This is a genomic window from Halorubrum sp. Atlit-28R, from assembly GCF_003665955.1.
Lineage (GTDB): Archaea > Halobacteriota > Halobacteria > Halobacteriales > Haloferacaceae > Halorubrum > Halorubrum tropicale.
Genome location: NZ_QPLS01000008.1, coordinates 1 through 57671 on the forward strand (window position 1 = coordinate 1; position 57671 = coordinate 57671).

Annotated in this window: 46 protein-coding genes (1 of these 46 running past the window's edge); 17 read left to right on the forward strand and 29 right to left on the reverse strand. The window is 55.8% G+C overall.

All coding sequences use genetic code 11. The annotated features are described in order from the left end of the window. From DVK06_RS12525 to DVK06_RS12565, 8 genes are all read right to left on the reverse strand, one after another. On the reverse strand, nucleotides 1-454 hold a 454-nt coding region (locus DVK06_RS12525), incomplete at its 3' end, for a helix-turn-helix domain-containing protein (RefSeq protein ID WP_158600083.1). A gap of 443 nt (nucleotides 455-897) precedes the next feature. Then, complete coding sequence (locus DVK06_RS12530) at nucleotides 898-1305, reverse strand: hypothetical protein (protein WP_121600501.1); 408 nt, start codon at nucleotides 1303-1305, stop codon at nucleotides 898-900. Nucleotides 1306-1989: 684 nt separating this feature from the next. Beyond that, a complete protein-coding gene (locus DVK06_RS12540; protein ID WP_077152292.1) occupies nucleotides 1990-2337 on the reverse strand; it encodes a winged helix-turn-helix domain-containing protein in 348 nt (115 codons plus the stop codon). 122 nt (nucleotides 2338-2459) lie between these two features. Further along, a complete protein-coding gene (locus tag DVK06_RS12545) occupies nucleotides 2460-2855 on the reverse strand; it encodes a hypothetical protein (protein ID WP_077152291.1) in 396 nt (131 codons plus the stop codon). A gap of 119 nt (nucleotides 2856-2974) precedes the next feature. Next, nucleotides 2975-3571: a rod-determining factor RdfA gene (gene rdfA, locus DVK06_RS18295; RefSeq protein WP_147438074.1), complete on the reverse strand. Its 597-nt coding sequence runs from the start codon at nucleotides 3569-3571 to the stop codon at nucleotides 2975-2977. 162 nt (nucleotides 3572-3733) lie between these two features. Continuing rightward, the gene (locus DVK06_RS19310) at nucleotides 3734-6673 is read right to left on the reverse strand and encodes a plasmid replication protein RepH (RefSeq protein WP_233561704.1); all 2940 of its coding nucleotides are present in this window, start codon (nucleotides 6671-6673) and stop codon (nucleotides 3734-3736) included. A 343-nt stretch (nucleotides 6674-7016) separates the two neighbouring features. Then, nucleotides 7017-7517 (reverse strand): hypothetical protein, encoded by a 501-nt coding sequence (locus DVK06_RS12560; RefSeq protein ID WP_121600588.1) that lies wholly within the window; start codon nucleotides 7515-7517, stop codon nucleotides 7017-7019. A 222-nt stretch (nucleotides 7518-7739) separates the two neighbouring features. Then, nucleotides 7740-8048 carry a helix-turn-helix transcriptional regulator gene (locus DVK06_RS12565; RefSeq protein WP_121600504.1) on the reverse strand — a complete coding sequence of 103 codons (309 nt, stop codon included), beginning with the start codon at nucleotides 8046-8048 and terminating at the stop codon, nucleotides 7740-7742. Between the two features lie 395 nt (nucleotides 8049-8443). Here DVK06_RS12565 and DVK06_RS12570 point away from each other — a divergent pair, with 395 nt between their 5' ends. The 4 genes from DVK06_RS12570 to DVK06_RS12580 all read left to right on the forward strand — a co-directional run bounded on the left by DVK06_RS12570 (nucleotide 8444) and on the right by DVK06_RS12580 (nucleotide 11512). Further along, nucleotides 8444-8713, forward strand: coding sequence for a helix-turn-helix domain-containing protein (locus DVK06_RS12570; protein ID WP_233561705.1), 270 nt, complete (start codon nucleotides 8444-8446; stop codon nucleotides 8711-8713). A 13-nt stretch (nucleotides 8714-8726) separates the two neighbouring features. Further along, nucleotides 8727-9032 (forward strand): winged helix-turn-helix domain-containing protein, encoded by a 306-nt coding sequence (locus DVK06_RS12575; RefSeq protein WP_233561707.1) that lies wholly within the window; start codon nucleotides 8727-8729, stop codon nucleotides 9030-9032. Nucleotide 9033: 1 nt separating this feature from the next. Next, the gene (locus tag DVK06_RS18305) at nucleotides 9034-9951 is read left to right on the forward strand and encodes a hypothetical protein (RefSeq protein ID WP_147438076.1); all 918 of its coding nucleotides are present in this window, start codon (nucleotides 9034-9036) and stop codon (nucleotides 9949-9951) included. A gap of 730 nt (nucleotides 9952-10681) precedes the next feature. Continuing rightward, on the forward strand, nucleotides 10682-11512 hold the full coding sequence (locus DVK06_RS12580) for an IS5 family transposase (RefSeq protein ID WP_121600506.1): 831 nt from the start codon (nucleotides 10682-10684) through the stop codon (nucleotides 11510-11512). A 151-nt stretch (nucleotides 11513-11663) separates the two neighbouring features. Here DVK06_RS12580 and DVK06_RS12585 read toward each other — a convergent pair whose 3' ends face one another. Next, nucleotides 11664-11945 (reverse strand): helix-turn-helix transcriptional regulator, encoded by a 282-nt coding sequence (locus tag DVK06_RS12585; RefSeq protein WP_007344317.1) that lies wholly within the window; start codon nucleotides 11943-11945, stop codon nucleotides 11664-11666. Nucleotides 11946-12112: 167 nt separating this feature from the next. Next, a complete protein-coding gene (locus DVK06_RS12590; protein WP_121600507.1) occupies nucleotides 12113-12892 on the reverse strand; it encodes a DUF5821 family protein in 780 nt (259 codons plus the stop codon). 878 nt (nucleotides 12893-13770) lie between these two features. On the opposite strand from DVK06_RS12590, the gene DVK06_RS12595 reads away from it, so the two are divergent. Next, nucleotides 13771-14994, forward strand: coding sequence for a PQQ-binding-like beta-propeller repeat protein (locus tag DVK06_RS12595; RefSeq protein ID WP_121600508.1), 1224 nt, complete (start codon nucleotides 13771-13773; stop codon nucleotides 14992-14994). Nucleotides 14995-15063: 69 nt separating this feature from the next. Here the strand turns inward: DVK06_RS12595 and DVK06_RS18310 are convergent, their stop codons facing one another. Further along, nucleotides 15064-15879: a hypothetical protein gene (locus DVK06_RS18310; protein ID WP_147438077.1), complete on the reverse strand. Its 816-nt coding sequence runs from the start codon at nucleotides 15877-15879 to the stop codon at nucleotides 15064-15066. Between the two features lie 271 nt (nucleotides 15880-16150). Here DVK06_RS18310 and DVK06_RS18315 point away from each other — a divergent pair, with 271 nt between their 5' ends. Then, on the forward strand, nucleotides 16151-16933 hold the full coding sequence (locus DVK06_RS18315) for a hypothetical protein (RefSeq protein ID WP_147438078.1): 783 nt from the start codon (nucleotides 16151-16153) through the stop codon (nucleotides 16931-16933). 126 nt (nucleotides 16934-17059) lie between these two features. On the opposite strand, the gene DVK06_RS12605 is transcribed toward DVK06_RS18315, so the two are convergent. The 3 genes from DVK06_RS12605 to DVK06_RS12615 all read right to left on the reverse strand — a co-directional run bounded on the left by DVK06_RS12605 (nucleotide 17060) and on the right by DVK06_RS12615 (nucleotide 21267). After that, nucleotides 17060-17545, reverse strand: a complete 486-nt coding sequence (locus tag DVK06_RS12605; RefSeq protein WP_094519924.1) for a DoxX family membrane protein — start codon at nucleotides 17543-17545, stop codon at nucleotides 17060-17062. A 405-nt stretch (nucleotides 17546-17950) separates the two neighbouring features. Then, entirely contained in the window at nucleotides 17951-19435 is a 1485-nt protein-coding gene (locus DVK06_RS12610) for an AMP-binding protein (protein ID WP_121600510.1), read from the reverse strand. Between the two features lie 2 nt (nucleotides 19436-19437). After that, entirely contained in the window at nucleotides 19438-21267 is a 1830-nt protein-coding gene (locus tag DVK06_RS12615) for an acyl-CoA dehydrogenase family protein (RefSeq protein ID WP_121600511.1), read from the reverse strand. Nucleotides 21268-21699: 432 nt separating this feature from the next. On the opposite strand from DVK06_RS12615, the gene DVK06_RS12620 reads away from it, so the two are divergent. Continuing rightward, nucleotides 21700-21897, forward strand: coding sequence for a hypothetical protein (locus DVK06_RS12620; RefSeq protein WP_121600512.1), 198 nt, complete (start codon nucleotides 21700-21702; stop codon nucleotides 21895-21897). Between the two features lie 93 nt (nucleotides 21898-21990). After that, complete coding sequence (locus DVK06_RS19315; RefSeq protein ID WP_233561708.1) at nucleotides 21991-22620, forward strand: hypothetical protein; 630 nt, start codon at nucleotides 21991-21993, stop codon at nucleotides 22618-22620. A 126-nt stretch (nucleotides 22621-22746) separates the two neighbouring features. On the opposite strand, the gene DVK06_RS12630 is transcribed toward DVK06_RS19315, so the two are convergent. Continuing rightward, complete coding sequence (locus DVK06_RS12630) at nucleotides 22747-23175, reverse strand: DUF6069 family protein (protein WP_121600513.1); 429 nt, start codon at nucleotides 23173-23175, stop codon at nucleotides 22747-22749. A gap of 95 nt (nucleotides 23176-23270) precedes the next feature. Continuing rightward, nucleotides 23271-23420, reverse strand: coding sequence for a rubrerythrin-like domain-containing protein (locus DVK06_RS12635; RefSeq protein ID WP_121600514.1), 150 nt, complete (start codon nucleotides 23418-23420; stop codon nucleotides 23271-23273). 280 nt (nucleotides 23421-23700) lie between these two features. Between DVK06_RS12635 and DVK06_RS18700 the strand changes: the two genes are divergently transcribed. Further along, nucleotides 23701-23847: a hypothetical protein gene (locus DVK06_RS18700; RefSeq protein ID WP_158600084.1), complete on the forward strand. Its 147-nt coding sequence runs from the start codon at nucleotides 23701-23703 to the stop codon at nucleotides 23845-23847. 140 nt (nucleotides 23848-23987) lie between these two features. On the opposite strand, the gene dcm is transcribed toward DVK06_RS18700, so the two are convergent. After that, complete coding sequence (dcm, locus tag DVK06_RS12640) at nucleotides 23988-26231, reverse strand: DNA cytosine methyltransferase (protein WP_121600590.1); 2244 nt, start codon at nucleotides 26229-26231, stop codon at nucleotides 23988-23990. Nucleotides 26232-26498: 267 nt separating this feature from the next. Here dcm and DVK06_RS12645 point away from each other — a divergent pair, with 267 nt between their 5' ends. The 4 genes from DVK06_RS12645 (at nucleotide 26499) to DVK06_RS12660 (ending at nucleotide 38285) form a co-directional block, all read left to right on the forward strand. Further along, nucleotides 26499-30314 carry a helicase-related protein gene (locus DVK06_RS12645; RefSeq protein WP_121600515.1) on the forward strand — a complete coding sequence of 1272 codons (3816 nt, stop codon included), beginning with the start codon at nucleotides 26499-26501 and terminating at the stop codon, nucleotides 30312-30314. Nucleotides 30315-30326: 12 nt separating this feature from the next. Continuing rightward, nucleotides 30327-32279: a hypothetical protein gene (locus tag DVK06_RS12650; protein WP_233561709.1), complete on the forward strand. Its 1953-nt coding sequence runs from the start codon at nucleotides 30327-30329 to the stop codon at nucleotides 32277-32279. A 24-nt stretch (nucleotides 32280-32303) separates the two neighbouring features. Continuing rightward, on the forward strand, nucleotides 32304-33233 hold the full coding sequence (locus DVK06_RS19020) for a phospholipase D-like domain-containing protein (RefSeq protein ID WP_199718681.1): 930 nt from the start codon (nucleotides 32304-32306) through the stop codon (nucleotides 33231-33233). 843 nt (nucleotides 33234-34076) lie between these two features. Continuing rightward, a complete protein-coding gene (locus tag DVK06_RS12660) occupies nucleotides 34077-38285 on the forward strand; it encodes an Eco57I restriction-modification methylase domain-containing protein (protein WP_121600517.1) in 4209 nt (1402 codons plus the stop codon). A 60-nt stretch (nucleotides 38286-38345) separates the two neighbouring features. On the opposite strand, the gene DVK06_RS12665 is transcribed toward DVK06_RS12660, so the two are convergent. Together DVK06_RS12665 and DVK06_RS18705 are read right to left on the reverse strand one after the other, a co-directional pair. Next, entirely contained in the window at nucleotides 38346-39389 is a 1044-nt protein-coding gene (locus tag DVK06_RS12665; RefSeq protein ID WP_121600518.1) for an HNH endonuclease, read from the reverse strand. 88 nt (nucleotides 39390-39477) lie between these two features. Continuing rightward, entirely contained in the window at nucleotides 39478-40245 is a 768-nt protein-coding gene (locus DVK06_RS18705; protein ID WP_158600085.1) for a hypothetical protein, read from the reverse strand. 143 nt (nucleotides 40246-40388) lie between these two features. Here DVK06_RS18705 and DVK06_RS12675 point away from each other — a divergent pair, with 143 nt between their 5' ends. Together DVK06_RS12675 and DVK06_RS12680 are read left to right on the forward strand one after the other, a co-directional pair. Beyond that, nucleotides 40389-43331 carry a DEAD/DEAH box helicase gene (locus DVK06_RS12675; protein WP_121600519.1) on the forward strand — a complete coding sequence of 981 codons (2943 nt, stop codon included), beginning with the start codon at nucleotides 40389-40391 and terminating at the stop codon, nucleotides 43329-43331. Nucleotides 43332-43378: 47 nt separating this feature from the next. Beyond that, on the forward strand, nucleotides 43379-44752 hold the full coding sequence (locus DVK06_RS12680; RefSeq protein ID WP_121600520.1) for a DNA cytosine methyltransferase: 1374 nt from the start codon (nucleotides 43379-43381) through the stop codon (nucleotides 44750-44752). Between the two features lie 590 nt (nucleotides 44753-45342). Here the strand turns inward: DVK06_RS12680 and DVK06_RS12685 are convergent. After that, entirely contained in the window at nucleotides 45343-45942 is a 600-nt protein-coding gene (locus DVK06_RS12685; protein ID WP_121600521.1) for a TetR/AcrR family transcriptional regulator, read from the reverse strand. A gap of 216 nt (nucleotides 45943-46158) precedes the next feature. Here DVK06_RS12685 and DVK06_RS12690 point away from each other — a divergent pair, with 216 nt between their 5' ends. Next, nucleotides 46159-47520 carry an alpha/beta hydrolase gene (locus DVK06_RS12690; RefSeq protein WP_147438081.1) on the forward strand — a complete coding sequence of 454 codons (1362 nt, stop codon included), beginning with the start codon at nucleotides 46159-46161 and terminating at the stop codon, nucleotides 47518-47520. Between the two features lie 731 nt (nucleotides 47521-48251). Here DVK06_RS12690 and DVK06_RS12700 read toward each other — a convergent pair. The 9 genes from DVK06_RS12700 to DVK06_RS12740 form a co-directional block, all read right to left on the reverse strand. Further along, entirely contained in the window at nucleotides 48252-48689 is a 438-nt protein-coding gene (locus tag DVK06_RS12700) for a hypothetical protein (protein WP_121600523.1), read from the reverse strand. After that, nucleotides 48682-49257, reverse strand: a complete 576-nt coding sequence (locus tag DVK06_RS12705; protein ID WP_121600524.1) for a hypothetical protein — start codon at nucleotides 49255-49257, stop codon at nucleotides 48682-48684. Before DVK06_RS12705 ends, DVK06_RS12700 begins: the two co-directional genes overlap by 8 nt. A gap of 602 nt (nucleotides 49258-49859) precedes the next feature. Next, nucleotides 49860-51098 (reverse strand): hypothetical protein, encoded by a 1239-nt coding sequence (locus DVK06_RS12710; RefSeq protein WP_121600525.1) that lies wholly within the window; start codon nucleotides 51096-51098, stop codon nucleotides 49860-49862. Between the two features lie 201 nt (nucleotides 51099-51299). Continuing rightward, on the reverse strand, nucleotides 51300-51704 hold the full coding sequence (locus DVK06_RS12715) for an SHOCT domain-containing protein (protein WP_121600526.1): 405 nt from the start codon (nucleotides 51702-51704) through the stop codon (nucleotides 51300-51302). A 372-nt stretch (nucleotides 51705-52076) separates the two neighbouring features. Further along, entirely contained in the window at nucleotides 52077-52730 is a 654-nt protein-coding gene (locus DVK06_RS12720; RefSeq protein ID WP_121600527.1) for a metal-dependent hydrolase, read from the reverse strand. A 112-nt stretch (nucleotides 52731-52842) separates the two neighbouring features. Beyond that, the gene (locus tag DVK06_RS12725; protein ID WP_121600528.1) at nucleotides 52843-53634 is read right to left on the reverse strand and encodes a TVP38/TMEM64 family protein; all 792 of its coding nucleotides are present in this window, start codon (nucleotides 53632-53634) and stop codon (nucleotides 52843-52845) included. 2 nt (nucleotides 53635-53636) lie between these two features. Further along, the gene (locus DVK06_RS12730) at nucleotides 53637-54326 is read right to left on the reverse strand and encodes a PHP domain-containing protein (protein ID WP_233561710.1); all 690 of its coding nucleotides are present in this window, start codon (nucleotides 54324-54326) and stop codon (nucleotides 53637-53639) included. Next, on the reverse strand, nucleotides 54323-55021 hold the full coding sequence (locus DVK06_RS12735) for a CDP-alcohol phosphatidyltransferase family protein (protein WP_121600530.1): 699 nt from the start codon (nucleotides 55019-55021) through the stop codon (nucleotides 54323-54325). The genes DVK06_RS12730 and DVK06_RS12735 overlap by 4 nt, the downstream gene beginning before the upstream one ends. Before the next feature lie 77 nt (nucleotides 55022-55098). Beyond that, the gene (locus DVK06_RS12740; RefSeq protein WP_121600531.1) at nucleotides 55099-55674 is read right to left on the reverse strand and encodes an N-acetyltransferase; all 576 of its coding nucleotides are present in this window, start codon (nucleotides 55672-55674) and stop codon (nucleotides 55099-55101) included. Between the two features lie 1484 nt (nucleotides 55675-57158). On the opposite strand from DVK06_RS12740, the gene DVK06_RS12745 reads away from it, so the two are divergent. Further along, nucleotides 57159-57671: the 5' portion of a PQQ-binding-like beta-propeller repeat protein gene (locus DVK06_RS12745; RefSeq protein WP_121600532.1), read on the forward strand. The gene runs 663 nt beyond the window's last position; 513 of the gene's 1176 nt are visible here — the first part of the coding sequence; its start codon is at nucleotides 57159-57161; its stop codon lies beyond the right edge, outside the window.

Here is a 57671-nt window from a genome sequence, read left to right on the forward strand (position 1 = left end):
TCGCGTCGTCGGGGATAGGTCGGTGGAGTCGAATCGGGATATCCGCGAGCTTCGAGAGTGACAGCACGGTCTGACCGCCCTTCTTGTCGAGCTTGAAGCCAGACTGACTGTACGTGAAACTGCGGAATTCCCGTGGTGGCTTCCACGTGAGCTGACCGACGCCGTAGCCGTTCTCCTTGAGCTTGGAGAGGCCTTTGAGGTTGTCGAACAGCCGTTCAACGACGGTTTGGAGAACCTTTGAGTACACGTCCGAGAGGTCGTCCCACCACTTCTTGAGGTCGGGGAGTTCCGACCGAAGCGTGGTCATGGACGGCAGTTCGCCGTGGGCGTCTTGGTACTCGTTGAGGCGGTAGCGCGTGTGGTTGTACAGTTGCCGACAAATATCGCGGTGGCGGTCCAACTCCTTGCGGTGGGCGTCGGACGGCTTGAGACGATACTTGTAGGCGTAGTACATGGCGCTACTTGCGTTCCTCGATGAGTTCGTCCAACTGCTCTCGGACGAATGATGAGAGGTTGAGGTGTTGGTCCTCAATCCACTCGTCTTGGTCCTCCCGAATGGTGATTGTCTTCCGTTTCACCGTAATGCACATTTTGCACGCTACACGCATAACAGCTTCGGTAGACGTGGGCCTGTGGGCCTGCAACAGAACAGTGTACGAACAGATGATGACGGCGCTGTATCCCCGCCCTACTGCGCTACTCGGGCTACGCCCTGCGTTGCTCGTTGAGGACCGGGGCTTAGCGCCTGCATTCAGCTAACGCGTGCCCGTGCGCAGTCGCCGTAGAGGACCGGAATGGAGTGAGTGGCTCTGTTGAAATCCTCTTCTTCTGATACAAACTGGGATGAAAAAGCTGGTCGTTGAAGAATGCGAATCTATCGGCAGAATACGTTCACGGTTAGCATTCGATGTCGGCGACCTGCGCCAACTGCGGTCGCTCGTCGCTTGGATGCGAATACCAGAAATGGAATTGGAGACAGTAGTTCTCGTCGAGGTCATCAACGCCTAAGACATCGACACTCCCTGCGAAATCCTCGACGACTCCGTGTAACGCGACTGGGGAGACGTCTTCGTCCGGAGCCATCGTCACTAGCTCGTCGACGCCCGCGTCGACACGGTGTGAGTCCCAGTCCAGCATGCCGGCTTCGGTTTCGAGCGCGAGGTGGAACGTCCGCGCTCCGTCATCCGCATTCCGAAGTTCGACGCTCACCTCACTAAGGGATCCGCTGGACGTGAACGGGGCGATACAGCCGGAGAAACCGGACAGCACGGCGGTCGCGGTGAGGAGGGCGTGGCGGCGTTGCACATATCCGACTACATTCGGCCGTAGTAAGTATGTTATCTGTACTGACTGTGATTGGATCAGAATATATCACTTGCTGAGGATTTCAACAGAGCCGAGTGAGTACATATGACAAAAACGTGGGAGCAACCGCCTTCCCAGTCGTCTCTTCTGTGTCATCGAATACTCGATTGATAGCCCGACGCCCGTGCGTATCCATCAAAATAGCGAACAGATACAACTCTGTATTCTGCTCAATTTCCATCTTCAGGGACCTTTCCCCAGCATGGCTCGGTTGAAGTCCTCTTCTTCAGACATATCGCCTCTCGAAACAGCTGTTCGGTGATGGCTGCGAACTGAACACTCACTGAGATTTGCTAGGCGTGATAAGCAAGGAGTAGAGCAGAGTACAAATCCCAGTTATTTCGCTCACTCGTATCACTAATGGAAGATAAAATGTATACACGCGAGGAGCAAGCTCAATCATCTGCCCAAGTGAGTTAACCCCGATTGAGAGCGTCATAGGGACGGCAGTGATGAGACCGAGACCACAGGCTAGGTACAGCATCCGGATACTGCTGTTCCGCTGATATCCCCTATAGGCGTGGAACACAATGAACAGCGCTAATCCGAGGGCGATAAGCGATACAGATAGCAGTAACAAATAATCGGACGACAGTTGTGTATCGGCCGCTTGGACCACGGACATCATAACCCCTCCCACATATCAGTAAAGCGGTCAGCGAGATCACCAGTCGCCTTCTCTGAGACCGTTATCTCAAATCCATCGTCAGTGAGACGGACGGTAAGTTCATCCAACCGTGCTTCGTACAGACTATAGTGAGTTCCATCGGGTTGTGCGACGCGTCGTTCAGCGAGAAGTCCGCATTCGATCAGTCGTTCTGTCCGCCGGTAGACCGTGGAAATTGAGATATCACATGTTTCGCTAATCTCTTTGGCTGACATTACATTGTTCCGTGTCTGTTGGAGGATTACTTGCGCGTACTGATCGTCAAGGAGATCGAGTATTTCATCTACGTCCGCTTCATCGGTCACGCCTGTACTCTCCTTGGCTGTGATGACGCAAGTTTCCTTGTGTTGAGACGGCCAATTGGCTGCTGTGTGAAAACTCATTCTGTTCCCCTGACACAATTCATCCATTAGTTACTATCTTTCACTTACGTGTGCTGTCGGACTCGCATGAACAACGCTGCGATCCCATACTGAATTAGCACGGTTAGGACAAACGCAATTCCACCGGTGTACTCGCCGGGAACCACACTGAAAGCGAGTTGATATGTACCGATGAACAAACCTGTCGTGATCAGCGCAGCTGAGATAGTCCACACAGCTGCTGCGCTTCTTGAATACGCGACAGGCCAGTAACGCTCGTATGCGTAAGGAATGAACACCCCGATATTGAGTGCAAGAAGTAATCCTCCCGTAGTTGGATCGCCTATCTGAGCGAACACAAACAAGGCTACGACAGCAAGGATCACAGAAACAACACTGACCGAGAGATTGCTTGTCAGATCCTCTTTGAGACGCGCCCTAAGCGACTGGTTGTCAGACATATATCTACGTAGATGGCTGGATAATAAGGCGTTTACCCGCATTCGCTGACTCAGCGAATCAGCACTTTTCAGTGGATCCTGTTACAACCCATCTGCCGCCGAAACAGCCGGTCGACAGCTTATTTTGACCGGCTACAGGCAGGACAGCCGCCGTTTCGCAGATACACCGACATCTCGGTGTTGCTCCCGCATGTTTCACAGATACAATCCATCGTGACCTCTACTTCAGGCTCCACTCCGTGTACCTGATCGTGTGTCACAGAGTGTGAGATAATCCCAGTAGCAATCGTTTCTGCCTTTGTCTCGATCTGTTGTAAACTCGCAACTCGTGAGCGGATATCATCGACCTCACGCTCATACGTAATATCACGATACTCTGTCAGATACGTGTATATGGATTGATAAGACACCATGTCCCCGCCGACTTCGTCGGTGTCTACTCCCCTGCGATTGAGATCATATCCTGTCATCGATTTAGTATCGTCTTTGATGATCGCGGCACACTCCTCCACAAGTGATCTCTCCCAGATGATACCCGCTTCGCGGAGTGCTGCATCGAGCACACGGATGTTGAAGAATTCCGCGAGTTCACGACAAGAGCGTCGGGTACTCTCGGGCTTTGTCCATTCCGTAACCATTTCGTCGCCAATGTCGTCGAGGTCGTACTTGTCGATTACTCGAACAACTTTCGGTCGCGTACTTGTGCCGTTACGCATCGTTAGTGGACACGGTGAGATACAGGCGCTGATTCTGCTGTTCGACGCTACACGTGAGTTGGGATGCGGCCTCTTTACAGCGGGCGACGCGGATGTGTGTCCCCTCTTCGGTGAGCTGGCGCTCGCAGATGGCGGCGGTTGGACGATCGCTTCCTGCGTGTTTCATTGGGACACACCCCGTGGTAAGAGGGGACGGAACTGGTCAAGAAGCGATGCGGTTGGTGCGTAGTATTGTGGTGTCATGCGTGGTTCATGGGTGGTGGTTTCAAACGCTGCGGCTGGGTGGTGACTGTGGCGAGTTTGTGCGTCAGTGGTTGCGGTACAGTCTTCGCGGTGTTGTCCCCAGTGTTTCACCGGAAGGGCGGTGTCAACGGCAGTGCCAGTCGGGGCGTGTTGATCCCACATGGGGATTCGATGTGGGTGTCGCCAGTCGACTCCGAGTGGAGTCCACAGGGTGGGGGCGAGACGGACTGCATGTGTTCGGGAGCGATGCGTCAACAGCGGGAGCCAAAAATGAGGCAGATTAAGGTACGGCGACGGCTGCGGTGACGGGTGACTGGGCTCGTCGGTGGTGACCCAGCGTCGGTGGCCATCCACGTAGACGGCCTGTACCCGGTCAAGTGCTTGGACAGTGCCAATCCGGCGATCATAGCTACTAGCCGCAATGTCGGCCCGCTCGAGTAACGCTGAGCGCCCAAGCGGCTCGTCGGCTCGAAGCAGGGCCGCATACAGTGCGGTCGCCGTTGGCACGAGATCGGGGCGGAACCGCGCGACAGAGAGCGTCGCCGCCGCGCGTTCAACCGCAGCCACGGTCGGAGCGTGAGACTCGTTCAGCGCACGCAGCAGGCTCACCACGACGTCGTACGGACACGCACGGCGAGTGGTGTCCGCCGGGCCGAACGAGCGCAGACAGCGCCGCACGAGCCGCTGTCGCTCGTGGGGTGTCCACTGGGCGTCGTGGGTCATCGCAATCTCGTCGATCACCCGCCGGATGGCGGGGTAGGTCGTCCCGTCGACGACCGGGATCGAGAGCGTGGGGGCGGTTTCGGTGCCCGCTGCGATCGCCTCTCGGACGGCGGTGAGTTCTGTGGTGAGCGCCTCGTGGATCGCATCGCGGAGATCGGTGATCGTCGGGCCCGCAAGCACCCACGACATCGTCAGATCCATCGTCGCGTCGGGCTCGACGTCGTAGGGAAGTCGCCGTCGCAGTTTGGGCGGACGCTCTTCGAACAACATGCGGTAGCCTGAGTGAACACCATACACCGATTGTTTGGGCACCGTCTTCGCGAGGAACGTACAGAGCTGTCGGCGTTGCGTCGAGTTTCGCGCGAGCGCTTCGGTGTCCGGGAACCTCACTGTGGTCGTTAGATCGACGCCGATTGCGTGATACAGATGAGTGGCCGAGGCGACCAACCCGTGGAGGGCTTCGAAGAGTTCGCTTCGGGCGGCACTATTGGTACTGCTCGTGTGTTCGCCGATCTTAGCGAGCAGTGTATCACGAACAGTCGTGATGCGGTCTCGCCACGCCGCATACGTGTGCTCGTCCTCGCTGTACCAGCCAACCTGGTGACCACGACACAGCACTCGTGGGGCGTCTTGTTCGAGATCACCGCGATGGATTGCCTCGAATGCGCGGCCGAACCGCGACGGCGTCAGGACCTTCGAGAGCGCCTTATCGCTGAGTAAGACAGCCGCGAGACGTCCTAGGGTGGCCAAGGGCCCACCCCACTGGAGGACGACCTGCGCCTCGCCGGGGGTGTGGCTCAGATACCCAACCCGGCCGTCATCGAACGGGGTTGGGGTGTCATCGACGAGCGTGACGCAATCATCCTTGGCGGGGGTCCGAAATCGCTGGTGGAGGTGGGTTTCATCGACGGTGTCGGGCCCCCTGAGCCACTGGATGAACTCCCCGTCGGCGTCGGGGTCACCCGTCGCCGCCAGCCACTCCTCGAGTGAGGGTGGGGTGGTGGCTGTGTGGTCCCCCCGGCGGGGCGACACTGTACTTGTGGCATCGTGAGTGGTCGCAGTAAGATCGTCAGTCAGTCGGCGTTGTTCGGGATGGACGAGGTCGCCGGCAGCGTCGAGATACACAGCCACGGCCGTCTGACCGCGTTCAGAGAGGGTGACGCTGTGGTGGGTGCCTCGACGGTCGACGTCGACGAGCCCACGCGTCTCGAGATCAAGGACGTACCGGCTGACCGTCCCTGCCTCAATGTCGATCGCATGATCGTGTTCGAGATCCTGGTAGGTTCGCCCAGTGGTAGCGTCGAGATTGGTGAGGAGGCGTCGTTTCCCCGGTGTGTGTTCGAGCCCATCGAGCGCTTGCCAGGCGGGGTGGCGCTCGTCGGTGGTCGGCTGGTGGGACTGAACGCGGTGGGGATGCGGGTGGGACCGATCCCGACTCTGCGTAAGATCGAGGTGGATTTCACACCACTGTGGGTACCGCTGGGTGAGGTGGCGTTTGAGCGCCGGGGAGACGACAACGCGGACGTCGAACCCGGCTGCGAGCACGGCGATGGCCGCGAGCGCGCGGACGCCAGTTCGGCGGTCGGTGAGACCGGTCCAGGCTGGGCCATCGAGTGCGAGGGTAATCGCTCGAGGAGTCGCGTCGAACTCGCGGTGGAGCGCGACTGGTCCCTTTGCGAGTGCGCCAAGCCCGGCGTTGACCGCGCCGCGGCCGGTGCCGACTGTCTGAACGGTGTCGCGTAATTCGTCGTGGCGTTGCGTGTGATATGACGACTCGGTATCGCCGTCGACGAGCGCCAACTCGGTAATCGCTTGCGTGTAGGCGACGGCCTCGGCGGTCGCATCGTCCCACGTGTTCTCGAGGGAGTTCCACTCCGGAAGGGTGGTATCGAGGAGTGCCGAACTCGCCCGGCACGGGTCGGCGTGGGGTGTCTGGGTCCGGACTGTTTCTGTGGTCGCCTCACGAAGCTGGTCGAGGAGTTCGGGTATCCACTCGGTCAGCCGCGGCGAGACGCTGCCACAGTGGCTGCCGGCGGCGTCATACTGTGTGGTTGGGCCCACAAGATGGACGCCACGCTCGTGGCCCTGACCGGCGGGCTGTGCGTGCCCGCGGCGGGCCTGCTTGTCGGCCCCCATTACTCAGGTAGCTCCCAGCAGTTGACCATCGCGACGAGCCGCCGGAGCAGCTCTCGGATGTACTGGCGGACTGTTCGCGAGACAGGATCGACACTGCGGGCAATCCGGACTGCGGCCGCGATGTCTGGATGGTGTGTCTCGTCGACAGTCCGCGTCGCTCGGAACAGCGCCGCCGTCACGCCGGCCGCGTCACTGGCGGTACTCGCGGTGAGCGCTCGCCGAAGGTGTGCGATCGTCGCGAGGGTGGTGTCCGGGTCAGTCGTTGGTGGTCGGGTGGACGGACGCGTTCGGTGGTGCTTGGGCCGTCGTTGTTGAGCGGCCTCGGTGCGGGATGGTGACCGCATTAGTCATCCCCCTCCGTCGTTAGTGGGGAACCAACCGTCACCTGCGCCCGGGCCTCACGCCGTCGCTGCCGGTGGGTCGCTGTCGGCGTGACCTCCTCGGCGAGTGGTGTCTCGGGCGGCAGCCAGCGGATCGTCGTCGTCGCTGGCGCGCTCACACCGAGTGGGACCGGCTCGACGAGAATCGGCCATGTGGATTGGGTCGCAGCGTCTGAGGCGAGTCCGATACGTCCGGCGACCAGCAGTTCGTGGACGCCGAGCGTGAACACCTCCTGCTGGCGGTGTTCGCGGTGCGCGCACACGCAGTGGCCAACTTCGTGGATTCGCTTCTCGGCCGGCTTGGAGAGGTACACCACGACGTCGTCACCCTCGGTGAACGAGCGCCCGCAGTGTTGACACGCCCCCGACGTGGACGCAAGCGACAGCTGATCGAGGCGTGCGATGGTGTCGTCCGTGAGAGGACTTGGTGGTGCGTCGGCGGGCTGCTGGTTGTCTCGACTCATGGCCCCCGATTCACGCTCGCGATCGATTGGCCGCAGTACCACCCACACCGCGGGCAGACCCACCCGTTGACGAATCGGTTGACGAGTCGGTCACACTGGCGGCACCGCCAGAGCTTCTTCATCATACGCGGCCCTCGACCGCTTGTTGAACGGTGATCTCACCGAGTTCGCCGGCAAGGGTCTCGCGGGCGTCGAAGCGGAGATGCGGTGGCTGGGTGTGATTCACGCGGCATCACCCTCCGCCTGCCACGCGCGGCGCGCTTCGAGGGCGCGGCGGGCCGTCTCGGTGAGGCTGTACTCGTTGGTGCGGCGATCGCGTGCCTGCTTGGCGACGAGGTCGCACTCGACGAGCGTGTCGAGGTTCTGGTAGAGGCGGCTGTGGTTGATATCTTCGCCGTAGTAGTCGGCAAGGTCCGTCTTCAGGGCCGTCCCTTTCCGAGCGTTCTCGTGGGAGAGCGCCCAGAGGAGATCGCGCTGGAAGGCGGTGAGGTCGGCGAGCGCGTCACGGTTCGGGGCGCACTTTGCGCTCATGTGTCGACCTCCGCACAGGCGTAGCAGACGGGTACGCCACGCTTGGCGTCGAAGCCGTCAGCCGGCGCTGGACAGCACGCGCAGCCGCCGTCGGTTTCGCTCGATTCTCCGGTCGTCGCGCAGGGCTTAAGCCCCGCAGTTGCCATCGTCAGCATGGTTCTGTGTCACGACACAGAACCCGACCCGGCTGGGTGTCTCAGCACCGCAGTCGGGATTCCTACATTTCATCGCGAGCCGAGGGTTCGTCACTCGGGCTCCGTGGTTCACGATAAGAAACGTTGTATCTTAAAGTTAACGACGTTTCTATTCAGCCCCAACATGTCCGACCGTTGCTTTTGGGTGGAACAAAGTTTCCTCAAAGAAACCTTGTGTCTATGAGGAAGAGCGCTGACTGGATGACCATCTGGGATGACCGAATTCTTGAGATCATCCGTGATGAAGGTCCTACGTCTCCTACACCCCTTTCCGATCACCAGTACATCCATATCGGTAAATCGGGAGTTTCCAAGCGTCTGAACCGGATGAAGGACCACGGGCTTGTTACGGAGCTTGGTAACGGAGTATACTCGATCACCGCCGAGGGCGAACGCTATCTCGATGGGGAACTCAATGCTGAACAGCTTAACGATCAGTCCTCGAACGGCGACGAAAGCGCACAGGTGTAATATGAAAAAATCCGTGAACTGGATAGTCAGCGAGGACGATCGCATCCTTGAGTATCTTGACCGTGAGGGGGCGTCGTCGTGGTGGGAGATCGCTCACGACCTCCATCTCCAGCAGCGACTCATTCGCACTCGGCTCCGGGTCCTCGCGAACGCTGGTTGGATCACCTCCCACGATCGCGGTGAGCTCGACAATCACTGGTCGATCACGACGTGGGGTGCCGGGTATCTCGACGGGCACGTAAACGCCGATCTCGTTCGGCCGCTTCCGGCGCTTCGACCGAGCTACGCTACGCATCCCGAGAAGTGGGCGGGGTTCTGATATGCCGGATGAAATCACTGGAACACACTCGTACCGGGATTTCATCAATCCGAGCGCCCCAATGTACCTCTCTGATCTAGACATCCTCGAAGCCCTCCAAGACAAAACCCACGTCACTCCACACCGGCTGGCACAGGATCGCTTTCGGGAGAACGTACTTCGTCTACAACTCCGTGATCTCGAACGTATCGGTGCTGTCACTCAAATAGGGCTGGAAACCTATCAGGAGAACTCCTATGGCTCAAGACTTCTCCGAGATCCGCCTGAGAAACACATAGAGAACGATATTCTTGATGTTGAGGGGATATCTCCCGACGCATTCCAAGCAGACGACTGGCGGCTTCGTGACTTCGGCTCCGTCAACGCTCAGGTAATCAAACAGCTCAACAAAGAGTTCTACGAGGAACCAGGCTCTACCTACGGAGAGGTACGAGAAAACGAACCGGGGCTGACAAAACAGCGAATTTCTAATGTCATAGACTCAGATATCCGCCGCTTGATCCGGGAGTTTCCCACCACCGCACCGCTTCCCGAAGCATGCGCTCACTGGATTCGAGCAATTGTCGGGCTCCACCTTTTTCCCGACGCAAACCACCGAACTGCGACAAACTCGCTTGAATATCTTGTTGAACAGTCTGACGGTCCGAGTGATCGAATTATCACCCCGTCTATTCCTCGTTTTGTTCTTCATTCAAAATATACTCGAACGTTCCAATCTGACGTTCGATACAACACGTTGTGGGCAAAAGATGAACTGTTCAGCGTCTGGCACCGATACTTTACTCACACACTCTGTCCGGGATTAGAAGAGCGCCGACCACACGATCCGCCTACAGAAACATTAGATCAAGTACTGGAAACAGCACGAGAGGTATTAAACGGAATTGAAAAAGACGCGTCGAACGATAGCGGTAGCTGATTTAATCCTCCGCAGTAGCGTGTCCCGAACCGACTTTCCCCATTTCGGCGTAAATCTCCTTGTTTTTTTTACGGAGCTCACGCATACGCTCCAAGGGGTCTTCTTCCATGCTGCTACATACGAAGTGGACTCGTGATAATGCTTGTGGTACGATGTACCTCTATACTATTATCCGGAGTTTTCGACGATACGACCGTTGATTCGATACCCGCGTAGGTCTTGAAGAGATTTCTGGATACTGGATATCGGTGTGATATGTTGGTTCACTATTGTGGTACCCTTTCGAACTATGTCGGTGGGCTACGTTGTTGTTCTTACAACACAACTTCAACTGTTCAGATCTCGATCTAATATGGGAGGCAGTCCTTCGGTAGATTTGAATGAAGTGTACCTCACAGGGGTTCGTCTGAAACGCCGGAACGGGGTCGCCATCGAGTTCGTGATCGTGCTTCAACCCCACGAGGAGTTCATCTGAAACACCACAAGCGCTATCGCACCCATGACCAGCACCATACTTCAACCGCACGAGCGTTCGTCTGAGACCGTCCCGAGGAGTTCCGCCGAGACGCGGTCAGTCCAGCTTCAACCGCACAAGGGTTCGTCTGAAACCGGTCGGCGGCGAGCCAAAGACCGAGACTGCGGTAGCTTCAACCGGCTGTATTGAATCGCCATACGGAGGCGAGGTAGGCCGCTAAATCAAAGGAGTTGAAGCGAGAGAGTTCCGTTGACCATGACGCAAATCTCCCGCTTCATCGGGGAAGTTGTGCCGGTTGCTCAAAGAGTTACTGGCGATGGAGGCGAATCCGCCGCCCCGGACGGTGGCGGCGGATTCGCCGACTACGCACTCGTTTCCATTCACTGTCTGCGGATTTACCTCGATTCGTCGTACCGCATGACGATCGACCTGCTCAAAGAGATGCCACAAATAATCGGGGAGATCGGCCTCAACGCGGCCGATCTCCCTGCGCCGTCCACGTTGTGTAAGGCGTTCGACCGGATCAGCATGAGCGTCTGTCGAGTGCTGCTGCGCCAGTCGGCGCAGCTGCACGATCTCTCTGAACACGCCGCGATCGACGCCACATTCTACGACCGCTCACCAGCGAGCCGCCACTACTGCCAGCGAATCAGCTACCGCGTTCAGAAGTTGAAGGTCACGAAACTCGTCGATACAGCGTCGCAAGCTGTCCTTGACGTTCACTGCTCAACGAATCGGGAAGGAAGTGACGCGGACCTCGCAGAGCAGATCGCCCGCCGGAACGCGGGCGATCTGCGGTCTCTCGCGGCCGATAAAGGCTATGACAAGCAATCGCTCCGCGAAGGATTACGCGATCTCGGGATCAGACCGCTGATCAAGCACCGCATCTCCGCACCGTACGACCACGCACACAACGCCAGAATCGACGATGATCGCTACAATCAACGCTCTATGACCGAAACCGTGAACTCGGCTGTGAAGCGCTCGCTCGGCTTCGCCGTGCGAGCGCGGTCATGGTTCCGTGAGTTCCGCGAAATCGCGCTGATGTGTGTCGTCTATAACATCAAACGCTTCGTCAAACAGTGAATCTCTCCGCCTTACAGCGATCCAACACAGCCCCTGAAACAGCCGGTCGGTGAATTCTCTGTATTGACCGTGATCGGCCTGGAACATATCTCCTGCTGAAGATCTCAACAGAGCCAGGGACGTGAAATACAGTCCTCGAACAGTAGTTCGATCACCCGTCGTGGTCAATATACTCGGCTTCCCATTCAGTCCGCGCTTCGATCTCTCTTGTGCCCCGGCGAGTAGTGCTGTACTCGTTGGTCCGGCGGTCGCGCTGACTTTTTTCGATGAGTCCCTTCTCAACGAGCGTATCGAGATTTGGATAGAGCCGCCCATGATGGATCTCCTTTTCATAGTAGTCCTCGAGCTCGTCTTTGATCGCGAGTCCGTGGGGGTCATCTAGGCCGGCAACGACGTACAGCAGATCGCGCTGAAAGCCAGTGAGATCGTACATGTCGCAATTTTCGTATTCGAGTTTTGAAATACTATTGATCTGGTGACTGCGTGTTATAGAATACGTTTCACACCCTCTATACAGTGATTTTGACTGCTACATCTCACACTTGAGTCGAAGAAGTACCGTATACCCGTCTCCATAGTCGGGCTATCGTGGGGCGAATGCTACAGCGAAGACTGGATCTCGGTAGAGAGTGTCTTCAGGTCTGCTGTCGCGAGTTCGTCAGTTGCGATAAGGCGAAGTCGGGGGCGACCGATATCTAGTGGGACTTTTTCAGTCTCGATGAGGCCAGCATCTTCGAGTGCTGATTTGGCCCGTGAGAAGGTCGCTTTCGAAGCGATGCCCGTATCCTCTCCCCATTTCGAGATGTCGTAGAGGAGGATCTCGTTGCGGGCTGCGAGGATGAGCATGATCTCGACGATACTGAGGTATTCGTTGCTGTTGGAAATCTCTTCAGCGTGTGCGAGGACTTCGTCGAGGTCGGCTGCGATATCGTCGCCGATCTCTTCTCGGAGCGTCTGTTTCACTACTGAGAGGGCAGGTGTCCGGAGGTGATACTGCTCGGCAGCCTCGAATCTGGAGTCGAACTCACCGTAGACTGATGAGACCAGCTCGGGGTCCGAGCTCGAAATACTGTGGTTGTCCATCACAGGAACTACAGTCTCAGACTCGGTTGTGAAGATGGTATTCTGAACTGGCTCCGTGAGTGTTCGGAGGGTGAGTTGCTCCCGGTGGATGAGTTCGGCGATCTTTGAGGCCGTGAGGAAACTGGAGAGGGCGTCTTTGATTTCATCTGAGTCTGCGTGTAGCCGGACCTTGGGCTGGTCCTCAACCGTTACTGCTTCCTCTGCGAAGGCTGCGATTTGTTCAGAGCGAGGATTGATATACAATGCTGGCTCGTCTCGTTCGGGAATCATCTGAGTGGAAATGTGTTGTTTGGTCATATTGTGTAATTTTATCGATATGTACTTAACAGATGCGATATCTGAGGATTGGACTACTGTGTCGGTTGCGGAATGGAGCTGACTATCCGTTTCGAGTACGCTCATAGGAAGCAGATTGTTGGTCGCAGTAGTGGCCCTCGATTTGGGGTAGTAGAATCCGTCAAATCGATTGTTGAACCTCGTCTGAACGTCCGAAGTGATCGTGACAGTAGCTAGGTTATCGCTATCCCTCTTTTTCACACGTCATCAGTTGATTCTCGCTGGCGACCGGACATCTCTCGCGCTGGTCCACGGCCGGACACGGGCCGCACCGTCCCCGTAGGCCCACACCGTCGCACCGTGCAGGTGTTCGCGAGCTATCGAGGCGCGGCCGCGTTCAGTCATCGGCCTAAACCCCGTGCTTGGCGAATGTCTGGAGCGACGGCTCGTCTTCGACGAGCAGCTGCTTCGTCAGAGCGTTCGTGAGGTTCACCGGTTTTGACTTGAGGGACAGAGGGTGAGTACACTCAGCCGATGTCAATTCCAGTTCGGATACGGATCCGACTTTCGAACTACCAGTTCAGTCGTGTTCCCTATACTGACCTATAGGCCTACCCGTAGGCCAATTTGTAGGCCTGATTCTACCGTCCAGATAACCCCCGTTTCCTGTACGCCTGCCTACCCAGATGTAATAAAAGACTCTGCTGTAACCCTGTACAATTGACACGAAGCCCGTGCTACATAGAGCGCGCGAATGTGGCACGTCGCAGTGACGAAATCAGGATAGATCGATTCGGACAGTACAGGTGGTTCACGAATCGATCAGCAGAGTGTTTAGATATCCTGTCTTTCCCGTCTCACAGACAAAGCCTATACCGGACCGATCAAAATTCTGTTATATGTCCTCTCACTCAAGACGCCGTGCCCTCCGCGGCAGTCTCGTTACAGTGACGGCGTGTCTTGCGGGATGTGTATTCTCTCGCGACGAGGAAGGCGAAGAGAACGAGCGCGGACGAACGCTTTACGAGTCGGATGTCACTCTCGGTTCGACAGCCTCGTGGCCAAGTTACAGGCGTGATGCTCGTAACACCGGGTACGATTCCAGTGTTTCGGGCCCGAGAGATGATGCTACAGTCGCTTGGCGGTACAGTGCTCTTACAGAGGCAGAGTCAGGCGTCGTCGTTGACGGCGGTCACGTGTATGCCGGTGGATTAGTCCTTGACGGAGAAACTGGCCAGCGGATCGGTGGGGAGTGGAATGGCCACACGACTACTCCAACCGTCGCCAACGGGACCGTTTTTGTCCCCACGTTCGATCTTGAGGGCCGAGACGCCGAGACCGGCGAGCTCAATTGGACGTTCGAGCCAGACTCACAGTCCGGTGGACTGGGAGGAGTGACCGTCGCTGATGGGACCGCATACGTTCTGGGGAAACTGGGGCCATCCGGACAGCCGCCTATTTATGCGGTCGATGGGACGACGGGTGAAGAGGAGTGGCGGTGGACTCCCGACGGCGACGAGATCGGTTCAATTCGATCGCCGCTCGCAGTCGCCGACGGCACCGTCTATCTCCTTGACGAAGATGGCATAGTGTGTGCTATCGACAGCGAGACGGGCGAGGAGAAGTGGCGACAGCCCACGTTTGTCAGAACATCCAGTTCCCCGGTCGTCGTCGATGGAATGGTGTATTTCGGATCTGAAGACAACGAAGCGACTGCGCTCCGTACCGAAGATGGGGAACCACAATGGCGTACGAGACTCAGTCACGAGTCCGAAGAGACCGTCGCGGTCACGCCCGATTCGGTTTTTGCGACCGGTGGCGGGAACGTGACGGGTCTCTCAACGGCCGACGGAACGATCGAATGGGAGCGGCAGTTTAACGATGTCGGCCAGCTCGGCTCACCGACAGTCGCTGGTGACACCGTCTACGTGGGGTCCCGAAGCGACGGAACGGTCCTCGCTCTCGCAACGGGTGACGGAACCGAACGCTGGCGCGTCGAGACGCGGAGCGTCCCTTTCGGAGACTACACTCGTTCCGGAGTCGTCGACGGACCAGCCGTAGTCGATGGCGTCGCATACGTTGCGACAGAACCCGGCGAAGTGTACGCAATCGCAGAGTTGTGACCAGTCCGAAGAGCAGTTAGCGACGAGCGGTGTCCAGAATTGAACTGCCGTTGTGAACTGATGGCCCGACTATTCGATTTCTAGTCGCCAGACGCCGTCAGCCTCGATCTCAAGCCATGCAATACCGGCCGGATCTGCACGCGCTTCGCCGGAGAACTCGCCGATCTGGTTGAACACGACTTCGTCTGGAGTCCCACCGCTGGCGTCCTCGTTGTAGACCTCAACGACGAAATTCCCGCCGTCAGACTCGTGCTCGCCAATGAACGTCGTCGTCTCCGCAAGCTCAATCGGTCCGACTACTGCGTGTCCGTCGCCACTGGCACTGACGCTTGGGGTCCGAATTTCTTCTGGTGGCGCAAATGGCTGCCCAACTGTCATCGACCAGTTCTTTTCAGTTGCAACGGCGAAGTGATAGTCCCCACGGTCAGCTGCGAAACAGGCGGCTCCAGCCGTGTCAGGACTTTTGACTACAAGCCCTCCTACTGACCCATCTGTCTCGACAATAAATTCATCTTCACCATCGTGTGCAAACGCGACAACCGTGAATCCCGATCGAAGTGGTACAGCCTCTATGCCCGCCGAGGCGTCGCTAGTGAACGTCTTACTCTGCGGATCGAACAACGGATTGTCAGTGTCAAGTGTTTCTCTGACATTCAATAGCGTACTCGCATCTGAGCGCTCTGTTTCATCGTCCAAATTCCGCTCCCGTACCGTCTCACCCTCAGTCTCCGACTCATTAGGCTCCTCACTATTATCCGGATCGGACTCGCTCGGTTCCCCAGCGGTGTTTACATCCCCACAGCCAGCAAGTGCGGCTAATCCCGACACCGATAGCTCAAGTATGGCTCGGCGATCAAGGGGACGCGTCTGCGGTCGACCAGTCATTATAATCTGTTCTGGCACCTGAATTATAAGGGCTGTGGGCCTTCTACACGTTCTCTTCTCGTGCTACGTTCCAGCAACTCTGCTGAATACAGCGTGCGAGTCTCGTACTAAGTTCCTCTGGGATTCGGTCAGGCCGGATCGCTCAGTACAGGAGACTCACGAATCGTTCGGTGTGGGTTGTCTGGTCCCCAGTGGTGGAAATGTTGAGACAAGACACTTACCAATTCCTGAGTTCCCTCAGTTAGTGACTCCGCATACCCGCCGTGCGGTATTGGCCACCCTCACCAGTGTCGGCCTTGCCGGCTGTACTGCGTCGGGCGACGCGCAACCACCAAGCGAAGACGAACTCCCGGATCAGTGCCCCATGTCGCAGACTCTGGATGTACAGTGGCCACAAAATCTGAACACGGAAGCCGTCGCTGATTTTGCTAAAACGTACGAAGTGGCGTATCGGTCTCGTAATAGCGATCTACAGCCCCCATGGTCTTCTTCCAGTTATTCTGCCAGAGTGGAGCAAGAACCGAAGCGAACTGCTGACGGGTATCAAGTAACCCTGGTTGTGAGTGCTTCCATTATTCAGGCAGCGGGGAGCCTGAACGCATACGAAGTCGACTCGGATGGTATTCGGAAGAGTACCACCCGGTTGGAGAGCAGTGACCTACCCGATGATCCAACCTACATACCAATTGGGGAGGTTGAAGATCGACTTCTCCACAGATTGCTTGAGTCAGCCGCAGTCAATAGAGTTGAGACGGATTCTGTCGATGACTCGAAAATAGAACAATATTCTGAGTTGATTGCGACTCTCTCACCGGATGCCTCAATCATCGAATCCCCCTCAGGTGGGCCGGAATACGCATATTTTGATGTCGAGGGGACACCCATACTCCTCGAATTCAGGATAGCGACCTCTGATGGCGATCTTTGGGGGGGAAGAAATTCTGTATTATGTCACAGAATACGTAGTTCGGCGAACAGACTCTCCAGATTCGTCCCCGAAAAACGGAAAACTCATCGAATGTCGGTTCCCAGAGTGAACGTAGATGAGCTTTGACTTCTTGTCGAAGCGCTCAACGAGCAGGATCTTTCCAGCTACTAATCCGGACATATTTTAACTGTAAACAACAGCTTGTGAATCGTTCTATGTTCATCGTTCAGCACGAGCAGCCAACTGTCTAATTCACACTGACGCAGATTCGTCCCTGACGGTGCTTCCCAGAACGAGTGCGCCGGCAATTATTACGAGGTTCTTTACGATATACTGACCCTCGACCGTTAACCCGTACGGGAACGTGGTATAGACAACTTCAGGGAGCAGTATCATTGGGAGGAACGTCCCCGGAAGTTGGAGTGCCAACAGCAGCAATCCAACACGCGTAAGCGGTGGATAGAGCAGACAGATCCCGATGATTACCTCCCATACGCCAAGTACCGGGACAAAAAACTCAGGCGGAAGAATGTACACCGTTGAGGCGACGAGGTCACCGGCCGGCGAGACGCCAAGTACTTTGAGTGCGCCGAACCAGATGAACACCGCTCCGACAGCGGCTCGCAACGCTGGAACACTCCAACGGTCCATTTTCGATGCCAGTGTCGCGTCGAGCGCGTCCAACCGCTCTTGATACACGGTTAGCGTGTCTTTCGATTCGTTTTCTGAGGTTGCCATCGCGTGCGTGATAGTTACGATTTTGCCGGCTAAAAGGCTTCTAGCTCCTGATCGACCGTGTTCGATTTTTTGACTTGCTCTGTTGACTCGATGGAAACGCTGCTACTCCATATGAGCGTAACACAAGACATGGGGCACAAGAGACCGACCTGTATTCCGTGCCACAGAGTACGTCGTTTTGACTAGTCCGTGTGCGAAAGAAGCCGATCTATGGGCGCTACAGCCCGGATACCGTGGATGAGTGTCCCTCGAACTTCACACTTCTACGCAGTTAGTCACCCCCTCTCCCCATGCCGCTGGAGATCGAACGAGAACAGGGCCTCACCGGGGAAGTACCTAGTAGAAAGTTAGTACAGGGGTACGAAGCGGGGAGGTTAAGGCAGCTATGAGAGTCCCGGTGGGGTGTTAAGAGTGTTTCAAATCCAACCTCTCTCGGAGGGTCTCCTTTTGGATTTTGCCTGTGCTGGTTAACGGGAGTTCGTCTAATGTGAATATCTCATCGGGAATCCACCAGTCGTTGATTTGTCCCTTTTCGACTGCCTCCGCTAGTTGGTCGTATACCGATTCTTTCTCGAATGTATCGTCAACTGGTGTTACAGCGGCAACTGGCCGTTCGCCCCATTCATCGTCGGGTCTCCCGAGAACAGCGGCGTTGGCGACGGTTGTCGTGTCTACGATAATCGATTCGAGAATGCTTGATGGAATCCACTCTCCGCCACTCTTTATTGTGTCATCGACGCGGTCGAGAATCCGAATTCCACCATCTGGCATCCGTCGCCCGATGTCTCCCGTGTTGAACCAACCGTCGACGAAGGCGTCTGCAGTCTTCTCTGGCAGTTTGTAATAGCCGTCGGGGAGCCACGGTGCCCGAAATTGAATTTCACCTATATCATCTTCCATACCCTCTCGGTGTACGAGTTGGAATTCGCCGAATGGTACTGGGTGAGTCACCCGGCGCAGATACTCATACCCTCCCTCGTCCCGAGCCTCGTCACTCCAGATCGATATCGAGGCGGCGAGCATGTCTGTCCCGCCATAGATCGTCGAGAATTCGATATCGTGCTCGCGGAACTGGGAGACCAGATCACGCTGGATCGTGCTACCACCGGTCAACACCTTGAGGCCGTCAAGAGAGTGATCTGTTTCCAGCAACTGGCGTGCCATCGTCGGGACCATGTTCGTCCAAGTTGCCTCGCCGTCTTCAACCAGCGACCCGACTGTTTCCGGGTCGTATTGGCCTGTCATCAGTAGGTCTGCGCCAAGATACGGCGCGATGACCGGGGACCCCCAGGCCAGTAGGTGGAACATCGGGATACTGGGTAACAGGGTGTCCTCTCCTGACAGCGAGGCTGGTGTGTCGTATTCGGTCAGTTGGTGTGCGATACTCACGCCACCGTGGATGAATTGCTCGTGGGTGTATCTGACCGGCTTGGGTTTACCAGTCGTGCCTGAGGTGAACAGCGTGACTGCTGGGGTATCTTCCTCAACGTCGAGAGTAACTGGGTCACTTTCTTCGAGGTCATCAGTATGTAGCGTTTCGCCTGGGAATTGCTGGGCGAGTGCTTCGAAGTCATCAGAGTAGATCAGATGGGTCGAATCTGATTTCTCCAGCGTGTATCCGATTTGCTCGGGTGGGAGATTCAGATTCACCGGGTAGATGATCGCTTCCATTCCAGTGATAGCGTACAGCAATTCGAAAAATTTGGGCGTATTCCAGTCAGCGACTGCGACGACAGTCCCAGCATCTACCCCGCGATCCGCAAGCCCACCTGCTAGTCTCTGGGCATTCTCGTATGCCTGTTCGTACGTCGTTTCACTGGCCCCGTCGGAGACGGTACTGTTGTGGAACAGCGTGCGCGCTCTGTCGAGGACTGAGGGTATGGTGTGCATTGTTAGGTTGTAACTGGTTGTTCTGGGAGTTTCGTATCGTCGAGACTGTCGTACTGGACAATTGCGTCGAAGTACTCCATCGCGGGAGTCGCATCAGTCTGCACGCCAGACGAATCGGACGCCAACTCGCGCTCGACAAATAGGTTCGCAACGATTGCTTTGCGAGCGTCACCGTCGTCTAAGTGTTCTTGTGCCCGACTTAGGAGAATACTGGCCGTGACGACGTCATAGATGTACTCAGTGACGTCCTTTGCGGCATATTGTGCGGACTCGTTGTCTGTCGTGGCCAGTCCGAGCAGCGCTTCTTGTAATTGTTCAAACTCCGCTTGTACCGTTTCTGCGAGCGGTTGGAGATACGGATGCTCGACGTTGTCTAGGTATCCCGAGACGAGCGGTAGCAATGCCTCGTGTGCGGCCTCTTTCTCCATGGCTCGCAGCACATCGAGTGAGAGGATGTTCGCCGTCCCCTCCCAGATTGGTAGGACCTGTGCATCGCGGTACAGGCGGTGGGTGACAAAATCATCGACATATCCGTTTCCACCCTGGATTTCCATGGCATATGACGCAGTTTCGACGGCTTTCCGCGTCGTGACGTGCTTGGAGACCGGAACCAGCAGTCGCATCAACTGGAATGCGTCGTCATCACCGTGATCACGCTCGTATCTGTCCAACCATCGGGCAGCTTCCATTGCAAAAGTCAACGTGGCCTCGTGGTCAACAGCCATCTCCACCAAGTCGCGCTGCATAAGCGGGAAGTCTTGAATCGCCTGTCCAAACGCATCCCGATTCGCTGCTTTGACCTTGCTCTCAAGCAATAATCGTCCGATGATGCCGACAGCACCCACAGAATTGGTCACTCGCTCCCAGTTCACCATCGTCGTCATGTACTTGAACCCGCGCTCCGGCTCACCGACGAGATAACCAGTGGTACCGTCGAATTCGACTTCACCGGTGGGGACGCTCTCTGTGCCGAGTTTGTCTTTGAGCCGCCGATATCGCTGTTCGTTCAACTCTCCTGACGGCAATTCGTGCGGAACAAGAAACAGTGAAAGCCCCTTTGTACCATCGGGCGCGCCGGGACGTCGAGCAAGGGCCAAAGTCCCCTGAGCGTCGATGTTCGAACAGAACCATTTCTCTCCGGTCAATTTGTACTCTCGCGTCTGTAACTCACCACCGTCTTGAGTGGCTTTGGCCTGAGCAGCTGATGATTCAGTTGCCTGGTGTGGCGCCACCACAGGCTCAGCATCTGTTTCGGCCGCCCCGACATCACTTCCGCCTTGCTCCTCGGTGAGGAACATCGCACCTTCGATGACAGTCTCATAGTCGGTGGACGTGAGCTGGTCCAGATACTCGGTGTAGTCTTCCGTATGGTCGTGATTTCGCAATGTCAGCGCGACTCCTGCCGTCATGGACTGCGCGCAGACAAGTCCCGTGTCGGCATACGAAAGAAGTAGTTGCTCAGTCAAGGTGTGGAGTAACCCAACTGGTTCATCTCGTCCCTCCGGTGGCTTGAACGCATCAGCGACGATTCCATGTTCGTAGATGAGCCGTTCGTTCTCAAGCTGATCGGGGTGGTACTCAACTTGGTTTAGCAACTCTCCATACTTGTCGTGTGATTGGAGTGTCGGCCCGTGTCTGTCGATTCGGTCTGCGTTGTCTGCGATAGTGTGACCGACAATATGGCCGAATTCTTGGAGTTTCTCCTTCGCCCACTCGAATTCATCATCTGGGTAGAGTCGCCTCGCTTCTTCCTGTAGAACGGGGTTGAGATCCCAGTAATTGACATGGCGTCCCTCCTCAAACTGCTCGTACTCTATGGGTGGTTCTACCATAGTTTACTGAGTATATAATCCAATTAATAATGAATATTAGTGAATGTACTATTGGTTGTATATTGTTTATTATCTGAGGAGAACGGGCACAGTTGATAATCAAAGTTTTCGTGGGAGATGTATTCGCAGCCGATCACATCGGATTTGAGTGAAAGTGTCTGCTTGGGAGGTGTGTAACCCAGCGGCTAAGTTCGACGACGACCCATTATAGAGGGGGTACGAGACAGTTCGGTTCCTCACTTCGCTATCCACACCCGTCGCCGGATCGGCGGAGAACGGTTTGTGGATGTGGGAGTCGTCTACGGGGCGGATGAGAAGTGCGTCATTAACTTGGAGTTCAAGATCGAAGACGGCTGACGGGCGATCAATGACTATCAAGAGGAGCTGACTGCGATCGACATCGGTCGGCAGATTGCGACGGTCGAACTCGCCGTGCTGGCGAACGAACTCCAGTCACCCGCTGAGACCTTGGACTACTGGATGACACAGACGCTCTACTCAACTCGGCAGTCTTCGTGGGCTGATGATCGAAAGGCCAGCCCGCAGACGGTCAGCGACCGGGTCCGGTCGGCGAAGGAGAAGCTCGATTTCAAGGAGGCATGCTGGCGGAATCTGTACGCACTTATGTGAAGGCCCACCTGGCTGAATACAGCACCAACTGAATCACTAATGGCGCTCCTTCCCTTCCGCACCGAGTCAGACACCTACTCGAGGTCTGTGGCGATGGACGCGAGCACTGTCGGTGATACGACGGTGACGGCAGCCGTGTATGCCTCCCGGGAGTTCGAACCAGCGATTCTGGAGGCGATCTACGACCACAGGAGTGGCATCGAATTCAAACCGTTCTACGACAAGGCGAACGACTACGAACACGCCGTCCGCCGAGACTTCACCGAAGCCGTCCTGCAGGAATTTCCGGAGCACATCCGTGTGTTCTCCCACCGCCAGAGCCTGGATGGGAACGAGGACACCCAGCAGGTCGAAGCGGCCCACTCCGCGATCCACGTCCACGACATCTTGAACACGGTCGCCGAGCCCCCCGCGGTAATCGTCGATGGGAACGAGCAGCAGGCCAAACCGTTTGTCGCCGCACTTGGAGGGCTGCGAGACGATCGACCGCTGGTGGCTTACTGCCAGAAGTCGAAGTTCTACTACCCGGCGGCACTTCTCGCTGACTTGGCTTCGAACCACCTCGCCCACCGGATTAATAGCACGGACACGATGCCGCGGGCAGGGGAACTCGTCGACGAGAGAGTTCGCGACCGGCTCGCGACGCTCGGCGAGGCCACCGTCGAGCTGGCGGCCGCAATCGACGAGTCGGCGGCACTCGGGTCGCTCGGGCCCGTGGTCTGAGCTCGAGGCCGTGGTCGGATGATCGCGGTCCGCGAGCCGGGCGGCAGTCCAGCGGTCGAAGCGTCACCGTCGCTCGCGAGCGCCGAGAAGTCCGTATTTAGATGGGCATTAAAGAAAACGGAGCCGTCAGCGGCCAAGGGCGCCGACGACGAACGCCGTTAGCGGGACCGCGACGACCAGGTGATACGCCACGAGCAGGCCCTGTCCGGTCGGCGTGATTCCCATCGCGGGCGCCACGGCGAAGACGGGGACGAGCATGACGAGGAAGACCGCCGCCGCAATCGCGACGAAGTTCCGTACGGGGCGGGCGGTGAATCTGTTGACGACCGCGTAGGCGAGCGCGGCGCCCGCGCCGGCGGCGATCGTCGACCCGACCAGCGCCCCGGCCGAGAACGGTGACATCGTACCGGTCGCGCCGACGGCGATGTCGGCCATGTCGACGACCGCCTGCGTGCCGAGCAGGGCGATAATCGCGACGAGGACGCCGAGGGTCGTGCGGCGGGCGAGACCGTTGCCCGCCCGTGGGACCGGGACCTGAGGAGTTGCCTGTGCCATCCATTCTATAGGCGCTGTGATGATAAATACGTGCCGTACGGACCGTGCTGTCGTCACTGGGATCAGATTCGGGGTCGAGCCCGAAGGTGCCACCGCTACTCGCGGGGCTTCGAGAGGTTCTCGACGTCACCGCCGCACTGCGGACATGACGAGAGCCCGCCGTCGGTCCACAGACGAGAGAGGCAGTCCCGACATTCGTATTGGTCCCCGGACGAGGAGGGTGACTGAGACGCATTCCTTGTCATCACACCTCAGAGGATTCGCTCGATGATAAACCGTTGGTCAAAACGCCTGACACGAGACGCAGCGGCGTTGGTGTCTCCATTTCGGTCGTCTGGGGGCGAAGAGCGGACGATATCAGCGGTCTCAGACAGCGATCTTCCCGCGTTCGAGCAGGCGGATCGACCCGTCCAGTCTGACCGGCGATCACGTATCGCGCCGGTCACGAGCGGCAAGCGCCGTCGCGAAGGAGTTCGGCGTCCGTTTCCAGTCAGTGTTATGTCGCGACCGGAACGACCCTCGTGTATGGCCACCGACGCGCCCCAGACGCTCGGAGACCGGTTCTGGCTCCGGCACTCGAACTCCCAAGAGCGGGTGGGTGCGCACCTCATCGAGCTGCCGAGATACGTCCTGATCCGACGTCGAGACGCGGGCGTAGATCGCTGCGTCTGAGGGTCAGTTTTCGCTCACGTTTTCGAGGACGTGGTATTGTCTTAAACAAGTGGGGTTACTGCGGTTTTGTGTATACCACTACCTTTTGGTAATAAATTGAATAACGTCTTTAGAATAGAATTTAACCGAATGCCTTTTCCTCAGTCGTCAGAGACAACCTCACCCGTCGACGGTGTATTCTCTTTGGTTGTTGGCTGCTCCTTTTTTGTTATCACTGGGCAGATTACTTGGCCGATCCTCTTTCCCGCAACTGGGGGAACAGCATTTCCAATCTGCCGAAACCAGCTTGTGAACGGTCCAAGAAAGACATAGTCGTCTGGGAACGATTGTAGTCGCGCAGCCTCACGGGGAGAGATTCCCCGATTTCGAGACGAATCAGCGCGCTCTTCATCAGGATATACATGTTCGTAGTAATCCGGCAGCACGTAGCCATTAGCGTCTTTAGCTAAATGAGCCACAATTGTCGGTGCGGGTTCAGACCACTGGAGCATCCGGTATTTGTCTCCAAATCGCTGCTTCTCAGCAGTCCCGACATCATATTCAATGTATTCAGCATACTCACCATCGGATCCGTATTTAACATCCCATCCAGTATCACCCGGTTCTAGTGCCTCATCAAATAGAATCCGGTCTTTCTCCATCGGGTGTTCTCTGGCCAAGTGGTTGAAACAGAGGTTGGTACCTGAATCAAGGTCGTGCGTATTTACGTAGTCACTCTTCGACCCTCGACCGATCTCTGAGAGGACTCGTCCCCCTTCGCCTCTCCGGAGGCGTGAGAGTCCAGAGAGACCTTGTTGAATATTCTGTGTCTCCCCCTCTACTGGAATATCATCTAGTAACTCCGCTGTACTCGATGAATTCTGTTCTGCGAGATCTTCTCGCACTCCAAGAAGGAGTACACGCTCTCGATTCTGCGGGACACCTAATTCGGCCATGTCTTGGACCCGATATTCAACGTCATAACCGAGTCCAGTCTCGTTGAGTAACTCTAGATCTTCAATCACCCAGTCGATTACCCGAACCCCGGTATCTCCGACTTCATTGACCATTCCCTCGACGTTTTCCATGACAATGGCCTTCGGTCGAAGTTCCTCCACAGTCTGTACATACTGGGTGTAGAGTGTTGTGCGGCCGTCATCGAGAACACTGTAGTCTTCATCGCCTGCTCGACGTGAACGGTATCCAGCTTGTGAGAGTGACTGACAGGGCGGACCACCGACGAGTATGTCAGGAGAACCAACTGCCTGTTTAATACGTTGACTTAATTTGACCTCTCGGACATCCCCACAGACGACGTTTTCGTGGGGAATATCTGGATGATTGAAACGATAGGTAGCGACGGCATCTGGGTCATTATCGATTGCCCACTGAACATTGAATTCTGTCTGCCCTATCCCACAAGACAATCCACCAGCCCCTGCGAATAGATCCACGGCAATCGGTCCCTCTTGCTCCGATTTCTGTTGTTGGAGACGGTGCGTAAGGAGAAACTTTCTGATTTCGCATGTCTCACCACATACGTCCCCTCTCGCAGTGATAGCATGAGTCGAAAGCGCCCGATATAACGGGGCTATTTGTCGATCAATCAGTTTGTCTTCTAGGAAATGACGGCGACCTCTCTCTCTTTTCAGGTCTGCGGGATCGATAAGGCCGAGAGAACAAAGAAGTGTGTCAACTTGGCTGTCTACGGGCCAGACGGGCTTGTCGAAAGCTGTCTGAAGTAGCCACCACGCATCATTCTCCTGAATCCCCGAAATCTCGGTGAGAAAGTCCACATAGGTCTGGTATTGAACCCGAGAAAACTCTCTGAGGGTCACCCCATCAGTGTACTCTGTGTTTTCAACAGCAGTTAGGAGCTGTTGAAGACGGGATACACGTTGACTTCCAACTCCACCCCCACGAACGAACTCACCAAGAACTTCTGAGAGTGAATCTTGGCTGAGCGAACTGATCTCTTCCCAATCTCCGTATTGTTCCCGTAGCGCACGCACTGCATCACGCGACCATCGTTCGAAGAACCGTTGTGCTGGCGATTCAACTGGTCCACTCAGTACGACGGCAGCGACGGTATCGAGTGGATCATCGCTGTTATACAACGGGTCTTCACAAGAACAGTGGTCTTCGTCTCCCGATTTCTCTCTCTTAACAGTGGCATATCGGCAGGTCTCAGTGTATTTGCCTCGCTTCCGGGCCAGCCGTTCAGGTGTCGAACCCACACACCCGACCGGATCCATTCGTTGTCTCTTCGCGTGGGCAGCAGTCAAAACATCGATAAGAAATTCGATATTGTCGAAAAGAAGCTCTCTATGAATGTCACGCTCCGTATCTGAAGCTGATCGAATCAGCTCCACTGGAGAACTGGGAGACGTGACCGACTCTGGCATACCCGCTCTTATATCGTCACCAGGGATAAATTTAGGGACAATCGTATTTTTCATCGAAAATACTCTACTGAGCCTGTATTAGACTCCACGTAACCTGAAACAAGTTCTATTTCCCGTCCTACCCCTCTTCTCGTGTCAGTCGTGACCAGTGGCCACCGATCTTATGTCAGCCGAAGGTGTAGTCCTCGGTATCAACGCCCTTGCTCCCACAATCATACCGACCTTCATCTCGGGCGATCAGCTCGAGCAGACTACTGAGTAACTACCATGGCTACAGGAATTAGCTTGGAGGAAGAATCTCCAGCCGACGACGAACGCATCGCCCGGCACCTTCGTGAGACGGTGTTGAAGCAAGTCCGTGGAGACATCGACGAGCGAGTCAAACGTGACTTCCCTAGCGATCGGTTCTTCGCGGGTGCGCTAGCACCTGAAAGTGAGGACCAACTCGACGATCCGGACGATGATCTCCAGTCAAAAATGGAGCCAAACGGCCTCGGTGCTACCGTGCGTATCCGGGGCGGTGAGGAAGGTGACGTGCTGACGCTTACTGTTAACGCAAGCGTGTGGGTGCGAGTTAACCCCACTTATGAGGAGATGGTAAACCGCGATTCTTTCGTCGCACTGGGTGACCGAGATGATGACGACGAAGGCGACAGTCTCCTCCCGGTTTTTGAACGTATTCCCCTTGAAGTCCCGCCGATCAAGATCCCTGCGGAGGTACTCCAGACGCCGACGCGAAACACTCCGGAGGTCATCCGCGACCGCACTCAGGAGGCATTCGAAAAAGCATTCTCCAGCGCCCGAGCCCACGCTCGGGAAAACTACGACCTCTACGTTGAGACCGAGGAAGATGACACTGTCCCGCCGGCCGCGCTCGAGGATGAAGAGAGCTTTCGTGATTACCTCTCTGAGCGGGCTGCTGGGGGAACATCAGCACTCCCGGAGTGGCACGCCACACTGGCTGTGGAAGTGATGGCTGACGAGGAAAACGACGACGACAGCACTATCGTCGATTTTGAGATCGCGAACGAGGCACTCCAGAGCCGCGAAGACGCGATCTACACCGTTCGAGACCCCACACTGTTCGAGGTGGGCCTCGAACTTGAGACGAGTGGCGACCTCGAGTTCGTCCCTTTCACCTTTGACCCGCTTCCAGAGGATTTCCGCTACAATAGAGATCTTTGGGGGCATGGTCGAAATTGTACCATCACCGCGCCTGAGCGCAACGACCAAGAAGTGGATGAAGAAGGAATCCCGCCAGGTCGTCGGGCTCCTTCTGCGATGCCGACCGCAACTCGACTTGAGACACAGTTCATCCCGGAGTACCGACAACTCGTCTACGAATCTGCGGACCGTAACGTCGATGCTACATTTGAGACGTTGGCCGACCTAGACGACGGTGGCCTCGATCTTCTCGACGATATTTCTACCGAGATGCGGAGATATCTCAGTGAGGAGTATGACGCCGCACTACAACAATATCGCCAACGAGACGACTGGGATGACGACCCAGAAACGGGTGATCTGGCTGATTTCAATGAAGACCGCGCTGCTTTCGAACGTGAGATCAAACGGTTCGAGCGCGGGATTCAGTGCCTTCGGGAGCATCCCGAAACTGTCGGACGTGCTTTCGAGTTGATGAACGAGGCAATGGACCGGATGCACCAGTTCCCCGGCTGGCGGCTCTTCCAGCTAGTATTCATCATCATGGAGGTCCCCGATGTTGCGAGCCGCGAGTACGACCAGTGGAACGAGGTCAGCTGGCGCAATGGTTCAACCGAGGACCGCGCAGAGGATGCTGATTCAGCGCTCGACATCGTTGATGTTCTTTGGTTCCCCACCGGTGGTGGGAAGACGGAAGCATTCCTCGGTGTCGCTGTCTGGAGTATGTTTTTCGATCGCCTCCGTGGGAAGGACTTTGGCGTCACTGCGTGGACGAAGTTCCCGCTTCGACTCCTCTCGCTCCAACAGTTCCAACGTATGACCGAGACGGTGATGTACGCCGACCTAGTTCGGCGAGAGCAGTCGGATATCGGCTCACACCCTTCTCGCCCGTTCTCGATGGGATATCTTGTTGGGAAGGCAAACACCCCGAACGCACTCACAGGTTACGATAACAATAATCACCAACGGTACCAGGGGCCTTCTGGAGAGGACCTTCGCCGCGAGGCCAAGGTCGTCCCAAGTTGTCCGGCCTGTGGGTCTGATATCGAGGTCCGAATCACAGATGACGACCACAGACTGACGCATTGCTGTACCGCGAGTAGCTTCGATTGTCCGTGGCAGTCGCGATCGATCACTTCCAGTGAGCCATATGGTGAGGAAGAGCTCCCGGTCCACGTTGTCGACAATGAGCTCTACCGGTACGCACCGACGATCATTGCGGGTACCATAGACAAGATCACCGCGATCGGTTATCAGCGCAAATTTGCTCACCTCATCACGGGTGAGATGGACCTTGAGTGTCCAATTCATGGGTTTGCCAGCTTGGGCGAATGTACGGAGAAGTACGGCTGTCCGATAGACAAGGATGAGTTTAGCGACATGGCCCGTCCCGTTGAACCGTACGACCCGGCCCCGTCGCTGATGGTTCCGGACGAGCTCCACCTGTTGGAAGAGAGTATGGGGAGCTTCGACGGCCACTACGAGACTGGTGTTGCCGAACTACAGGACCTCGTTGAGGCCGGGACAACAAAGGTCATCGCACCGACGGCGACGATTACTGGCTTTGAGGATCAGGTTCATAACCTGTTCATGCGCCCCGCTGAACGGTTCCCCTCGCCCGGGCCGTACCTACGCGAGAATTTCTACGCGCAGGAACGTGCGGAGACACAGCGGTACTACATCGGGCTGGTTCCACACGGAAAGACGCACATCAATTCCATCATCGACCTCCTGTTCTACTACCATCGGGAGGTTCAGAACCTATTCCGAGAAGCGTTGGAAAACCCGAATCAAGTACTGACCGGAGCTGTATTCGAAGGGTCGGATACCACGACACCACTTGAGGCCGACTCGATCGATGAAGTGCTAGCTCTACTCAGTTACTACAGCACCAGCATCACATATCTGCTATCGAAAAAGGACGGTGACCGTCTCGATCAGTCTATCGTCTCTCAGCTGGATACGTATCTCCAGAAAGATGGCCGACCGCCACTGGCGTCCGAGCGTATGACCGGTGGAACTGGCTTCGAGACGATCATGGAGGTCTTAGACATTGTCGAGGACCCGTGGGACGAAGATGCCGACAAACAGATCCTCAACCGTCTCATCGACCGGGGAGTGCTCGAGGAAGATGTCTCAGACTCTGTCCTGTCTCTACGTAGTACGCTTGAGAACAGTCTCGACGAGGAGAACGAGGTTGTCGGTAGTGACCAATTCGACAGTGAGCGGGCCAGCGCCACCGAAGACACTCGGGAAGCACTTGCTTGGCTACTGGCGAGTCGGCTCAACACTATCACGGCGACTAACATGATCGCCCACGGAGTCGACGTCGACCGCTTCAACATGATGACGTTCTTCGGTATGCCCCGAGGAACGGCGGAGTACATTCAAGCGAGTTCCCGTGCCGGCCGATCGCGACCGGGCCTCGTATTCAATGTCGCCCACCCCATCCGCGAGCGTGACCTGAGCCATTACCACTTCTTTGAGAAATACCACGCATTTCTCGACAGACTTGTTGAACCGGTCCCTATCAACCGCTGGGCAAAAAACAGTGTCAAGCAGACCCACCCGGGACTGTTCATGGGATTGATTCTCAACCACTACATGTACCGCGAAGGGGCCGGAAACCTCTACTTCGGTGATCAAGCCGAGAAGTTTGCTGACTCAGTCGACGAAAGAGAATTACGCCAGCAAATGCTGGGGATGTTTGGCGATCCGAACGACCACGAGGAGTTCAAAGGGGATATTGAAGATCTCACGAAGGAGGCGCTCTCTCAACTTCGTCTTGACGACGACCAGTGGACAAGTGGACGCATCAAACGTTCACCGATGCGGAGTCTCCGCGATGTCGACGAACAGCTACCCATTCGGTCGGAGTACCGCTACCGCGAGATCTTCGAGACGCTTGACAACCGGTGACCTACAATGAGTATGAAACGCAGCCGCCATCAGATCCTGTACCAGTTCCTTCCCGGGAACACCTTCGACTACAGCGACAAGCGTGGCATCTGGCAGGTGAATCGTCTCGAAACGACCGACGCGAGCGGCCAAGTCGATCGAGAGTACATCGTTGACCGCGTCTTCGCCCGGGCGAAAAACTGGGAGGGTGGTGAACAGGGATTTACTTCGAATAAAACAGGCCACTACGACTTCGCAGCACCGGAGGAAGTCCGGGCTCGTCCGTTCCCAACCACCTTCTACTGTACGAGCTGCCAGAAGGCACATGGATATTACTCCGCAGATGATCTTAGCGGAAAGAATCAGGCTCTAAAATGCGAGCGATCCGGCTGTAACGGCGACCTAAAACAGTACCAGTTCGTGAGCGTCCACAGCTGTGGCGAGATCAGGCGACTGTATCCACGGAAATGTCCGGATCACGGTGACCAGTACATCGTCCTCGATACGCAGGACAGTCAGCGTGCGCAAAACTTCCACTGGCGGTGTAACATCTGTGGTTGGGACACCCGAGTGAGCTACTCCCAGAACTGTGACTGTGATTACGTTCCTCCATCCGCGGATGACCCGGACGACGACAAAATGTACACGACGGTCCACCGAGCCGGTTCAACATACTATCCGCACTACCTGACCACAGTCAATCTACATGCGTCGGGTATCGGCCATCTCCGCGGAAGTGAAGACGGCTCACGGAAGGCTATCGCGAAACAGCTCGGTCTCTCTGACTCTCCGCTGAAGTCTGTCGACATGGACGAGGGTATTGAGGGAGCTGAGATCGATGACGATCGGAAAATAGAGGTATATCAGACGGAAGAAGAGGTCGAATCGCTCGATGAGGCGGAAGACTGGCTCCGAGCACACGGAGAGATCGACAGCCAAACCGTTGGTGAATCGATCACAGATCTAATCGATCTCAAAGCCGACGACGATTCCTTCGAGATGACCGATGCTGGCGATGAGCTTCTCCAGTACGTTCTCAGCCTCGAGGAACTCACAGCGCACACGCTCGAAGATTTGGAGGAAGACGCCCGACAACAGGGGTTCCCCCGCAAGGCAGACACGATCGCGACGTACTCGGACGACCTCGACCGCTTGGGTCTGAAGGACGTGCGTGTGATCGAAGACTTCCCGGTCCAGACGTTCGTCTACGGCTACACCCGGGGCGGCCGCGAGGAAGACGAGGCGAAGCTGAACGCCTTCTCGCAAAACGCGAGCAGCGGAGACGGCACACCGATATTCGTCGATACGTCGGAAACAGAGGCTACACAGTTTGATCTCGACCCCGCGGTAGTGCTGCTCTGGCTAGCCGTCAACATTCCTGAGACAAGCGACGAGCGAGCTGTCCGTGGCGACATCACGCTTCCCGAACTGCCTGCTGATCCCTCGGACGCTGATATTGAGCGTGCTCGGACAACCATCGAAGAACTCTCTCGCGCAGAGCAGTGGGCGTTCCTGCTGAACCATCTCGACCCGGTTGATCAGTACGGTCGCTTCGAGACCAGCACCGACGACACCGTTGAGGGGAAAGTCACGAAGTACGTCTTCGAGATGCTCCACACCCTCTCTCACGTCCTGCTCAAGCAGGCGAGCACGATCAGTGGGTTCGATCGAACGAACCTGAGTGAGTTCCTGTTCCCACGCGCACTCTCATTAGTGATCTACACCAACAACCGCGAAGAGTTCAATATCGGCGGCATGACCACGATGGTCGAGCAGCAATTGGACGACCTCCTCGGGCAAGCCCGTGCTCACGGGAACGAGTGTATGATGGACCCGGTCTGCTCACAGCGCGATGGGGCGTGTCTCTCCTGTCTCCACGTGAGCGAGATCAGTTGTTCGTATTTCAACCAGGTTCTCTGTCGGGACTACTTGTTTGGAAGTCGACCGAACACCGATCGGGACATCGAAGGATTCTGGCGACTGTAGCTAACTCCACGTCACCCCTTATCAATGGCCAGACACCCACCGATCATCGATCGTGCGCTCACCATCGCGGACATCGTCGATCACGAGGAGCCGCTTCTTGACGAACTAGAGGGAATGTTTCTGGTTTCCTCTGGGCGATCTGAACGGATTTCGCCGGCCGCAGTAGCGCGAGACACGGAGCTGAGTCGTGAAGCAGCGACCGACCTCTTTCGTCAGCTCCTCCAAGTCGAGGCGATTCAGCGCGAGACCTACGAGGCTGAACTGGTAGACACCCAGTGTCGCGTTGATCCAACCCGCACACGGGAGATATTCGAGCGGACACAGCAGTCGATTCGAACGCTCGCTGCCCACGAAAAGCGGGTCCCCACCACAGAAGTAACGCCGTTGGTGACGTTTCCAGATGATCCCGCGTTCAGCGGTTCGACGCCTGCCTCCTTTGACATGGAGGGGCTGCTCTCTTCTCTCGCAAGTCAAGTCAAACGTACCGAGCGCGAGATCGTGCTCCTGTCGCCGTTTTTTGAAGGTGACGGCCTCGGTCGTCTCGCTGATGTCCTGCTCGATGCGCTCGACCGTGGTGTCGAGCTGACGATTGTGACGCGGTATCTCGCGGATTCGGAGTCACATAACCACGACGTCATCGAGTCGTTCATGGAGCGAGCATCGGAACGAGGTGTTGCATCGGAAATTACCCTCGTCGATTACACTGTCTGGGAAGATACCACTCCGATCGGCAAACAACGCCAAGACGGCGAGAATCCCCAGTTCACGCTACATGCGAAAGTGATGCTGTTCGATTCTCGAGCCGCCTACGTCGGCAGTGCCAACGTGACGGATTATGGCTTCAACCGATATCTCGAACTCGGAGTCCTTCTTGAGGGAGCAACGGTCACAGCGTTCCGCGACCTGTGTGAGTTCCTGCTCGACTCTGACGGTGCCGTTACGGTTGAACTCTGAAACCAACCCCGAGTAGGCTCTGTTGAGATGTCCACATCCAGATATAACTAAAAACCGCTGGTGGCCGAAGTCTGTTTATTAAACGGGCTTTCGGAGATATCCAGCATCTTCTACCTGCCGTAGGAGAGTCTCTAAACGTGTTTCCTTGTCGCCGCGGCCCTTGAGACTCGCAACTGTCCCTCCAAGAGTCCCCCCGATATCTCGAGCCTCCTCATACTTCGGATCTCCGGGGCCCAGAACAGTGTACTCGGAAAATTGGAGTCCTTTCTTTTTATCTTCGCTTTCGCCCACTCGGTCCAGTAGACGGATGCCGTTCGTGCCGAATCGGCCGACAGCGATTAGACGGGAATCATCTGAACGCAATGTACCAATTCCTCCTGCTTGAGAGGCTTCTTCGAATCGATTGAATACTTCACCAGCTTCAGTTCGGGAGGACGATGGAGCATCACTGCTCTCGAAAGAATACCCTGTGTCAAAATCAACTACCCATAATCCACGAGCGATGTACTGTCTCTGGGAGGCAGCCGGAACAGCATTGTTCTGACAGGCAATAGCAACAGGTTCCTCAAAATTGCTTGACATGGCTCACAGTCAGTCCCCCCTACACTTCAAGATATGTCTGTTGGATATCCTGTTTGTATGACCACGACCAAGCTAGAATATGCTACTTGCGGTGGATTTCAACGGAGCTGTCGGTTGCTATTTTGATGCTAGGCGAACCTCTGTCATTGAACTCCCCGACCCGACGGTATCGTTCGACCCTTGGAAAGTATTATTTATCTTGGAATTTCCGTTACAAGGTAGCTGTAGTACCGTAGTCATCCCTGAAATCGTCTCCACTCAATGACGGACCCAACCAACTACCGAACGAACCGCGACCTGTTTTCGAACCATTACCTCAACGACCACCTCCACGATATGGAGGCTTGGACTGAGATCCCGGACGCAGAAGTAGAAACAGCGTTCTCGGAGATCAAGTCGATTCTCGACGAAAAAGGCGATCGTGTCGAGGACTACAACGAGGCCCAGCTCGAGCGGAACGTCATTCGACCGATCTTCGAGATCCTCGAGATTCCCTTTGAAATCGAGGAGACGGTGATGCGGAATGCGCGACGACCAGATTACGGGTTCTTCCCCAGCGCAGAGGCCGCCGATGCGGCGTTCGATCGAGAAAACTTCTACCAAGAGGCAATCGCCGTCGCGGACGCGAAACGATGGGGTCGCAAGCTCGACACGCGGGGCGAAGAGAAACGAGACTTCGAGAACCCAAGCTACCAGATTCATAGCTACCTCCAAGAAACGCCACCGCAGTGGGGGGTCCTCACGAACGGGGAGAAGTGGCGACTCTACTACGGGCCGACGAGCCACCGGTTGGACTCCTACTACGAGATAGATCTCCCCAAAGTCCTCTCCATCGGCGAGGAGGAAGGCGATCTGGAGGCATTCAAGGAGTTCTACCTCTTCTTCCGGCAGGGAGCATTCCTCGACGACCAGACTGGAGACTGTTTCCTCGACGACGTCTACGACCAGTCAACCGCCTTCGCAGAAGCACTCGGAGAGGACCTCCAAGAGAACATCTACGAAGCCATTCGCGTCCTTGCGGAAGGCTTCCTCGACACTAACGATAACTTGGACGAAGAAGATCTCGACCGGATCCACGACAGCTCGCTCATCTATCTCTATCGGCTCATCTTCGTTCTCTACGCCGAGAGCGAGGGACGGAACCTCCTCCCGACGGAGAACGAGATCTACAGCGAGACCTACAGTCTGAACGACCTGAAACAGGTCGTCGTCGAGAAGCGTGACGAGACCCAACAGCACTACCAGACGTGGCAGACGGATCTCTGGGACAAGCTGGACGAACTGTTCGTTCTCATCGACCAGGGGAGCCAAGGAAAGGGAATCCCGAAAGACGACCTCTACATTCCGGCGTACAACGGTGGGCTGTTCCGGACTGATCCGGAGGAAGACGACACCGTCGAGGCACAGTTCCTCTCGAATCACGAGGTCGGGGACGCGTACATCGCTGAGGTCATCGAACTTCTCACGCGCCACGAGGCGTCTGAAGGCCAAGGGAAGGTCTTCGTGGACTACTCTTCGCTCGACGAGCGGAACCTCGGGTCCATCTACGAGGGGCTGTTGGAGTACAAACTCGACGTCGCCGACGAACCCCTGACCGTCGATGACGGTGAGTACGTTGCCGCGGGTGAGGGTGATGACGTCACCGTTGAGGAGGGTGAAGTCTACCTGCGCACCGACGATGGTGAGCGGAAGGCAACGGGATCGTACTACACGCCGGAGTACGTCGTCGAGTACATCGTCGACGAGACGCTCGGGCCGCTGGTACAGGAGATCCGTGAAGATTTGATCGCGAAGAAAGACCAAGGATTTGCCGAGGAGTTCGCCGATCGAGTGTTCGACCTGACTGTACTGGATCCGGCGATGGGGAGCGGACACTTCCCGGTCAACGCAGTGGACTACCTCGCCCGTGAGATCATCGACGCGCAAGAGCAACAGGATCGGCAGGCACTCGACTCCGCCGACGCCGAGATTCGCGCACCGACCACCGAGGAAGGAGAACTTCGTGACATCAACTGGGCTCGACGCAAAGTGGCTCAGCGCTGTATCTACGGCGTCGACGTCAATCCGCTCGCGACCGAACTGGCGAAGGTCTCGCTCTGGCTACGGACGCTCGCCGCTGAGCAACCGCTCGCGTTCCTCGACCACCACCTCAAGACAGGAAACTCTCTCGTCGGAAGCGACATAGAGGACGTGCTGTCTGACGGTGACGACAAGGAGACTGACGACGGCCAACTCACTCTCCAGCAATCGTTCGACCACACGCGCCAGCGCGCCATGGAGCATGTCACCGATCGGTTCCAAGACCTGCTCAATATCGACAACGAGACGCTGGAGGACGCAAAGGAGATGGAGGCCGTTTATGATGACGTGCGCGACGATCCGCTCTACAAGAAACTCCTCGCGATGGCCAACGTCCACACTGCTGAGGCGTTTGGGCTTGATATACCCACTGATGCTTACGAGCGGATGGCTCGTGCGCTCCATAGTGACGTGTGGGAGAATATCGAGAAGCAAGATTGGTTCAACAGCGCACAATCGATGGCCGAAGATGAGCGCTTCTTCCATTGGGAACTGGAGTTCCCGATGGCGTTCTACAATCAAGATGGGGAGCGGAAGTCCGATGCCGGGTTTGACGCGGTGATCGGGAATCCGCCATATGTGCGTCAAGAAAAACTGAGCGAAATCAAGGATTATGTGGAGAAAAATTTCCAAGTTTACGACGGCAAGGCAGATATTTACTCATATTTCTTTGAACTGGGATTGAATATCAGCCGGCTGAATGGATCTCTGGGATATATCTCCTCTAACCGGTTTATAACTGCTAATTACGGCTCAAGTCTAAGAAGCTACCTAGCAGAAGAAAGCGGTATTCGGAAAATGATAGACTTCAAAGACCTGTCGGTGTTTCCCGGGATAACAACGTACCCTGCCATATTCATACTCGAAAAAGGGACACAGAACGACATCGAGACTGAGTATGTTGATGTAGAGAGCTTATCTTTCACCGATTTAGGGAGATATGTTGAGTCAGAATCTGTTAATATCCCATCAAAAAATTTCGGTGAAACTTGGAGACTTAGATCAAAGAGAACCAATGCTGTGCTCGACAAAATCGATGAGAAGCAGCGTTTAAAGAAATATATTGATGGTGAAATAAATAGGGGTATAGTGACTGGCTTGAATGATGCATTTATAATTGGTAAAGAGACAAAAGAAAAATTAGAATCAGAAGATGAAAATAGCTCAGAAATAATTAAACCACTTATATCTGGCAATGAGATCAGAAGGTTCTATCATGAATCTCCTACAGAATATCTGATATATGCAACATGGGATCTCGATATAGATGAGTATCCTGCGGTGAAAGCTCACCTACAAGAGTGGAGAGATGAATTGGAGTCGCGACCAGAATGTCAACAGGGCCGTTTTGACTGGTTCTGTTTATCTCGGTATGCAGCTGATTACGAATCGGATTTCGGCTCCAGCAAGATACTCTATCCAGAGGTATCGAAGAACGCGCGTTTTGCTATTGATACAGAAGGAATATATCCGAATAAAACCGCATTCATCATTCCACACCAAGATTACCACCTTCTGTCTATTCTAAACTCTACTATCTCTGAGTTATATCTCCACTCCATCAGCTCGCGAATGCGTGGAGGTTATTACATGAATAGCGAGATCTACGTGGAGGATATACCCATTGCTGGTGAAGAGAGTATGGAGTTATCACGATCGGACCTATCTCATGTTGATAATCTATTGTCTAAATATTCGGACATCAGAATAGAGGGAGATTCAGTAGAGATCTCATCCCTGTCTCCGGTTGGGAAAATAATGGTTCACCTCCAAGCACAGAGACGGAAAATAAACCCTGATCTGATAGACAACCTTGGAAATTACAACAACACGGTTGAGATTTCTACAATTGGTCTGCTCTCACCGGCGGAAAATAGTTCAGCATCTCTATTATCTGAGACTAAAACGGAGCGGTCCAATCTTCGTATCGGCACCGCTACTGTCGAACGAGAATCCCGAAATACGGTCCTCATCAAGGCGACAGCTCGCTACAAGCCCGAGGATGAGGATGCCCATGAAACGGATCAGTGGGGTTACACCGAGACCAACTATCTCCCTGCGTTCCGGCTCACCAACCTTACAGACACAGAAGCGGACTTGGTCGAACACTTCGTGCCGGTCGCTGTGGACCAGGCAGGTGGTTTTGCGAACTTCCGCGATACGGCGACGAAGACGAACTCGCCTGTCGACCGGCTGAAGGCAATTGAATTGCCGGATCCCGACAACGTGTCCGACGATCTAGAGAACTACCTTCAAATTGTCGAGCGCGGCGAAGAGCTGGATGAGAAAATAGCGAAGACCGACGACCTAATCGACGAGATCGTCTACGAGCTCTACGACCTCACCGATGAGGAGATTGAGATCGTCGAGGAGGCCGTCGACGACGACTAATCTACTGCTGCGAACGAGTCTTTCTGTCTAGGTACCTGCGATGACCGACTCCGACGGTATTTACAGCCAAGACAACCCAGCGTTCAGTTGTTCAAAGAACCCTGACCGTACTTGGACTTCTGGCGGGAACGTAACTCGCTCTCCCTCTTTCTCCGAGATCGTCTCCCTGAGGAACGGATGTGCCGGCTCAAAGGCCGGGCTCGTCCGGATGCGCTGCTCGCTGTCGATCGTGAACAACGCCGCGTCGAACGCACGGTGATGAAGTGAGTTCAGAACGAGCACGTTCTCCGCGTGTTCCGCGAGTTCGGGGCGCTGACTCCGTGGCAGGATATGCGCGAGATCGAGCAGTTGCTCCTCACCGATGCCAGTTATAACACATGTGTGGTTGTATCGCTCGAACGTCTCCGTCCGGAACGCCTCGCTCACCGTGGTTTCGGTCGTCTCGTAACGACGGATCCTCCCGCCTGTATCGAGCGTCTGGCCGGTGGGCCACTGTGAGATCTCGCCGGCTTCGACCCAACGCTTCCACACGTCCGGGGCCTCGCTATCGTCATTCATCTGCGCTCGGCCGTGTAGCCACGAGACCGGGACGGACTGCGTGTTGAGAATAGAGAAGTGAAAGCGGTAGTTCGGTATCTGCGCTCCCGAATCGCCTTGGTAGGTCCGCACCTCAAAGTGATCCGGGACGCAAAGCCCACAGAACTCGACGACACCGCTCTCGGGCTTCCGAAACACCAGTATTGGGGGAACCTCTTCGCGTCGCCCCGAAGCTGCTCTGTCGAACGTGTCCTTGATTTTCTTGTTCTGTGTGGATTCGTCATACCGGACATTCTCCTTCGCGTCACCCCAGTAACTCACGTAGCCAGCGTTGACCGCTAGCGTATCCTCCCACGGATCATCGTGCTGGGAGACTCCTGTATCGTTCGAGACGAGGACGAGGGCAGCAGGGGTCTCTGAGCGATCTGCGCCGAGGTCACGAATGCCGCCGGCGTTTTTGATTCCGCTAGTCAGTGGGCCGCGGATCCACCGTAGAAACTGGTCTTCCGCGTCTCTGAAGCTTCCTGTGTCACGATAGACTTCGCCAACGCGGAACACACGCGGCATGATACTCTATTAATGATATTCTCTCTACAAAATGGTACCGTGTAATCTATTGATGATAGCCGTGAGTGGTAGGTACCATTTATTTGACCTAGTGATGATCAACCAGCCACTCATGCCCTCCAGGATAGGAATACAGAACTGATGTTGTGGAACATAAGTTCTTGAGCTTCTCAATCGCCGCATCGGCTAATAACTGATGTCGCTCTTCGGTGTATCTTCCTCTTCGGAAGATGTCGTACTGAGAGGAGATGAAGAGGTATGGGGTGATGCTGTACTCTTCTCCGAGAGATTCCAGTTCATCAATATCTGCCGCAATTCCTACGCGCTCGAAGTTGACTGCTTGACGGAGTTCGTCATCGGATAAGCCTGTAATGCTTCCCTGTTTATTAGATGGCATACACGGCAAACTACGTGGATATTTCAGTTCGACTGCCTCCTCAACCATCTCTATCTCAATTCGGTGACGACCATTAAATAGGTGAACGGGACGATCAAACGGGTCTCTGAGAACTGCGAGGTCCAGAATCTCGGTTTTATCATCTTTATCGAATGGCCGCTCGTCAGAATTTAACATCTGTCCCAGAGGATGCCAAACTGAGAGTTCCGTTCGAACCCGAGTTAACGGAGCCTGATTCAGAGATGATTCGAGATCTTGATGATATTTTCGTGCGTACGCAGGCTGACTGTCATCAGCTTCGATTGTAAATCCGCTCGTCTGGTGTGTCTCAAGCTCATCTTTTGAGCGTAACTGATCTCGTGTTTCCTCGTAGAGTCGTGCTTGGAGATCGTTTTCGCTGTTGAAGTCGAGTGGACGTTTCGAGTAGTCATCAGCGACCTTCTCAAGTGCCGTTCTCATTTCAGTAATATTGACACATATTCGGGCCTACTTTAATCACGCAGAATTTTTCGTGGATATTCGACAAGTAGCCTGATCCCTGAGGATCTCGCAATGACAGTGAACCGGGTAATTAAGTTCGGCCGCTACATCCTGTCGTAGCAGTGTCTGATTGCGCGTGTAACTTCGATATCGGAGACCGCATCAGCTTCGCAGGCGGTGAGGGTGAGCTGGTCAAAATCAACCACCGACCATCGGGTCAGTGTCTGCTCCATATTCTGACTGACGACGATAACTCGAAAAAGCTCCCCGCTGCGGTTGTTGACCTGATAGACAGTAGTGACGCGCTGCTTGAGAAAGGCGAGTTCGACGATCCAGAGCGTTTCCACCTCCGTGCCCGAGCAGCCGAACTAGACCTCGCCCACCGACAAGATCGATTCGTTGCGCTGGAAAACAACCGAATCGACATCGCCCCTCACCAAGTGAAAGCCGCTCACGAGATCCTCACATCGTACGATCACCGCTATCTCATCGGCGACGAGGTTGGTCTCGGAAAGACTATCGAGGCCGCAATCGTTATCGAAGAGCTCGCCGCCCGTGGGCAGGCTGACCGCGTTCTCATCGTCGCTCCCGCGCCGCTTACCACTCAATGGCAGGAAGAGCTGCGTGAGAAGTTCGATACGAACTACGTGATTTACGACCGCGACTACGTGGAGGCGAAACGTGATGCCTATCCTGCCGAGAATGTCTGGACGCACGAAGATCGGATTATCACCTCCATCGACTTCGCAAAACAGGACGACGTACGCTCGGCTCTGAAGAACATCCAAGAGGAGTGGGACATCGCTCTTTTCGACGAATCTCATCACCTCACCGCTCGCCGTGAAGGCAAACGTGGGATCGATCCGACGGACCGTTACAAAGTTGGAAAAGCTGTTTCGGAGACGTCTGACGGACTACTGTTCCTGACCGGCACCCCGCACAACGGGAAGCGTGACCAGTTCTATTTCATGATCTCTCTTCTCGACCCCTACCGCTTCCGCGACGAACACGACGTCAACAAAGAGGGGCTGAAGGATTTGATGATCAGACGGCTCAAAGACAAGATGTACAACAAGGATGGGACGCCGATGTTCCCGGAGAAGAACATCCAGACCCTTCCAGTCGAGTTCACGCCCCAGGAACGCGAGCTCTACGAGGATATCACGGAGTACATCACCGAACATTACAACCTTGCCAGTCAAGAAGAGAATGATGCTGCGGGCTTCGCGATGGTCCTCTACCAGAAACGGCTGGTCTCCTCAATTTACGCCATTCAGCAATCACTCCGCAACCGGATGGAATCCATCAAAGCGGGTGGTGCCGATTTAGGTGATCTCTCGGAGCTTACAAAGAGTCTTCTTGACGAGTATCGAGATAACCCAGAACTCCTCACAGAGGCTCAGCGGGAGCGTGTTGAGGAGGAGCTTGGTGCCGCCGCAGCCTCTGGTGATCCGGACAAAATCGAACAGGAACTCGAGATGGTCCGTGATCTCTACAATCAGGCGAAGGCGATCAAAGTTGACTCGAAAGCAGAGCGACTTCGTGAGTACGTTGACGGAATTCTAGAGGAGGACCCCGACGAGAAGATCCTCATCTTCACAGAGTATACGGATACCCTCGAGTACCTGAAAGGCCAAGTGTTCAGCGACAGGGATATCGCCGAGATTTACGGCGACCTCTCGCAGACGCAGCGTCAACAGCAGTTCAAAAAATTCGAAGGACCGGCAAACGTGATGTTGGCCACCGACGCTGCTCGGGAAGGGCTGAATCTACAGTTCGCCCATATTATGGTGAACTACGACCTTCCGTGGAATCCAACTCGCATTGACCAGCGAATCGGGCGACTCCACCGCTACGGACAGGATGAGACTGTCGAGATCCGGAACTTGTTCTTCAAAGACACTCGCGAGAGTATCATCCTTGAGCGACTTCTCGAGAAGATTGACGAGATCGAGGAGACTCTCGGAATGAGTTCAGACGTGTTGGGGCTGGTTCTCGAAGACGTCGATCTCGAAGAACAGATCATGTCCGCTCTCGCAAGAGGTGAGAGTCCAGAGCAGGTCGTTGATGACCTCGAGACTATCGTTGAAGAGCAAGAAGAGGCGGTTCGACGCGTCGACGACGAACTCCTCATCCGAGACAAATTTGACCTGAGCAAGGAAGATCGAGATGTCCTCGACATTGTTGAGGAGAGTGCCGAGGACACGGTCAGCGAGGCCGATGTTGCGTACCTTGTCAGGACCGTCTGCCAAGAGTTCGGCGGCGGAATCAAAAACGTCCGACCTGGGCCTGCCGACGATGGCGGTGACGTGTTTGACCTAGTTGTTCCTGACCTGCTTACTGGTAATGATGTGAAGAAGCGGTACGACGGTGCGACGTTCGACCGAGAAAACGCGCTTGCTGACGAGAGCCTCGAGTTCATCACTCTCGATCACTCTGTGGTCCGAGCGATGATGGCTTACTGTCTGGATACGGATGCTATCGGCGGTCAAGCTGCTGTCCTCACCGGCGGGGAAAACTTGGAAACACCTGGTCTCCTCTGTCACTATCGGATCGGGTATCTCTCGGGTACTGGCGATACTGTAACCGAAGAGCTCGTTCAAGTCTACGTTACACCTGATGGAGCCACCAAGGCAGACGACATCGATATCTCCGGTGGTCTGCCTTCCTCCGCTGTCGACGGCCATCCGTCTATCAGTGAAATTTCCTCACAGGCTGAAGAGCTCCTCTCGAAGGCTGATGACGTTGCTTGGGAACTTATTGATGATCTCGCACAGGAGGCACGTGCCGAGCGGGAGCGTGAAGTCCGAATCCGTCGAGAACATGCTCAGAACTACTTCCAACACCGTATGGAAGACCTCGAAGAACGAATTGAGCAGTTCGAGAAGCGTGATCGTGCCGGCGAAGACATGAGCGCAGTGTTAGCAAAACATCAGAGCCAGCTTGCGGAGCTGCGCGAAAAAAAGAACGCGGAAATGGCCCGACTCGAGAATGAAAAGCAGGTTGTACCCGATGAGCCCGACCTCGTGAACATGGCTGTAGTCATCGATGCGTTCGAGGACTGACCTCCGTTCCGAACCGCTTTCCACACCGCTCCACGTGGGTCGATACAATGAATTCAAAGCCGTCCGCAATTGACCTCTTCTGCGGCGCTGGTGGACTTTCTGAGGGGCTTCGGTGGGCCGGCTACGATGTACAGTGGGCGCTTGACCACGACGAATCCGCTGTCGAGACCTACCGTGAAAATCACGGCGACCACGTCATTCAGGCAGATATCCGCGAAACCGACCCGGCCGTGGACGGCCCAAATATCGAACCGGGTGAGCTCGATCTCGTGGCTGGTGGGCCACCGTGTCCCTCATTTTCCAACATCGGTCAATCGAAGCTCGGTTCTCTCGAAGATCGCTCGGTAGACGAGGACGAACGGAATTTGTTGTATCTTGACTTTCTTCGCTACGTCGACCACTTCCAACCACGTGCATTCGTCATGGAGAACGTTCCCGGGATGCTGGCCGATACAGTTCTAGTCGAGTCGGACACCGTCCAAGAATCGCTTCCGAGTGGATCGGGAGCAGAGATTGAGCGGTATCCTGTCGGGAAGGAGGTCCCTGTGACTGACATTATTCTTGAGGAAATGGAGAGCCTCGGCTACTCCGCGGACTGGTTCAAGATTGATTCAGCTGATTTTGGGGTCCCACAGCACCGAGAGCGGCTCTTCTTTATAGGTCGACAGACCGACGGGAACCTACCGAAACTCGAACAGTGGCGAACCCACCGCCCACCGACAACACGGGAAAAAACACAGCGAGTTCAGGTCCGACCAGAACTCAGAGACGATGTCGAAGAAACTCAAACAACCCTTGAGGATAACTCATCCGTTCTCCCGCAATTCAAGCGTGCTCGGGAACACAAACGTCCCCATCTCACTGTCGCAGATGCCATTATGGATCTCCCCCCTATCTCTCCCAAGGGAGAGATGCCCCCGACTAGGGCGACGGAATACACGCTCCCGCCCATCACACCCTATCAAGAATGGATTCGAGATATCCCTGCGGATGAGGAGTGGGACGACCAAGACCTCCAGAATCACGATGCGCGTTGGCACAACCATCTCGATCTCTCTATCTACAAACTCCTCGGTCACGGCGTAGGCTGGAATATCGGCCAGGTGAGCACATCACTTCAGCCTTACCGGGATGACGTCTTCCAAGATAAGTATAAGAAACAGAATCCAGCGGAGCCTGCTTCAACGATCTTAGCACATATTCAGAAGGATGGACATATGTTTATTCACCCGACAGAAGCACGATCACTATCCCCCCGAGAAGCGGCTCGTCTACAGTCATTCAAAGACAGCTACTGGCTCCCTGAGAGCCGGACAAACGCCTACCGCCTAATCGGTAACGCGGTTCCGCCGAGACTCGCAGAGGCGGTTGGCGTCGCCATTCAACAAATAATCCTATCTGATCAGTACGCTGATGTCTGAGACACAATGTCCGCTAGCACTCTTCTGTGGGAGATTGTTGATACCGCTCTCTATGTATTGTCGGAACATAGGCTAGCAGTCTGATGGCTCAAATCCTCGGTTCTACACTCGATTAGTTTCACAAAGAATCGCAGGAATGCTCTACATCCTGAGAAATTTTGCTCGTGATTATTGCGCTAATTCCGCCCATTCGGTAGCACGACAAACCCGCAACGGACGTTTTTTGGTTTGGTCACGCGACGTCCAATATCAATTCCTTATGTAACATATAGACAACACCGGGAAGCAAGAGTTACATAAGGAATTACGACGGTGTTGAGCAGCTACTATACCCACCCGATTTCGGCGGGTGATCAGCTGTCTTGCTCTTTATCAATACCCCTAGAACACTCGTCACAGTCGACATCGACCGTGGCGGCTCTGTTGAAATCCTCAGATGCTGATAGTTTGGAGAGGCTATGCTGAATACACAGCGCGTATGAGTAGAATCGTCTGGTCTGCTAATGACTGATTCGCTAATTAACTGATTATTGTTGAGAACGCGTACAACGCCCGAAGATACGTCGTTTTCGCGGACATTGTAGGGTCGACTATTCGGTTACGATACTTGAGACCGCCAAATCGAAGAGGAATTCACGAACCATCGTATACTGGTTTTTCCTGAATTCGTCTCGATGGAGCGGCAGATAGGACACGTAGATCAGGGTCAATGCGATAATTTCCGCGTCTTCCTGGATGATTAGCCCACGTCGCTGCCAATCCTTGAGTTGTGGAATCAGCACCGATAGCTTGTCGAGTCGCGTCGAATGGAGTGTGTCCTCATCAAGTTCGTCTCGAAGGCGTTCACGTTCATCACGTGCTATCGTTCCACGAAACAGGGGATTCGATACGAGAGAGTCGCTGGCAATATCTAAGAACTCTCGGAGCCCTGTTGCGGGATCGTCCTCATGATGACGAAGCGTCTCTTGAAGTTCCGCGTAGATAGCTTCTGCTTCGTGCTGGAGAATCCTTGCGAGCAACTCCTCTTTCGATTCGAAAAACGAATAAAACGTTCCGGTGGCGATGTCAGCACCATTGGTCAATTCTTCGATGGACGTTCCCTCAAGCCCCTGTTTCTCGAAGAGTTCACGTCCCGCTCGAAGTAACGATTCTCTGATTTCCTCGCGCCGTTCGTCAGTAAATCTTGGCATGGCTCGTCCCTCATGAGGTGGGATTCGCCATCACAGGCAGAACCCACGATAGCGATTCACACTCTACTGGATGAATTGTAATACGCTCCTATTCATATAAAATTTCGTCTTTGAAGCCGGATATCCGTCCTCAAAACCGAATTTCGTCGGTCTCTTGCAACCTACATGAATAGAAAGGCAGTAATATTCATATAGTGGCCTGTCGAATCGGGTAGTATGAACAATCAACTTCAGACCCCTCGGATTCACAAAGTGATCGCGTCACCGGTTGGGCGTCTTTTCCACTCACGTCTGTTCGAACGATTCAAGATCGCGTCTGTAGATCGAGAGTTCACAGTCCTACGAGCTCGGGCTGCAGCAGATGTCGCAGGAACAGACGTAGAACAATTCCTGCAGGAACTCGACGCGCCAGACACCGTGGACGAAGACCTACTGAAATCGATCGAACATGCGTTAACCAGCCACCAACAGGCCCGAAATCGATTCGAACGCCTTTCGGATGAATGGAATCAGCTCTTCTGGAATGGCCAGGTGTCTACCATCGAAGAACGAAACGAACTCGAAACGAAGCGGCGGGACGCAGGTGGCGACTGGGTCTCCCCGCAGAAAACGTTCAAATTCCTCAGCAAGACCCAGTGGGTCGATATCGTTGACTTCGCAATACCAGACCCCTCGTCAACCGTCGAGGAATGGAGCGAGCTGTCCCCCGAGACTGTGTACGGGCCGCCTGAGTCGAGTCCCGATATTCAGGTGTCGGAGACCATGCAGGGCCCTGGAACAAGGGAATATCTTCTTCGGTTTCCTTCACCGTCGAATTTCATCGACGACGAGGCATACGCGCGCGTGTACGAGCCTTGGGACGCCCCAGGAGACGAGCCACTTCCGACCATCATCTTCGGAACCGGGCTAGCGATGGCGTGTGACGTCATGGAATACTGGACCGAAGAGGAATACGTGGGCCGTCAATTGGCTCCACAGGGATACCGGGTTATCCTCCCGATTCCGCCTTGGCACGGGCGTCGTGAGCAAACTGGGTTCTACACTGGCGAGCCGTATCTCGCCAGAATGCCAGTAAGTGCGGTTGAACTGTACGAAGCGCAGACCAAAGAAATCGCCCTGTTGACGAGGTGGGCCCGCGACCACAACGCTTCCCGTGTTGGGGTTGGCGGCATTAGCATGGGCGGAATCGTGGCGATGTTCGTGGCGGGTCACGCAGACACGTGGCCCGAACTGATGCAGCCCGACTTTGCACTCCCTGTGGCAGCCTCCGCAGATGTCTCGGAATTATTGTTCGAGAGTTCGCTGACAGAGATTCTCGGTGTGACGGATGCACTGCTCCGAGCCGGGTGGGACATAGGGAAGATGGCCAACCTCGACAATGTGCTCACTGCGCCCTCAACGTCAGGGATTGCCTCCGATGAGATCTATCCGGTTGGTGGATTAATCGACGATATGACGAAGTACGAAACGTTACGGGAAACCCTCGACAAGTGGGATGTCCCACAGGAGAATCGACTTGAATGGGATTGTGGCCACTTCGGGGTGACGTTGCGCGCCATGCGAACTGCTGAATTCTAGGACTTCGTCCGTCTGGCCTTGGATGGACAATAACGAGTCCTTCTGAAAGATACCATCCCCAGAAGTTGAATGCGGTTCCTCCGAAGACCGTCTCGCTGTCTCCAGACGGACACATCTTAATTCCAGGATGGTTTTCAAAAGCGGATGCTGAGTACACCCTCTGTATCTCGCACGCCAATCCTATCAGCTCCTTAGGATTTCAACAGAGTCAATGAAATTGTAGCCAATTATTTGCTTCTCACTAGTGATTTCCACTCAACCATGACCGGAATGGTGATCCTTCCCGCTGGTCGCGACGACGCGTTTGAGGACTACAAACAGTTCATCTAAGATGGGCACCCAATTGAGGATATTGAGTCCTATCTCGATGAGGGGGACCTCGAACTATTTCGGACGACATCTGACGATAATCTCGTCCACATTAGGGGTACCTCAGTGGACAGAACGTAGCGGAATGTCAATCGCAACGACGTCTCGTTCGTCTACTATGATGGCGCGTTCGTCGCAAGAGGTCAAGTCCTCCAACAGCCGTACTGCTCACGAGCTAAGCGAACATCTTCCACATCGGAACCTGCGTACGTTCACCCGAGTTACCGTTCGACTTCGTTTTCAGTATAATCGATAACTTGGTGTCACCAATTGAAGTTTACTACAGTGTGAGACTTTATTTATATACGAAGTCAGTACGGCGCAGCGAATTGGACTGGAATCAATTTTTCCTCGTCAGATGGTCACGGATCCCAGAAGGCTTCGATCCGGTCATCAAGATCAGTAAGCACAGTTGTGAGTACGTCCCGCCAGTCGTCGGGATAATCGGTATCCTCTCCAGGGGTCGATGCATCTGGGGGCCGATGAAAGTGCTTGCGGGTGTTATGATCATTAGGGTGCCGATCCCATCGGCATTCCCACGAGTTCCCGGTCTGGTACTGCTCAGAATAGTGGATGCTAAAGTCGTCGGTCTCGAACCATCGAATCCGTAGATACGCACGGGTGACCCCGCCTGGATAGAATCCGAGATCGTAGTCAGCAACGACTGCGTTCGGCGCGTATTCTGGTTGTGTCTGGATGTCGTCGAACCGATCGCTACGAGCGAGGTGTGTAGCAATCCGGTCAAGGATTTCCGTATCGATGGGACCGCGACTGGGTGGGTCAGCCGTGTCCTCAGGCATCGACTGGACCAGGCTTGCTACCAGCAACTGAATTGTTTCGGCGTGCCGCGTCAAGGAGTGCAGCTCGTTGTTCAAGTGTCTCCCAGTTAGAAAGCGCTTCCCAGGCTGCTTCTGTGGACAGATTCTGCTCCTGAGTCACGTCGACGAGGGACACCTCGTTCGGGTGCGTTACATCGAATTGCGCTCTGTAGTCCTCGATCTGGGTGATCGTATCGTCGAGTGCGTCAACAATCTCTTGCTCAGAGTATTCCTCTCGGATCTGGTCGATGCGCCGCCACTGGAAGTACGAGTCGTTGCGCTCATAGCGGACCGGGCGACCGTTGTGCCGGTGAACCATGCCCATCTCGTCGAACCACTCTAAGTAGTCTCGTGCCGTTTCAGTGCCGCAATCGGCACGTTTGGCGATCGTCGAAACCTTCGTCGGCGTACGAAGTCCGACGACAACGTCGAGAAGTCGTTCTCGGATTGGTCCGTCCCTGAGCAGTGTGTCAGGTGATTTCAGTTCGTCGAGCTCGGAGGGTGATTCCTCGCCGCCGTATGCATCGTCGGGGATGTCTGTGAGGTCCATAAGAGGGGCTCCGTAGTGTGACCTACTGTGTTTAGCAATTTATATCTGTGGCACGCTTAATTATTTCTGCCCGATAATAACTTTTGTCGAAATGAAATGAGTGATGTCGATATGAACACCCCTCCGTCGAAATGAATTTCCTGCCTCTTTCATATCAGCACACACCAACTTCGAAGTGAAGACCCCTCCATCGATATGAAATCCCAGACACCAAGACAGACACCCCTTCTTCGAAATGAAATCTCACCTCGGAGTCCTAGCCGCCGTAGATTTTCTTGGAAATGAGTACCCCTCAGGCGATATGAAACCATCTAGCCCGGAAATCAACCCTATTCACACACCCCGTCATCGATATGAAATACAAAAACACTGTGTCCGAGCCCGTCCGCGAGATCTCATCGTGAGGAATGGCAGCAGGTTCTTCGAGATGAAATGCTCAAACAAAACACTAATACTGCCGTATTAGACCGTACAAATCAGATTTAGAGCAATTTTCGCTGTGGAGGAACCAATTTCATATCGAAGACGGTGTGTGGGGGTTGTCTCATTACTACATCAATTTCTGATTTCATATCGAATATGGGGTGTGAGAGCTTCCAATATTACCGAGAGAGACCGATAGCATGCTCCAAACGCCACGGATTGTTCAATACGGCTTGCTTGTCGTCTGTGCCACCAGTAGTGAGGATGCCAAGATGGTAGAGCTGATACTTGAACTGGAAGTGGATGCCAGATTTATACACGGTGGGGTCAGCAAGCTCTGATTCAGCAATCTCTCCGTCAGCGGTGAGGACAGCATCACGACGATGTTGTGTGAAGAACACCTCGACGGCAAGTGGCTGATTAATACGCGTAGCTTCCAGAGCGACATCGGCAAGCGTCGGCTCAGAGACCCCGTTTTCGTGAAGCCGTTCGAGTGCGGTGATGATGAGTCGCGTCGGCTCGTACTGGATAGCGACAGAGCGTGCGAGCTGTGCCCATCGCGGAGCGAGCTCAGTGAACCGTGTTCGACTACCAGTCCACGTGTCGAACTCGGCGAGCGCAGCCGTGACACTACCGTGCTGATCGCGAGCGAAGCGGACGACTTCAGCACCGAGGTGTGTGAGTGAGTCCCCGTTGGGCTGATCGTCGACGAGGTTCAACAGAATCGCCCCACGTCGCCCACCAGAAATGGCGTTGATGACATTTTCAGCGTAGACAGCGTCAGTATCGCCGTCGGCAGCAAGTGCCAGCGCGTACCCCAGGTAGTTTTTCGGGTGGTTTACCGGAAAGCTCCCGTCGGTGAGCTGGTGCGTGGATGCTTGGAGTCGCACCGCGTCGATTGTCGTTGAAAACCCACCGGCCCCAGTAACCCGAGCAGGCTCGACGATACGGGCGGATTCTGAATCGTCGACAGCAATGACGCCGACGTTGAGATTCCGGGCTTGTGCGCGCGCCGTATCGGTGACACTGGGAGCCGGCGCAGCAACGTACCCAAGGTTGACCTCGGGAAGATGAGCGTGCGCCTGGTTGATACCGCGAGCGACATCCGCAGCAGCCGGGTCAGCGTTGTGACCTTTCGCTTCGATCACCGTAACTGGTGTCGTGGCCGCGTCAGCGTTCAGCACTTCAGTCGCTGGCATTCCAACGCCGAGAAGATCAGGTTCCCCAGCAGCGAGTCGAATCGTGTTGTACGGCGCAAGCCGCTCTCGTAGCGCCTGCGGAATGGTCCATCCGCCCCACGTGGATTGCGTGAATTGCGTTTCTGTGACCGCGTACTGGTCGGGGCTCGTCTCAATATCAGGATACAGCGTATCTTTCGCAGCAGCAAGTACCGTAGGTTCAGCGAGCGAGGCTGCCATTACACTGCCTATCACTCGTGGGGAACATAATTGGGTGGTTCAGAGAACCAGAATCAGAGGCGTAGTGTATCTATTTGCCATGAGTTGGCTCTGTTGAAATCCTTAAGAACTGATAGGATCGGCGTGCGAGATACAGGGCGCGAACGTGGCACGTCGCAGTGACGAAATCGATATATATATCGATTCGGTCAGCGTAAATACCTACTCTAATACACGTTCACTCTCGGTCTTTCGCTGTTCCGGTTCTTCAGTTTCGATGAGTTGATCAAGACGTCGCTCAAATGCTTCGTCGTCAATTTCGCCCTCCGCGTATCGTCGTCGAAGCGTTTCAATCGGTGTCTCATTTGCGTCGTCTATCTGTTGGTCGTTCTGTGGACTGGATGCTGGAGCCGCATTCGCCTGACGGACGACACCTAGTGTTAATTGTCCGGATATTCCGAGTATTACTGTACTGACCAAGAGAAACAAGAGGCCTGCCGCAACGTTTCCACTCAGTCCGATAAGTCCGAGCACAAACGCGGGGACACCGAGCAAACCGCCGATGATAGCAATCGCAGTTCGACCAGCGGGGCTCTGGGGGGCATAGCGGTGGACCAATCCGTACACAATACCTCTATGACCATTTTACAACTTAAAAATCGCGGAAGTGGAACTGAACCCCTCTAGAAGATGTATATCTGCTTGGTTAGCGGGACAGAATACTAGCGAGTCAGCATACACGTTTATCGGTTAGTTCTGGATTTAGATGGAGAAAAAACGGAGTTTCCGTGCTATCTACACTCTCTGTATCGGTCACACCGGTACTGACAGAGTTTGCATAGGTTGTGCGAGTGCTGCCACACACAGAGCGCGTATTCGACACGCACCTGTGGGCAGGAGTCGATCGAGTTACTTGTTTTTCCCATTCACTTCCTTCTCAGATTTGTCCGTGAAGAACCGACTTTTTCGAATCATCCTAGGTACTTTGACGACGGAGATTCAGTGCCACTGGACTGCCACCCGGGTCGCACCGCTGTCGGTCTCCTCAACGCGGACAGTCGGCAGCGACGCGACGAGCTGGGGCGGGACGAGCGCTGCGAGACGGCGACGCAGTGCCGGCAGCCGCTTCCGAGCGAGCACGTAGGCTCCAGCCACGACGGCCAGCCACAGGAGCGCGGCGTCGGCCGTCGGACCGGTCGCGGGCGCCAGCAGCGCGACTGCCGTGAAGCCGATCGCGATCAGGCCGTCCTCCGGCGCGCCGGAGTAGCGGACCAGCCGTCGGGGTCGGTGCCACCCGCCGAGCGCGTGGTTGTAGACCGCCCGCTCGGTGGTCGGATCCCACGGTTCCGGCTCGACGCTGCCGGCTAGAACGTCCGACCAGGCGTGCAGGACCGCGGCGCCGACGGCCGTGGCGACCAGCAGGACACCCGCGCTCGGGGCGAGGGCGAACCAGGCGCCGATGGCGCCAGCTAGGAGGGTGTAGCCGACCGGGAAGTGCAGCGACTTCCGGTGTTCGGCGATCACGTCGAGGTCCGGCACCACTCCGCCGAGGAACGCCGCTACGAGCAGCGGCGGGCTGGCGTACTCCGAAAGGGCGGGGGTAGCGAGGGCCGCGAGTGCGAGGCTCGCGAGACCGTGGGTCAGGGCCATCATACCACTATTGAGTGCTATGTTCGTCTCCGCAGTCATAAGCGGGATGGTCGGGTAACGGTCTCCCGCGGGTGTCGGAGGGCGCGCTGCTCGATCGGGTCGCCTTTGCCGCCACTCAGCTACTGCGGTTCAGGCGGCCGACGATATGGTGGCGGGCAGCGTAGACGGAAACCGAGGCGACGGTCAGCGCCGCAACCACGGTCGCGAAGTCGACGAGACCGCCGTCGGCCAGTCGGGTGCCCGCGTAGGCCGCCGCGACGAACGTCGGCGTGCGGCCGACGAAGACGAGCGCAAGGAAGGTTCGGAGTCGGACGTCGGTGAGGCCGGCGACGAAACAAAGCACGTCGTCCGGGAACGTCGGGAACAAGAAGAGCACGAACAGGCCCGGCACCCCGGTACGGTCGACGAAGTCGTCCCAGCGGGCCAGTGCGGCGGGATCGACGACCCGCTCGACGTAGGGGCGGCCGAACCGCTGGCTTCCGACGAAGACTGCGGCGCTGCCCACGACGACGCCGACCATACTGTAGGCGGTCCCCCACAGCGTCCCGAAGAGGTACCCGCCGACGCCGGCCAGCGTCTGGCCCGGGATCGGGGCGAGAATCACCTGGAGGGTCTGGAGGACCACGAACGCCGGCGGAGCGAGCGAACCGAACTGCGCGATCCGAGTCTGGACCACGGCAGGATCGGTCACGCCGGGCGCGAGCAGTCGGAGAGCGGCGGTGGCCGCCAGCAGAAGGCCGACGACGGCCACGGTCCGGACGGCAGCGTCCCGGCGGGCAGCGGCCGAGGCGAACACGCGGCCGCCGTCGGTGTGGTCGGGCTCACCGGCCGCGATCCCCGTTTCCGCCTCCTCCGTCGGGACTGTCTCGCTGCCGGCATCAGTCCCGCTGTCGTCGCTGGCCGCCATCGTTACAGCAGCGACGGCGCGTTGTACCGCGCGGTGGCGACGAGTTTCGTCACGTACTGCCACGTCGAGGTGCGGCGGCCGACCGCTGCGGTCCGGCCGTCGCGCATCGCCGCGAGGATGGTCGCCGGGCTCGGCGGCTGTCCGGGCGCAAGCGTCACCGCCGTCGCCGCGAGCCCGAGACCGCCGGCGCGGTGAGCGTCGCTGCCGCCGAACGCGGGGTAGCCCCGCTCGCGGGCGAAGCGCTCGGCCTGGTCGTTGCGCAGGCCGACCATCGCGTGGGCGTTGTACACCTCGACGCCGTCGACGCCCTCGATGGCGGCGGCACTCGCGCCGTGTCGCGAGCGCTGGAACGGGTGAGGAACGACCGCCAGCCCGCCCGCATCGCGGATCCGCTGGACCGTCGCCGACAGCGGTTCATCCGGTTTCGGTGCCTCGTCGACGCCGATGGCGAGCAAGTGACCGTCGGCCGTTGACACCTCACAGCCGACGAGGACCGTCACGTCGTAGTCGACCGCGAGGTCGGCCGCGACGTGCGCTCCGTGGACCGTGTCGTGGTCGGTGACGACGACGGCGTCCAGCCCGACCGCGTCGGCGCGGGCGAGCAGCCGCTCGGGGAGCAGCTGGCTGTCGTAGGAGGCGACGGTGTGACAGTGGACATCGACGCGGACCGTCCGACCCTCGGCCTCGCTCACAAGTACCCCCACTCGAGGGCCAGCGCCAGCGCGGCGGCGGCAACCGCCCCGAAGCCCGCCAGCGCGTGGCTCACGTCCGTCTTGTAGGCCTTGTAGTCCGAGATCATCAGCGGGCAGGCGGCGGCGACCAGCAGGCCGGCGAGCCAGCCGTTCCACGGCCCGACCAGAACGACGAGGAAATAGTTGGCGACGACGACGAGATTCGTGTGGACGACGGTCGTCCCGTGGTAGTAGCTCGTCTCACCGTCGACACCGAATCCCTCGTCGCTGTGGCGGATGAGCCGGAGTCCGCCGAACGAGAGGACGAGAAAGCCGACGACGAGACTGGCGAGGTCGTTGGGCGCGACTGCGACGTGGTACAGCAACGCGCCCGGGACGAGGTACGCGAAGATGTCGATGAAGGAGTCGACCCGGCGGCCGAACGGCGAAGAGACCCCCGCTCGACGGGCGTACCAGCCGTCGAGCTTGTCCAGCAGGAATGCGCCGAACATCACCAGCAGCGCCCAGTTCGGCTCGCCGCGCAGGAACAGCAGCGCGCTCCCCCAGCCGACGAACAGCGCCGCCAGGCTGATGTAGTCCGCGCCGGTGAGCTGTGCCACGACGTTGGTCCGCTCGTCGCGCTCGGCCACGACCCGGTCCGTGGCCTCGACTCGTTTTTGCACGCCCTTGATCGCCTCGCGCAGTTCCCGGCTCATACAGTGCGTGTAGAGGACGTTCCCACCGCAGTATGAATCTACTCCGAGAATTATTTACTTACGAGATATATATGTATCTACTGTTGGTTCGGTTCCCGCTCCCTAACGCTATAGTGTGTGAGCGGCCCGACCCGTGCGTAAAAGTGGCGCCGACGGACGCCGAACCCCCGGGACTCGAACAGCGCACGCGAGGGGATGTTGTCCCGTGCGACCAGCGCCGTCGCGCGTTCCGCGCCATCGTCGCTGGCGTCAGCCAGCGCCCAGTCCAGCAGCGCGCCGGCGACCCCTCGTTCCCGGTGGTCGGGCGCGACGAACACCCGGCGGACGTACGCACCGTCGAACGACAGCGTCCGCTCCAGCGGGTGGATTGGCAACGTCGCATCCACCGAGCAGAACAGGTACCCCAGCGGCGTCCCGTCGGCGAACGCACCCACGACGGTCTCGCCGTCGACGAGTTCGTCCGTCGGCGCGGCAAGCGCACGCACCGCAGCCGGTTCACAACGCTTAATCCGGAACGCGTCCGGGTCGGGTGCGTCGTCGACGGGAAGCGACCGCCCATACTCCGACATCACCGTCGCGGTGACGCCGGCCGCCTGGAGTCGGTCGTAGACGGCGCGCCCGTAGGGGTTGCGAACGAGCCGGTGCAGCTGCATCTACCCCGCCGTTCTCGGGTCCCGAAAATAAACGCTACGTCGTCAAACAGCAACTCAGAGCGTGGCCTCCTCGTGAACTCACACCGTTTACCTCAACTACTGTTCGCGGTCGGTGGCTCGAGAACATCACGGAATGAGACGTACGCACTCATAGCGTATGTGCAGCCTAGGGACCGAACCCACTGGACTCGACCTTGTTGAATCCCTCAAACGGTGATGGGTTTCAACCGCCGTGCTGCATACAGGACGCGAATGTGGCACGTCGAGGTGACGAAATCGGGATAGGTCTATTCGGTCAGTACAGGAGACTCACGAATCACTCAGCATAGTCAAACAAATGAATCCCAGAAAAGTTATGAATTTTGAATCATGATTGAATACATGGATGTGGGTGAGCGCATAGCTGATTCTATCGAATTACGCAATCCGGGAATTGAGATGATATATATATATTTTTGTACAATATGTCCATATTCTTTGGTATGGGTGGGTCCTTCTTTGGAATAGGTGGGTCTTTCGACATATATGAATATCTTCCGAGAGGGTCCCTGATTCTAGCGACTGTTATTGCCATCGCTATGAGTGTTTCTTTAGTTAATAAAGCAATAAACGGTGCGAGTTCTTACAGTTGGGACTCATTCTGAGACGATCGGTCATCGCGCAAGCGAAGTCTACCGATTGATTCAGGATATTTATAGAGAAAATAACGGCGTTCAGGTGCTGACTACATCCTCTGTATCTCGCACAGGTAGCTGAACATCTCTATGAATTGGTAGAATTCTCTGGTTTCAATGCGCAGCCCTCGTCAATCGACTGTTTCAGACGAGAATGTCTGGAAAACCGGATTTCAACACAACAGTAATCGCTTGTTCTCTAGTGAATAGCTTCGGACATGGTGGTGTGCGGGTGCCCACGATTGCTCGTCAACGAAAGCTTCGGAAACAGTGGAGGGGCAGTATTGAACCCACACACCACTGCTTCAAGTGAAATAATAGACTCCATTGGCGATAGGCCTTCTCAGCAGTTCTCCATGAGAGTGAGCGATCTCGCTCTTATGTAGATTAGCGGTATAATCAGCGACGCTCTTATGAAGTACATTGTTGGTGAGAACTCTCCGGATTGATGAATTCGGTAGATCAATTCTTTTACCCTGTTTTACTCCCGTTCTGGTGAGTCCAGACGCCGTGTAGAACTACGACAAGATCGCCCGACAGCTCGACACCAACAATGTTCTACGCAAGAGCGTCAATACATATACACTTCTACCCGTTTTTCGACTTCCTACGCCATCAACACTCAAACAGTCCGGTACAGTAGTACGATCCCGTAGATAGGGGTAGTAGTTCCGGAACTCACTATTGCTTGTCTCATTCACAATCTCGACAGTTCCCTTTGAAGAGGCAGTACAGCTGTTTCAGGATATTCCACCTATTGGCCGACAAAAGTCAAAGAAAGTATTTATCCACGGGTATAAAGTCTCATATATGGTCAGTAGGCGGGATTATCTGGCGTCAGTCGGCGCTGTTAGTGTTCTTTCCGGATGTCTATCTGCCCTAAACGGGGTGCCGGACCTTACGGAGCCCGTCAGACCGGTCGAGAGCGATGACTGGTACCGAACAGGCTCGAATAACGCGAACACAAACAGAGGATCCGGCCGGTCGCAGACGTTCGATCTAAACGAAATCGTTACTCAGTTTGACGGGAATCCTCACGACGTAACTGGGATTGTCGAAAAGAGCGAGGGAATCTACATCTCGACGAGTTCGAGTGTTCACGCGCTCAGTGAGAACACATCGTGGACCCGAAAAATGTTCGAAGAGGAGACATCGTGGCCCCGAGAAATTTCGGGAGAAAATACAACGGGTCTTGTTACCGGAAACGACTCACTCTATGTCCCCACGCTAGAACGGCTCTACAATCTCGATGCGGAGACAGGACACGTCCGGTGGGAGTACGACGTGTCGCCAGCAAATGCGACTCCGCTGTTGTCCGACCAG

Coding starts and splice junctions, on each gene's coding strand:
- DVK06_RS12545 (WP_077152291.1), bottom strand. CDS start 2,855: ATGTCTGACAACCAGTCGCTTAGGGCGCGTCTCAAAGAGGATCTGACA.
- rdfA (WP_147438074.1), bottom strand. CDS start 3,571: ATGCGTAACGGCACAAGTACGCGACCGAAAGTTGTTCGAGTAATCGAC.
- DVK06_RS19310 (WP_233561704.1), bottom strand. CDS start 6,673: ATGGGGGCCGACAAGCAGGCCCGCCGCGGGCACGCACAGCCCGCCGGT.
- DVK06_RS12560 (WP_121600588.1), bottom strand. CDS start 7,517: ATGAGTCGAGACAACCAGCAGCCCGCCGACGCACCACCAAGTCCTCTC.
- DVK06_RS12565 (WP_121600504.1), bottom strand. CDS start 8,048: ATGAGCGCAAAGTGCGCCCCGAACCGTGACGCGCTCGCCGACCTCACC.
- DVK06_RS12570 (WP_233561705.1), top strand. CDS start 8,444: ATGACCATCTGGGATGACCGAATTCTTGAGATCATCCGTGATGAAGGT.
- DVK06_RS18305 (WP_147438076.1), top strand. CDS start 9,034: ATGCCGGATGAAATCACTGGAACACACTCGTACCGGGATTTCATCAAT.
- DVK06_RS12580 (WP_121600506.1), top strand. CDS start 10,682: ATGACGCAAATCTCCCGCTTCATCGGGGAAGTTGTGCCGGTTGCTCAA.
- DVK06_RS12585 (WP_007344317.1), bottom strand. CDS start 11,945: ATGTACGATCTCACTGGCTTTCAGCGCGATCTGCTGTACGTCGTTGCC.
- DVK06_RS12590 (WP_121600507.1), bottom strand. CDS start 12,892: ATGACCAAACAACACATTTCCACTCAGATGATTCCCGAACGAGACGAG.
- DVK06_RS12595 (WP_121600508.1), top strand. CDS start 13,771: ATGTCCTCTCACTCAAGACGCCGTGCCCTCCGCGGCAGTCTCGTTACA.
- DVK06_RS18310 (WP_147438077.1), bottom strand. CDS start 15,879: ATGACTGGTCGACCGCAGACGCGTCCCCTTGATCGCCGAGCCATACTT.
- DVK06_RS12605 (WP_094519924.1), bottom strand. CDS start 17,545: ATGGCAACCTCAGAAAACGAATCGAAAGACACGCTAACCGTGTATCAA.
- DVK06_RS12610 (WP_121600510.1), bottom strand. CDS start 19,435: ATGCACACCATACCCTCAGTCCTCGACAGAGCGCGCACGCTGTTCCAC.
- DVK06_RS12615 (WP_121600511.1), bottom strand. CDS start 21,267: ATGGTAGAACCACCCATAGAGTACGAGCAGTTTGAGGAGGGACGCCAT.
- DVK06_RS19315 (WP_233561708.1), top strand. CDS start 21,991: ATGGACGCGAGCACTGTCGGTGATACGACGGTGACGGCAGCCGTGTAT.
- DVK06_RS12630 (WP_121600513.1), bottom strand. CDS start 23,175: ATGGCACAGGCAACTCCTCAGGTCCCGGTCCCACGGGCGGGCAACGGT.
- DVK06_RS12635 (WP_121600514.1), bottom strand. CDS start 23,420: ATGACAAGGAATGCGTCTCAGTCACCCTCCTCGTCCGGGGACCAATAC.
- DVK06_RS18700 (WP_158600084.1), top strand. CDS start 23,701: ATGGCCACCGACGCGCCCCAGACGCTCGGAGACCGGTTCTGGCTCCGG.
- dcm (WP_121600590.1), bottom strand. CDS start 26,231: ATGCCAGAGTCGGTCACGTCTCCCAGTTCTCCAGTGGAGCTGATTCGA.
- DVK06_RS12645 (WP_121600515.1), top strand. CDS start 26,499: ATGGCTACAGGAATTAGCTTGGAGGAAGAATCTCCAGCCGACGACGAA.
- DVK06_RS12650 (WP_233561709.1), top strand. CDS start 30,327: ATGAAACGCAGCCGCCATCAGATCCTGTACCAGTTCCTTCCCGGGAAC.
- DVK06_RS19020 (WP_199718681.1), top strand. CDS start 32,304: ATGGCCAGACACCCACCGATCATCGATCGTGCGCTCACCATCGCGGAC.
- DVK06_RS12660 (WP_121600517.1), top strand. CDS start 34,077: ATGACGGACCCAACCAACTACCGAACGAACCGCGACCTGTTTTCGAAC.
- DVK06_RS12665 (WP_121600518.1), bottom strand. CDS start 39,389: ATGCCGCGTGTGTTCCGCGTTGGCGAAGTCTATCGTGACACAGGAAGC.
- DVK06_RS18705 (WP_158600085.1), bottom strand. CDS start 40,245: ATGAGAACGGCACTTGAGAAGGTCGCTGATGACTACTCGAAACGTCCA.
- DVK06_RS12680 (WP_121600520.1), top strand. CDS start 43,379: ATGAATTCAAAGCCGTCCGCAATTGACCTCTTCTGCGGCGCTGGTGGA.
- DVK06_RS12685 (WP_121600521.1), bottom strand. CDS start 45,942: ATGCCAAGATTTACTGACGAACGGCGCGAGGAAATCAGAGAATCGTTA.
- DVK06_RS12690 (WP_147438081.1), top strand. CDS start 46,159: ATGAACAATCAACTTCAGACCCCTCGGATTCACAAAGTGATCGCGTCA.
- DVK06_RS12700 (WP_121600523.1), bottom strand. CDS start 48,689: ATGCCTGAGGACACGGCTGACCCACCCAGTCGCGGTCCCATCGATACG.
- DVK06_RS12705 (WP_121600524.1), bottom strand. CDS start 49,257: ATGGACCTCACAGACATCCCCGACGATGCATACGGCGGCGAGGAATCA.
- DVK06_RS12710 (WP_121600525.1), bottom strand. CDS start 51,098: ATGGCAGCCTCGCTCGCTGAACCTACGGTACTTGCTGCTGCGAAAGAT.
- DVK06_RS12720 (WP_121600527.1), bottom strand. CDS start 52,730: ATGATGGCCCTGACCCACGGTCTCGCGAGCCTCGCACTCGCGGCCCTC.
- DVK06_RS12725 (WP_121600528.1), bottom strand. CDS start 53,634: ATGGCGGCCAGCGACGACAGCGGGACTGATGCCGGCAGCGAGACAGTC.
- DVK06_RS12735 (WP_121600530.1), bottom strand. CDS start 55,021: ATGAGCCGGGAACTGCGCGAGGCGATCAAGGGCGTGCAAAAACGAGTC.
- DVK06_RS12740 (WP_121600531.1), bottom strand. CDS start 55,674: ATGCAGCTGCACCGGCTCGTTCGCAACCCCTACGGGCGCGCCGTCTAC.